45 protein-coding genes (2 of these 45 only partly in view) are annotated in these 57,671 nt (G+C 70.8%); 29 read left to right on the top strand and 16 right to left on the bottom strand.

Annotation, left to right across the window (positions count from 1 at the left end):
- Positions 1-437: the final stretch of a 23S rRNA (adenine(2503)-C(2))-methyltransferase RlmN gene (rlmN, locus tag R8Z57_RS05035; protein WP_318352646.1), read on the top strand. It extends 805 nt beyond the left edge of the window; only the last 437 of its 1,242 coding nucleotides appear in the window; the start codon falls outside the window, past its left edge; it ends in the stop codon at positions 435-437.
- Positions 438-524: 87 nt separating this feature from the next.
- Positions 525-2,135 carry a DUF4407 domain-containing protein gene (locus R8Z57_RS05030; protein ID WP_318352645.1) on the top strand — a complete coding sequence of 537 codons (1,611 nt, stop codon included), beginning with the start codon at positions 525-527 and terminating at the stop codon, positions 2,133-2,135.
- Positions 2,136-2,205: 70 nt separating this feature from the next.
- Here R8Z57_RS05030 and R8Z57_RS05025 read toward each other — a convergent pair whose 3' ends face one another.
- Complete coding sequence (locus R8Z57_RS05025; protein ID WP_318352730.1) at positions 2,206-2,682, bottom strand: Rrf2 family transcriptional regulator; 477 nt, start codon at positions 2,680-2,682, stop codon at positions 2,206-2,208.
- 86 nt (positions 2,683-2,768) lie between these two features.
- On the opposite strand from R8Z57_RS05025, the gene R8Z57_RS05020 reads away from it, so the two are divergent.
- The 5 genes from R8Z57_RS05020 to R8Z57_RS05000 all read left to right on the top strand — a co-directional run bounded on the left by R8Z57_RS05020 (position 2,769) and on the right by R8Z57_RS05000 (position 9,341).
- On the top strand, positions 2,769-3,512 hold the full coding sequence (locus tag R8Z57_RS05020; RefSeq protein ID WP_318352644.1) for an SDR family oxidoreductase: 744 nt from the start codon (positions 2,769-2,771) through the stop codon (positions 3,510-3,512).
- A gap of 308 nt (positions 3,513-3,820) precedes the next feature.
- Entirely contained in the window at positions 3,821-5,554 is a 1,734-nt protein-coding gene (locus R8Z57_RS05015; RefSeq protein ID WP_318352643.1) for an ABC transporter ATP-binding protein, read from the top strand.
- Positions 5,551-7,668, top strand: a complete 2,118-nt coding sequence (locus R8Z57_RS05010; protein ID WP_318352642.1) for an ABC transporter ATP-binding protein — start codon at positions 5,551-5,553, stop codon at positions 7,666-7,668. The genes R8Z57_RS05015 and R8Z57_RS05010 overlap by 4 nt, the downstream gene beginning before the upstream one ends.
- A 122-nt stretch (positions 7,669-7,790) precedes the next feature.
- Positions 7,791-8,804, top strand: a complete 1,014-nt coding sequence (locus R8Z57_RS05005; protein ID WP_318352641.1) for an aldo/keto reductase family protein — start codon at positions 7,791-7,793, stop codon at positions 8,802-8,804.
- A 27-nt stretch (positions 8,805-8,831) separates the two neighbouring features.
- On the top strand, positions 8,832-9,341 hold the full coding sequence (locus R8Z57_RS05000; protein WP_318352640.1) for an NUDIX domain-containing protein: 510 nt from the start codon (positions 8,832-8,834) through the stop codon (positions 9,339-9,341).
- A 186-nt stretch (positions 9,342-9,527) separates the two neighbouring features.
- Here the strand turns inward: R8Z57_RS05000 and R8Z57_RS04995 are convergent, their stop codons facing one another.
- On the bottom strand, positions 9,528-9,905 hold the full coding sequence (locus tag R8Z57_RS04995; RefSeq protein ID WP_318352639.1) for a hypothetical protein: 378 nt from the start codon (positions 9,903-9,905) through the stop codon (positions 9,528-9,530).
- Positions 9,906-9,924: 19 nt separating this feature from the next.
- On the opposite strand from R8Z57_RS04995, the gene R8Z57_RS04990 reads away from it, so the two are divergent.
- The gene (locus R8Z57_RS04990; RefSeq protein WP_318352638.1) at positions 9,925-11,391 is read left to right on the top strand and encodes a PLP-dependent aminotransferase family protein; all 1,467 of its coding nucleotides are present in this window, start codon (positions 9,925-9,927) and stop codon (positions 11,389-11,391) included.
- Between the two features lies 1 nt (position 11,392).
- Here R8Z57_RS04990 and R8Z57_RS04985 read toward each other — a convergent pair whose 3' ends face one another.
- Genes R8Z57_RS04985 through R8Z57_RS04970 form a run of 4 tightly spaced genes read right to left on the bottom strand, consistent with a single transcriptional unit; the run spans position 11,393 to position 14,995 of the window.
- Positions 11,393-11,923 carry a ribonuclease H gene (locus R8Z57_RS04985; RefSeq protein WP_318352637.1) on the bottom strand — a complete coding sequence of 177 codons (531 nt, stop codon included), beginning with the start codon at positions 11,921-11,923 and terminating at the stop codon, positions 11,393-11,395.
- 10 nt (positions 11,924-11,933) lie between these two features.
- Entirely contained in the window at positions 11,934-12,404 is a 471-nt protein-coding gene (locus R8Z57_RS04980) for a helix-turn-helix domain-containing protein (RefSeq protein ID WP_318352636.1), read from the bottom strand.
- Positions 12,405-12,422: 18 nt separating this feature from the next.
- On the bottom strand, positions 12,423-14,042 hold the full coding sequence (locus R8Z57_RS04975) for a polyketide antibiotic transporter (protein WP_318352635.1): 1,620 nt from the start codon (positions 14,040-14,042) through the stop codon (positions 12,423-12,425).
- Entirely contained in the window at positions 14,039-14,995 is a 957-nt protein-coding gene (locus tag R8Z57_RS04970) for an ABC transporter ATP-binding protein (protein ID WP_318352634.1), read from the bottom strand. The genes R8Z57_RS04975 and R8Z57_RS04970 overlap by 4 nt, the downstream gene beginning before the upstream one ends.
- Positions 14,996-15,178: 183 nt before the next feature.
- Between R8Z57_RS04970 and R8Z57_RS04965 the strand changes: the two genes are divergently transcribed.
- The 10 genes from R8Z57_RS04965 to R8Z57_RS04920 all read left to right on the top strand — a co-directional run bounded on the left by R8Z57_RS04965 (position 15,179) and on the right by R8Z57_RS04920 (position 26,496).
- Positions 15,179-15,505 carry a DUF6507 family protein gene (locus tag R8Z57_RS04965; protein WP_378722333.1) on the top strand — a complete coding sequence of 109 codons (327 nt, stop codon included), beginning with the start codon at positions 15,179-15,181 and terminating at the stop codon, positions 15,503-15,505.
- A gap of 6 nt (positions 15,506-15,511) precedes the next feature.
- Positions 15,512-17,422, top strand: coding sequence for an alpha/beta hydrolase (locus R8Z57_RS04960; RefSeq protein WP_318352632.1), 1,911 nt, complete (start codon positions 15,512-15,514; stop codon positions 17,420-17,422).
- Between the two features lie 89 nt (positions 17,423-17,511).
- Positions 17,512-18,003, top strand: a complete 492-nt coding sequence (locus tag R8Z57_RS04955) for a hypothetical protein (protein ID WP_318352631.1) — start codon at positions 17,512-17,514, stop codon at positions 18,001-18,003.
- 216 nt (positions 18,004-18,219) lie between these two features.
- Positions 18,220-18,939 carry a GntR family transcriptional regulator gene (locus R8Z57_RS04950; RefSeq protein ID WP_318352630.1) on the top strand — a complete coding sequence of 240 codons (720 nt, stop codon included), beginning with the start codon at positions 18,220-18,222 and terminating at the stop codon, positions 18,937-18,939.
- Between the two features lie 9 nt (positions 18,940-18,948).
- A complete protein-coding gene (locus R8Z57_RS04945; protein ID WP_318352629.1) occupies positions 18,949-20,469 on the top strand; it encodes an MmgE/PrpD family protein in 1,521 nt (506 codons plus the stop codon).
- A gap of 100 nt (positions 20,470-20,569) precedes the next feature.
- On the top strand, positions 20,570-21,469 hold the full coding sequence (gene prpB, locus R8Z57_RS04940) for a methylisocitrate lyase (RefSeq protein WP_318352628.1): 900 nt from the start codon (positions 20,570-20,572) through the stop codon (positions 21,467-21,469).
- Positions 21,470-21,571: 102 nt separating this feature from the next.
- Positions 21,572-22,762, top strand: coding sequence for a bifunctional 2-methylcitrate synthase/citrate synthase (locus R8Z57_RS04935; RefSeq protein WP_318352627.1), 1,191 nt, complete (start codon positions 21,572-21,574; stop codon positions 22,760-22,762).
- A 4-nt stretch (positions 22,763-22,766) separates the two neighbouring features.
- Entirely contained in the window at positions 22,767-23,222 is a 456-nt protein-coding gene (locus R8Z57_RS04930; protein ID WP_318352626.1) for a hotdog fold thioesterase, read from the top strand.
- A 243-nt stretch (positions 23,223-23,465) separates the two neighbouring features.
- Entirely contained in the window at positions 23,466-24,725 is a 1,260-nt protein-coding gene (locus R8Z57_RS04925; RefSeq protein WP_318352625.1) for a TetR/AcrR family transcriptional regulator, read from the top strand.
- 592 nt (positions 24,726-25,317) lie between these two features.
- Positions 25,318-26,496 carry a thiolase family protein gene (locus R8Z57_RS04920; protein WP_318352624.1) on the top strand — a complete coding sequence of 393 codons (1,179 nt, stop codon included), beginning with the start codon at positions 25,318-25,320 and terminating at the stop codon, positions 26,494-26,496.
- Between the two features lie 24 nt (positions 26,497-26,520).
- Here the strand turns inward: R8Z57_RS04920 and R8Z57_RS04915 are convergent, their stop codons facing one another.
- The 3 genes from R8Z57_RS04915 to R8Z57_RS04905 all read right to left on the bottom strand — a co-directional run bounded on the left by R8Z57_RS04915 (position 26,521) and on the right by R8Z57_RS04905 (position 31,725).
- Positions 26,521-27,804 carry an MFS transporter gene (locus R8Z57_RS04915; RefSeq protein ID WP_318352623.1) on the bottom strand — a complete coding sequence of 428 codons (1,284 nt, stop codon included), beginning with the start codon at positions 27,802-27,804 and terminating at the stop codon, positions 26,521-26,523.
- Between the two features lie 93 nt (positions 27,805-27,897).
- On the bottom strand, positions 27,898-31,329 hold the full coding sequence (locus R8Z57_RS04910; RefSeq protein WP_318352622.1) for a DEAD/DEAH box helicase family protein: 3,432 nt from the start codon (positions 31,327-31,329) through the stop codon (positions 27,898-27,900).
- Between the two features lie 66 nt (positions 31,330-31,395).
- Positions 31,396-31,725 (bottom strand): DUF222 domain-containing protein, encoded by a 330-nt coding sequence (locus tag R8Z57_RS04905; protein ID WP_318352621.1) that lies wholly within the window; start codon positions 31,723-31,725, stop codon positions 31,396-31,398.
- Positions 31,726-31,871: 146 nt separating this feature from the next.
- Between R8Z57_RS04905 and R8Z57_RS04900 the strand changes: the two genes are divergently transcribed.
- Both R8Z57_RS04900 and R8Z57_RS04895 read left to right on the top strand, forming a co-directional pair.
- Entirely contained in the window at positions 31,872-33,305 is a 1,434-nt protein-coding gene (locus R8Z57_RS04900; RefSeq protein ID WP_318352620.1) for an HNH endonuclease signature motif containing protein, read from the top strand.
- Between the two features lie 235 nt (positions 33,306-33,540).
- The gene (locus tag R8Z57_RS04895) at positions 33,541-34,467 is read left to right on the top strand and encodes an Ltp family lipoprotein (RefSeq protein ID WP_318352619.1); all 927 of its coding nucleotides are present in this window, start codon (positions 33,541-33,543) and stop codon (positions 34,465-34,467) included.
- A gap of 44 nt (positions 34,468-34,511) precedes the next feature.
- Here the strand turns inward: R8Z57_RS04895 and R8Z57_RS04890 are convergent, their stop codons facing one another.
- Together R8Z57_RS04890 and R8Z57_RS04885 are read right to left on the bottom strand one after the other, a co-directional pair.
- Positions 34,512-35,702 carry a restriction endonuclease subunit S gene (locus R8Z57_RS04890; protein ID WP_318352618.1) on the bottom strand — a complete coding sequence of 397 codons (1,191 nt, stop codon included), beginning with the start codon at positions 35,700-35,702 and terminating at the stop codon, positions 34,512-34,514.
- Complete coding sequence (locus R8Z57_RS04885; protein ID WP_318352617.1) at positions 35,699-37,291, bottom strand: class I SAM-dependent DNA methyltransferase; 1,593 nt, start codon at positions 37,289-37,291, stop codon at positions 35,699-35,701. Before R8Z57_RS04885 ends, R8Z57_RS04890 begins: the two co-directional genes overlap by 4 nt.
- A gap of 424 nt (positions 37,292-37,715) precedes the next feature.
- Here R8Z57_RS04885 and pulA point away from each other — a divergent pair, with 424 nt between their 5' ends.
- Positions 37,716-43,733 (top strand): pullulanase-type alpha-1,6-glucosidase, encoded by a 6,018-nt coding sequence (gene pulA / locus R8Z57_RS04880; RefSeq protein ID WP_318352616.1) that lies wholly within the window; start codon positions 37,716-37,718, stop codon positions 43,731-43,733.
- Positions 43,734-43,794: 61 nt separating this feature from the next.
- Here the strand turns inward: pulA and R8Z57_RS04875 are convergent, their stop codons facing one another.
- Positions 43,795-44,163 (bottom strand): VOC family protein, encoded by a 369-nt coding sequence (locus R8Z57_RS04875; protein ID WP_318352615.1) that lies wholly within the window; start codon positions 44,161-44,163, stop codon positions 43,795-43,797.
- Between the two features lie 74 nt (positions 44,164-44,237).
- On the bottom strand, positions 44,238-44,417 hold the full coding sequence (locus tag R8Z57_RS04870; protein WP_318352614.1) for a hypothetical protein: 180 nt from the start codon (positions 44,415-44,417) through the stop codon (positions 44,238-44,240).
- Positions 44,418-44,576: 159 nt separating this feature from the next.
- Here R8Z57_RS04870 and R8Z57_RS04865 point away from each other — a divergent pair, with 159 nt between their 5' ends.
- Positions 44,577-44,918: a YciI family protein gene (locus R8Z57_RS04865; protein WP_318352613.1), complete on the top strand. Its 342-nt coding sequence runs from the start codon at positions 44,577-44,579 to the stop codon at positions 44,916-44,918.
- Positions 44,919-44,987: 69 nt separating this feature from the next.
- On the opposite strand, the gene R8Z57_RS04860 is transcribed toward R8Z57_RS04865, so the two are convergent.
- On the bottom strand, positions 44,988-48,848 hold the full coding sequence (locus R8Z57_RS04860) for a choice-of-anchor I family protein (protein ID WP_318352612.1): 3,861 nt from the start codon (positions 48,846-48,848) through the stop codon (positions 44,988-44,990).
- Positions 48,849-49,067: 219 nt separating this feature from the next.
- On the opposite strand from R8Z57_RS04860, the gene R8Z57_RS04855 reads away from it, so the two are divergent.
- From R8Z57_RS04855 to R8Z57_RS04845, 3 genes are all read left to right on the top strand, one after another.
- Complete coding sequence (locus R8Z57_RS04855) at positions 49,068-50,237, top strand: acyl-CoA dehydrogenase family protein (protein WP_318352611.1); 1,170 nt, start codon at positions 49,068-49,070, stop codon at positions 50,235-50,237.
- Positions 50,238-50,266: 29 nt separating this feature from the next.
- Entirely contained in the window at positions 50,267-51,166 is a 900-nt protein-coding gene (mmsB, locus tag R8Z57_RS04850; protein ID WP_318352610.1) for a 3-hydroxyisobutyrate dehydrogenase, read from the top strand.
- 175 nt (positions 51,167-51,341) lie between these two features.
- Positions 51,342-52,142: an enoyl-CoA hydratase gene (locus R8Z57_RS04845; RefSeq protein WP_318352609.1), complete on the top strand. Its 801-nt coding sequence runs from the start codon at positions 51,342-51,344 to the stop codon at positions 52,140-52,142.
- A gap of 115 nt (positions 52,143-52,257) precedes the next feature.
- Here R8Z57_RS04845 and R8Z57_RS04840 read toward each other — a convergent pair whose 3' ends face one another.
- The gene (locus tag R8Z57_RS04840; protein ID WP_318352608.1) at positions 52,258-52,794 is read right to left on the bottom strand and encodes a MarR family transcriptional regulator; all 537 of its coding nucleotides are present in this window, start codon (positions 52,792-52,794) and stop codon (positions 52,258-52,260) included.
- Positions 52,795-52,973: 179 nt separating this feature from the next.
- On the opposite strand from R8Z57_RS04840, the gene R8Z57_RS04835 reads away from it, so the two are divergent.
- The 3 genes from R8Z57_RS04835 (at position 52,974) to R8Z57_RS04825 (ending at position 56,511) form a co-directional block, all read left to right on the top strand.
- Positions 52,974-53,750: an electron transfer flavoprotein subunit beta/FixA family protein gene (locus R8Z57_RS04835; protein WP_318352607.1), complete on the top strand. Its 777-nt coding sequence runs from the start codon at positions 52,974-52,976 to the stop codon at positions 53,748-53,750.
- A gap of 10 nt (positions 53,751-53,760) precedes the next feature.
- Complete coding sequence (locus R8Z57_RS04830; protein ID WP_318352606.1) at positions 53,761-54,726, top strand: electron transfer flavoprotein subunit alpha/FixB family protein; 966 nt, start codon at positions 53,761-53,763, stop codon at positions 54,724-54,726.
- Positions 54,727-54,834: 108 nt separating this feature from the next.
- Complete coding sequence (locus tag R8Z57_RS04825; RefSeq protein ID WP_404810343.1) at positions 54,835-56,511, top strand: cytochrome b/b6 domain-containing protein; 1,677 nt, start codon at positions 54,835-54,837, stop codon at positions 56,509-56,511.
- A 16-nt stretch (positions 56,512-56,527) separates the two neighbouring features.
- Here R8Z57_RS04825 and R8Z57_RS04820 read toward each other — a convergent pair whose 3' ends face one another.
- Positions 56,528-57,211 carry a pentapeptide repeat-containing protein gene (locus tag R8Z57_RS04820; RefSeq protein ID WP_318352604.1) on the bottom strand — a complete coding sequence of 228 codons (684 nt, stop codon included), beginning with the start codon at positions 57,209-57,211 and terminating at the stop codon, positions 56,528-56,530.
- A 205-nt stretch (positions 57,212-57,416) separates the two neighbouring features.
- Between R8Z57_RS04820 and R8Z57_RS04815 the strand changes: the two genes are divergently transcribed.
- A protein-coding gene (locus R8Z57_RS04815; RefSeq protein ID WP_318352603.1) for a sensor histidine kinase crosses the window boundary here: on the top strand, positions 57,417-57,671 show its start. Its footprint extends 1,011 nt past the window's final position; only the first 255 of its 1,266 coding nucleotides appear in the window; its start codon is at positions 57,417-57,419; the stop codon falls past the right edge of the window.

The following is a 57,671-nucleotide window of genomic DNA, read 5'->3' as shown; positions in this document are numbered from 1 at the left end:
CGCTCTCGCTGCACGCTCCCGACGACAAGCTGCGCGACGAGCTCATTCCCGTGAACTCCCGCTGGAAGGTCGACGAGGCCCTCGATGCGGCTCGGGCGTACTTCGACAAGACCGGCCGCCGCGTCTCGATCGAGTATGCGCTCATCAAAGACATGAACGACCACGGCTGGCGCGCCGACCTGCTCGCCGAGAAGCTCAACGCCCGCGGCCGCGGCTGGGTGCACGTGAACCCGATCCCGCTGAACCCGACGCCCGGCTCGATCTGGACCGCGTCCGAGGTCGCCGTGCAGAACGAGTTCGTGCGCCGCCTCAACGACGCCGGCATCCCGACGACCCTCCGCGACACCCGCGGCAAGGAGATCGACGGCGCGTGCGGCCAGCTCGTCGCGACCGAGGAGGACGAGGCGGTCGCCGCCGTCACCCCGCTCGAGGACTGAGATGACGGATGCCGCGGCCCGCGGCATCCGTTTCTCACACGCCTCTCATGCACCTGCCGCACAGGTTGACCTGTCTAGGGTTTCGGGGTGTCTTCCTACTCTGCGCACCGGCCGGGCCGGTTCGGCTCCGACGGCCGGATCGAGTTCGAGACCGACGGCGAACAGACCGAGGATCTGTACCTCGACGACGTGCGCGCCCAGCAGGCCGCGGGCGAGCCGAGCGACGTGCGCGCGGATGACGAGGGGCCCGAGGACCCGTTCCCGGTGACCCGCGACCTGCTCGAGGACGCCCTCGCGATGAATCCGACCCAGCCCGTCGCGGTCGCCGAGCCCGTAGCCACGGCCGAGCAGGCGACGATCGGCGAGTGGGGCGCGGTCGACGAGCCCGCGGCGACCGCGCCGGTGACAGACGAGCCGGTGGCGGAAGAGCCGGCGGTGGCCGAGGCATCCGTCCCTCCCGTCCGGGCGAAGCGCGCGAAGCGGCGCCGCGCGCGGGGCTCGGGCTGGCGCAGGCTCGCGATCCTGGGCGGCGCCGACGGCTCGGTGCTCGACGAGGTGCCGACCGAGACGCCCCGCTTCGTGCAGATGTTCTTCGTGATCGCCGGCACCGCCCTGATCTCGGCCATCTCGATGTACTTCGCGCTCACCACGGGCGTGCGCATCGTGATGTGGGGGGCGCTGCCCCTGGCGGTCGTGTGGGCGCTCATCATCTTCAACCTCGACCGCTTCCTCACCTCGACGATGCGGTCGACCCACAGCGTCGGCCGCCTCATCGGGCTGGCGATCCCGCGTGTGATCATGGCGGCGGTGATCGGCATCGTCGTGGCCGAGCCCCTCGTGCTGCAGATCTTCCACAACGACATCGCGCGCGAGGTCAACGCGACGAACATCTCCCAGGCGCAGTCCGATCAGGACGCCGTGACGAGCGGACCCGAGAAGCAGGCGCTGGATGCCGCGAGTGAGCGTGTTGCGGCACTCGAGAGCCAGGCGGCGAGCGGCGTCGTGGCGGGTGCCGACACCACGTCGGCCTCGGCCGCGTCGGCGCAGCAGACCGTCGACGACCTCACCGCGAAGCTCGCGGCGCAGCAGGCCGTGATCGACCAGGCCCGTGCGATCTACCAGTGCGAGCTCACCGGCCAGGGTGCCGGCGAGGTGCCCGGCTGCAGCGGCGTGGCGGGCGAGGGCGCGAGCTCGGGCGCCGCGCAGGACCAGCTCGCCGCCGCGCAGGCGGCGTACGACGACCTCAACTCGCAGCTGACCGCCGCCCAGGCCGACCTCGCGGCGGCCCAGGCCGCGGGCACCGCGGAGGCGAGCGCCTCGGAGGCGCAGAACAAGCAGCAGGCCGAGGACGAGCTGCCTGGGGCCCGCGAGCAGTACCAGGCCGCGCTCGCGGCCTACGACGCCCGGGCGGCCGAGATCGCGAGCGGCAACGCCGGGGCGGTGGGCCTGCTGAGCCAGATCAGCGGACTGGAACGGCTCTCGGAGCGCGAGCCGACGCTCGCCTGGGCGCACTGGCTGATTGCCGGACTGTTCTTCATGATCGAGCTGCTGCCGGTGCTCGTGAAGGTGCTGACGAGCTACGGCGATCCGTCGCTGTACGAGAAGGCCGACGCGCTGCGGCGGCAGGTGGCGCTCGACCGCGTGACCGCGCGCAGCTGGCGCGAGCGCGCCGGCATCGCCCAGGGCACTGAGGCCTGATCCCGGACGTACGTGGGGCGCGGGCGTCGCGGCAGCGCGCCGGGTCGCGGCATCCGTCGTCCGTCGGAAGCTAGTCCGACGGCGCGATGAGCCAGGCGCGGATCGCGGGGAGCACCTCGGGGCTCGACTCGCGGTCGACGGTGGCGGCGAGGTCCGCGACGGTGACGCCGCGCAGCGACTCGCGCCACGCCTGCTCGGCCGCGAGCATCGTGCGGTGGATCGCGCACGCGCGCAGGCACTCCTCGGGTGAGGCGGCGAGCGGGCCCCGCTGCCGGATCTCGGTGCAGACGAACTGCGGCTCGGGTCCCTCGATGGCGATCACGATGTCGAGCACCGAGATCAGGTCGGCAGCCCGGGTGAGCACGTAGCCGCCGGACTTGCCCTGCACCGAGCGCACGAGCCCGGCCCGCGCGAGCGCCTGCATCTGCTTGGCGAGGTACGACATCGAGACGTCGTGCAGGCGCGCCAGGGTCGCGGCGGGAACCGGCCGCCCCACCTCGGTGAGCGCCACGCAGCAATGCACGGCCCACTCGACTCCGCCCGACATCCTCACGTCCGGAATGCTACTTGACTCGGATAGCGGTTGTCCGAGTAGATTAAACTCGGACAACATTCATCCGAGTTTGGAGCGACATGAAGATCGTGGTGCTGGGCGGAACGGGCAACATCGGCGCGCAGGTGGTGGCCCTGCTGCGCGAACGCGGGCACGAGGTGGTCGCCGCCTCGCCGTCGACCGGCGTCGACGGCGTCACGGGGGTCGGGCTCGACGAGGCCTTCGCGGGGGCCGACGCGGTCGTCGACACTACCAATCCGCGCGACTTCTCCGAAGAGGCGGCCGTCGCCTTCTTCGCCACCGCGACCACGCATGTGCTCGATGCCGAGAAGAAGGCGGGGGTCGGGCATCATGTGGCGCTGTCGGTCGTCGGCGTCGACCGTGACCCCGGTGCCCGCGGCTACCTCGCGGGCAAGGTCGCGCAGGAGAGGCTGATCGCCGGCGGCGGGGTGCCCGCGACCATCGTCCGCGCGACGCAGTTCTTCGAGTTCCTGCGCGACATCGCCGACGGCAGCACGGTCGACGGCGAGGTGCGCGTGGCGCCGACGCTGCTGCAGCCGGTCGCGGCGGCGGCCGTCGCGCGCGTGGTCGCCGAAGTCGCGGTGGCACCCGCGGCGGGGAGCGTCGAGGTGGCCGGACCCGAGCGCGCGCCGCTCGGCGAGTTCCTCCGGCGGGTGCTCGACGCCGACGGCGACGCCCTCCCGGTGCGCGTCGATGCGACGGCGGGCTACTTCGGGCGCGCAGTCGATGAGACGAGCCTCGTGCCGGTGGGCGAGGCGCGCATCGACCCGCTGACGCTCGAGGAGTGGCTCGCGGCCCGCTGACGGCGGACGCATGGCGCACGGCGCGCTGACGGGAGGGGAGCGGATGCCGCGGGCCGCGGCATCCGCTCATCCACGAGGCGGGCCGTCACAGGTATGAAGGCGGCGCGGCTGAGCCATGGGGACTCGTCGCACGCGATATATCGTGTTAGAGTGCCAGGCGGATGCCCGGGAATCGCATCCGCTCGGCCGTTCGCCCTCCGTGAACGGGTCTGCCGCATGTCGGCGGCCCGTGCGAGGGTAGGGCGGCATCATGATGAACCGCCTCGAGCGGCGGCTCGTCGTGGCCTCGTCATGTCTGGGAGAAATCCGTGCTCGCCAAACTCCTCGTCCGCTATCTCAAACCCTCCGGGTGGCTCCTGCTCGGCGTCCTGCTGTTCCAGTCCGCCTCCGCCCTCGCCTCGCTGTATCTGCCCAGCCTCAATGCCGACATCATCGACAACGGGGTCTCGAAGGGCGACACCGAGTACATCTGGCGCACCGGCATCGTCATGCTGACGGTGTCGCTCGGTCAGATCGTCGCCTCGATCATCGCGACCTACTTCGCCGCGCGCGCCGCGATGCGGCTCGGCCGCGACATCCGCGACGACATCTTCGAGCGCGTCTCGGGCTTCTCCGAGCGCGAGGTGACCGGCTTCGGCGCCGGCTCGCTGATCACCCGCAACACCAACGACGTGCAGCAGGTGCAGATGCTCGCGATGATGGCCGCGACCTTCCTCGTGACGGCGCCGCTCCTGGCCATCGGCGGGATCGTGCTCGCGATCGAGCAGGCTGCGAGCCTCGCGTGGATCATCGCGATCGCCGTGCCGGTGCTCCTGCTCGTCGCGGGCATCGTGATCGCCCGCATGGTGCCGCTCTTCCGCAGCTACCAGGGGAAGCTCGACGGGGTCAACCGCATCATGCGCGAGCAGCTCACCGGCATCCGCGTCATCCGCGCGTTCGTGCGCGAGCCCATCGAAGAGGAGCGCTTCCGCGAGGCCAACACCGAGATCATGGTGGTCGGTCGCAAGGTCGGCTCGCTGTTCGTCGTGCTGTTCCCCGCCGTCATGCTGATCCTCAACGTCACCGTCATCGGCGTGATCTGGTTCGGCGGCATGCAGGTCGACAGCGGAGAGATCCAGATCGGCACGCTGTTCGCCTTCATGCAGTACGCCATGATCATCCTCTCGGGCGTGATGATGGCGAGCTTCATGACGCTGATGATCCCGCGCGCCGCGGTCTCGGCCGAGCGCATCGGCGAGGTGCTCGACACCCACTCGTCGCTCGAGCGGCCGTCCGATGCGGTCGACCGGTTCCCCGCACCGGGCACCGTCGAGTTCCGCGACGTCACGTTCACCTACCCGGGCGCCGAGCACCCGATCCTCTCCGACATCACGTTCCGTGCCGCCCCGGGCGAGACCGTCGCGATCGTGGGGTCCACCGGCGCGGGCAAGACCACCCTGGTCTCGCTCATCCCGCGGCTGTTCGACGTCACCGACGGCGTGGTCGAGGTGGGCGGCGTCGACGTGCGCCGGGCAGACCTCGAAGCGCTGTGGCGGACGATCGGCCTGGTACCGCAGCGGCCGTTCCTCTTCTCCGGGACCATCGCGTCGAACCTGCGCTTCGGCCGCGAGGACGCCACCGACGCCGACCTCTGGCGCGCCCTCGAGATCGCCCAGGCGAGCGACTTCGTGAGCCAGATGGACGCCGGGCTCGACTCGCCCATCGCACAGGGCGGCACCAATGTCTCGGGCGGGCAGCGGCAGCGTCTGGCCATCGCGCGCGCCATCGTCCATCAGCCGCGGGTGCTCGTGTTCGACGACTCGTTCTCGGCGCTCGACCTCACCACCGACGCGCGGCTGCGCCAGGCGCTCTGGCGCGAGCTGCCCGATGTGACGAAGATCGTCGTCGCCCAGCGCGTGTCGACGATCACCGACGCCGACCGCATCATCGTGCTCGACGACGGCGGCATCGTGGGCATCGGCACGCACGAGCAGCTGCTCGAGTCGAGCCAGACCTACCGCGAGATCGTCGAATCCCAGCTCGGAGCGGAGGTCGCCCGATGAGCGACGACACGAACACCGCGAAGACCTCCCGCCGCCGCGTGCGCCAGGCGGTCGCGGAGCTGAGCGCCGAGGAGAAGGCCGAGATCGAGCTCGGCGAACAGGCGCGCATCGCCGCCGACGATTGGAGCGGTGCCGTCGCGCCGGGCAAGGCCGCGCACTTCTGGCCCTCGTTCCGCCGCCTCATCGGCCTGCTGCGTCCGAACGCCTGGGCGTTCGTCTTCGTCTCGATCCTGGGCTCGATCGGCGTCGTGCTCGCGGTGCTCTCGCCGAAGGTGCTCGGCGAGGCGACCAACATCCTGTTCGAGGGCGTCGTGTCGTCGATGGCCCCCGCCGGGGCCACCAAGGAGCAGGTCGTCGCGGGCCTCGAGGCCCAGGGACAGCAGGACCTCGCCAACATGGTCTCGGCCATGGAGCACTTCGTGCCCGGGGCGGGAGTCGACTTCATGGCGCTCAGCCGCGTGCTGCTCGTCGTGCTCGCGCTGTACTTCGCGTCATCGCTGCTGATGTGGGTGCAGGGCTACGTCATCAACGTGATCATGGTGCGCGTCATGTGGCGCCTGCGCGAAGAGGTCGAGGCGAAGATCAATCGCCTGCCGCTGCGCTACTTCGACCGCGTGCAGCGCGGCGAGCTGATCTCGCGCGTGACGAACGACATCGACAACATCACGCAGATGATGCAGCAGTCGCTGTCGCAGGCGCTCACGAGCGTGCTCACCGTGATCGGCGTCCTCATCATGATGCTGACGATCTCGTGGCAGCTGACGCTCGTGGTGCTCGTGAGCTTCCCGCTCATGGGCGTCCTGTTCGGTGTGATCGGACCCCGCTCGCAGAAGGCGTTCGGCATCCAGTGGCGCAAGGTCGGCCGCCTGAACGCGCGCGTCGAGGAGTCGTTCTCGGGCCACGCGCTCGTCAAGGTCTTCGGTCGCGAGCAGGCGTCGCGCGAGGCGTTCCGCGAGGAGAACGAAGAGCTGTACCAGGCCTCGTTCAAGGCGCAGTTCCTGTCGAACATCATGATGCCGGCGATGATGTTCATCGGGAACCTGACGTATGTCGGCATCGCCGTCTTCGGTGCGCTCATGGTCGCGAGCGGCCAGCTGCGCCTCGGCGACGTGCAGGCGTTCATCCAGTACTCGCAGCAGTTCACGCAGCCGCTGGCAGAGCTCGGCGGCATGGCGGCGGTCGTGCAGTCCGGCACGGCCTCGGCCGAGCGCGTGTTCGAGCTGCTCGACGAGCCCGAGCAGGAGCCCGACGCGGCGGACGCCCCCGCACCGGTGGAGGGCGACGGCACGATCGAGTTCGAGGACGTCGCCTTCTCCTACTCGCCCGACCGGCCGCTGATCCACGACCTGTCGTTCCGGGTCGAGCCGGGCCAGACGGTCGCCATCGTGGGGCCGACCGGCGCCGGCAAGACGACGCTCGTCAACCTGCTGATGCGCTTCTACGAGCTCGACGGGGGCCGCATCCTCCTCAACGGGCAGAACATCGCCGAGCTCACGCGCCGCGACATCCGCGCCGAGACCGGCATGGTGCTGCAGGACCCGTGGCTGTTCGCCGGCACGATCCGCGAGAACATCCGCTACGGCCGTGCCGACGCCACCGACGACGAGATCCTCGCGGCCGCCCGGGCGACCTACGTCGACCGGTTCGTGCACTCGCTGCCCGAGGGCTACGACACGCTCCTCGACGAGGATGCGTCGAACATCTCGGCCGGCGAGAAGCAGCTCATCACGATCGCCCGCGCGTTCGTGGCCCAGCCCTCGGTGCTGATCCTCGACGAGGCGACCAGCTCCGTCGACACCCGCACCGAGCTGCTGCTGCAGCAGGCGATGGCGGCCCTTCGCGAGGGGCGCACGTCGTTCGTCATCGCCCACCGGCTGTCGACGATCCGCGATGCCGACCTCATCCTCGTGATGGAGAACGGCGGCATCGTCGAGAAGGGCACGCACGACGAGCTGATCGCGAGCAAGGGCGCGTACTTCCGCCTCTACAACTCGCAGTTCGAGCAGGCGGCGGCCGATCTCGACGAGGAGGCCCGCGCGCTGGCCGAGGCGCAGCGCGCCGAGCCGCTCGAGCAGGGCGACGTGATCGAGGACGAGACCGCACCCGTCACGTGACACACCGCGGATGACGGATGCCGCGACCCGGCCCGCACGGCCGGGTCGCGGCATCCGCTCATCCGTTGCGCGATGCGACGATCGCGGGCCGTGTCGCCCTCGCGGACGGGTAGCGTTTTCTCATGGTCAATTACCGGTACCTCGGAAACAGCGGTCTCAAGGTCAGCGAGATCACCTACGGCAACTGGGTCACCCACGGCTCGCAGGTCGACGACTCGGCCGCCATCGCGACGGTCCACGCGGCGCTCGACGCCGGCATCACCACGTTCGACACCGCCGACGTCTACGCGAACACCGCCGCCGAGACGGTCCTCGGCAAGGCGCTCGAGGGGCAGCGCCGCGAGTCGCTCGAGATCTTCACCAAGGTCTACTGGCCGACCGGGCCCGGCGGCGCGAACGACACCGGCCTGAGCCGCAAGCACATCCTCGAGTCGATCAACGGCTCGCTCAAGCGCCTCGGCACCGACTACGTCGACCTCTACCAGGCGCACCGCTACGACTACGAGACGCCGCTGGAGGAGACGTTCCAGGCGTTCGCCGACATCGTCCGCCAGGGCAAGGCGCTCTACATCGGCGTCTCGGAGTGGACGGCCGAGCAGCTGCGCGAGGGGCACGCGCTCGCCAAGAGCTACGGCGTGCAGCTCATCTCGAACCAGCCGCAGTACTCGGCGCTGTGGCGCGTGATCGAGGAGCGCGTCGTGCCGGCGTCGGAGGAGCTCGGCATTTCGCAGATCGTCTGGTCGCCGATGGCGCAGGGTGTGCTGTCGGGCAAGTACCTGCCCGGTCAGCCGCTGCCCGAGGGCTCGCGCGCGACCGACGAGAAGAGTGGCGCGCGCTTCATCCAGAGCTTCCTGCGCGACGAGGTCCTCGAGGCGGTGCAGCGGCTGAAGCCCGTCGCCGAGCAGGCGGGACTGTCCATGCCGCAGCTCGCGATCGCGTGGGTGCTGCAGAACAAGAACGTGGCGTCGGCGCTGGTGGGGGCATCGCGTCCCGAGCAGCTCGCCGAGACGGTCAAGGCCTCGGGCGTCGTGCTCGATGCCGACACGCTCGCCGCGATCGACACCGCCCTCGGCGACGCGGTCTACCGCGACCCCGAGGACACCTACACGGTGTCGCCCAAGACGCGCGTGGCGTGACCGGCGGACCGGTCCGCTGAGGCTGACATGCCGAACACGACCAGCGCCGGCATCCTGCTCTTCCGGCTCGATCCCGACCTCCAGGTGCTCATCGCGCACATGGGCGGGCCGTTCTGGGCGAGCAAGGATGCCGGCGCGTGGTCGATCCCCAAGGGGGAATTTCGACAGGCTCAATCACCGGGCGAACCGGGTGAGGAGGGCGCACTGGATGCCGCGCGCCGCGAGTTCCGCGAAGAGCTCGGCATCGACCCGCCCGAGCCCCCGTACGCCGAACTCGGCACGTTCGCGTACTCGTCGGGCAAACGCGTGACGGTGTTCGTCGCCGACGGTGCCGGGTTGTCGCTCGACGGCTTGGAGTTCGGCGAATTCGAGCTGGAGTGGCCGCCCCGCTCGGGCAGGACGGCGCGGTTCCCCGAGGTCGACCGCGTCGAGTGGACGGAGCCGGATGCCGCGCGCGAGCGCCTCGTGAAGGGCCAGCGTCCGGCGATCGACGCCCTCGAGAAGCATCTCGCCGACGCCGCGTCCCGCCCGTCCTGACGGCCTCGGCCCGCCCCGCCCCCGGCGCGGACCCCGGCGCGACCGGGCCCGGGCGGTGAGACTGCACGGGGTGGACGAGACCGGGGTTGTTCGCCGCAGTCTCGTCCACCGGATGCCGTCTCGCGGATACGTCGGGGCGGCCGTGGACGGACGGGTCGGCGCGGCCGCGAGTGCGAGACGTCGAGGTCAACCGACCCTCGACACAGAAGCGGTGACGGATGCCGGTGGCTCGGCCCCCGCGCCGCGACTGATGGAGCGCGGGCCGTCGCTCGCCTGGATGGCGGCGGCGACGCCGGCCACCGAGACCAGGGTGCGGTCGCGCAGCCCGGGGTCGGTGCGCACGAGCACGCCCAGAGCGCGCACGAGCGCGATCGGCGACTGCGGGATCAGACCTGGATCGGCATCGGCGTCGAGGCCCGTGGCGAGGGCCGACAGGATCGGACGCAGCGACTCGTCGTGGACACGGGCGTCATCGGCGCCGGTCCAGGCGAGGAGATCATGAATGGTCCAATCTGGCCAGACTGGACTGCTGAAGACGGGAACGGTGGCGGCGCGACGGAACATTGGACCAGAATGCGGTGTCATGACGACCGTCGACAGGGCCAATGAGCGGCTGGTGGATCACCGGGTGGCCCTCGGCGGAACCGTGGAGGCCTCCCGTCTCGCCGCCCGCCTTGGCCGCTGGGCGCACGGCGACGGCACCCTGACCGTCCGGCTCGCCGCGACGATCGGCGCGCTGATCGAGGGCGGTGAGCTGCGCCCCGGCGATCGCCTGCCCGCCGAGCGCGCTCTCGCCACCGCGATCGCGGTGTCGCGCGGCACCGTCGTCGCGGCGTATGCGCTGCTCAGTGAGGACGAGCTCGTCGAGCGCCGGCAGGGGAGCGGCACCCGGGTGGCCGGCCATATCGGGCCGGCGCTGCCCGCGCGCGAGCGGAGGGCCCAGGGTGAGGGTCTCTTCTCGGCCCTGCCGTCGGGCATCGACCTGCTGCGCGCCGTTCCGACGATGCCGGATCTCGCCGTGGAGATCGTGCGCGCCCACACCCCGACGCTCGACCCGGTGACCCTGGCCGAGACCGACCCGGCGGGGCTGCCCGCGCTGCGCGGGCGCCTGGCCCGGCTCTTCGAGGAGGACGGGACGCCCGCGACGGCCGCGCAGATCCTCGTCACGCACGGGGCGCAGCAGGCGATCAGCCTCGTCGTCGACGAGCTCGTCTCGCCCGGCGACGTCGTGCTGACCGAATCGGTGACGTGGCCGGGTCTCGCCGACTCGGTGCGCCGCCGGGGCGGACGCGTGCACGGCGTGACGATCGGGCCCGACGGCATCGACGTCGACGAACTGGAGGCGGCGATCGTCGCACTGCGCCCCGTGATGATCGCCGTGAACCCGCACCACCACAACCCGACCGGAACGCGACTGCCGGCGGCGGGGCGGCAGCGCATCGCCGACCTCTCGGCGGAGTACGGCGTGCCGGTGCTCGAAGACCGCGTGCTCGCGCACATCTCGTTCGACGGCGTGGTGCCGCCCACGCTCGCCGCGCTCCGGCCCGACGCGCCGATCATCGTCGTCGACTCGCTGTCGAAGTGGTCGTGGTCGGGGCTGCGGATCGGCTGGGTCCGCGCCGACCCCGTGCTCGTGCGGCGACTGCGCGGCCTGCGGCAGCTCGTCGACCAGTCGACGAGCGTCCCCGCACAGCTGCTCGCACTCGACCTCGTGGAGCAGGCCCGGGCCCTCCGCACCGCCGTGGGTGAGACGCACGCCGTCGCGGCCTCCCGCCTTCGCGCCGCGATGGCCGAGCACCTGCCCGATTGGGAGGCGGCGCCGCCGCGCGGCGGTCTGGCGATGTGGGCGCGACTGCCAGTCGGCTCGGCGACGGCGCTGTCGCGCGTGGCCTCGATGCGCGGCGTCGCTGTCGCGGGAGGCACCGAGTTCACGGCATCCGTCACCTATGACGATCACATCCGCCTGCCGTACACCGCCCCGCACGACGTGCTCGACGAGGGCATCCGCCGCCTGGGCGAGGCGTGGCGCGAATACCGCGCGCAGCTGTAGGTCAGCGGCCGTTCTTCGGGCGGGACGAGACGTCGATCCGCTCCTGCGCGCCGAGCGACGACCACGCGCTCGTCACTCCCTTCGCCGCGTGCTCGGAGGCGCGCACGGCGCGCTCGTCGGCCCACGCGTTGAGCACGTGCCCGGAGTGGCCGCGCACGTGCTCGAGCACCACGTCAGGGAGGCCGGCTGCGCGGCGCGCGTCGCGCGCGGTGATCAGCTGCTCGAGGATGTCGACGTTCTTCGTGGGCGCGCCGGTCGAGGTCTTCCAGCCGCGGCGGCGGTGGCCGTCCATCCACTTCGTGTACGTGTCGATGGCGTACTTCGAGTCGGCCTGCACGACGAGGTGCGCGACGTCGGCGTGATCCTCGATCGCCTTCAGCAGACCGGTCAGCTCGCCGACGTTGTTGGTGCCCGACGGGATCGATCCGGCGGCCCAGTGCCCGTCCTCGCCGACCCAGGCCCAGCCCGTCGGTCCGGGGTTGCCCTTGCAGGCTCCGTCGGTGGCAACGATGTAGCGGGGCGCGTCTGTCACTCGGGCAAGGCTACCGTGAGCCCGCCGCACGCTCGGCCCGCCACTCGTCGGCGAGCTGCGGCATCCGCTCCGCGAGATAGCGCAGGAAGTCGGCGGTGTCGCGTGCGCGGGCGACCGAGAGCGGGGCGTCGGTGTTCTCGTCGGCGATGCGGTCCATGTGCGCTGCGAGCGCGACGTACAGCGGCGCATTGGCCGTCATCATCCCGGCCCAGGCGTCGTCGGTGAGGTCGTAGCGGTCGCGCCGGTCGCCCGGCCGCGACAGGCGCTGGATGAGCCGCATCGACACCAGGTAGCGCACCGCGCCCGACACCGCGGCGGCCGAGACGCCGAGCCGCTCGCCGAGCTCGGCGGCGGTGTAGCCGTGGTCGGGCGACCCCACGAGCGCCATCATGACCCGCGACGGCATGCGCGCCATGCCGGCTGTCGTCAGCATGGCCGCGGCCTGCTCGGCCGCCTCTATCCCGGGGTGCCCGTCTGCCATGTCGCCTCCGCCTCGACCCTAGCCGCCGGCCGCGAGCTGACGGCGGCGCATCAGCCCCAGTGCGGCCGCGGCTCCGGCGCCGGCCGCCAGCACCAGCCACCACAGTCCGCGCAGGTCGATCTCGTCGCCGTCCACGAACGGCGTGACGGCGATGGGCGAGAGGTGCACCAGCCACTCCGGGAACTGGAAGAGCGGGCCGAACAGCCCGAGCGTCATGCCGAGCAGCACGAGCGTCCACCCGAGCGGGATCGTCACGCGCGGCGCGAGCACGAAGGCGAGCGCGGTGACGACGAGGAAGACGGATGCCGCGGCCACCTGCCCGGCGCCGGTCACCAGCACCGTGCGCATGAGATCCATGTCGCCGTCCTGCGAGGCGATGCCGGCGGCGGCGCCGGCCATCGCGGCCGCGACGACGAGCACGATGGCGACCAGTCCCACGAGGAGATAGCCGGCGAGCCAGCGCACCCGGCCGACCGGAGCGGCCAGCAGCGGTTCGGCGGTGCCGTGCACCTCCTCCTGACGGGCCCGGCAGACCACCTGCACGGCGGCGCACGCGGCGAGCACGCCGAGCATGGTGAAGAACGTCGTGACGGTGCCCTGCTCGATGCTGCCCTCCCCGGAGATCTGGCGCAGGATCTGCTCCACCGCCGGATTCGATGCGCCGACGTCTTGCACGATCGAGGCGAGCGAGGTCGAGAGCAGGCCGACGAGCAGGCCGCCCACCGTCCACCCGATGACGGCTCCCCGGGTCAGACGCCACACCAGCGCCGTGGGGGTCGAGAGGGCGGCCGAGGCATCCGCTCGTCCGCGACGCTCGGCGATGAAGCTGCCGCCGAGGTCGCGCGCCGAGACGAGCACCGCCGACACCGCGATCAGCACCGCGCCGGCGCCGACGCAGAGCAGCGCCGGCCACCACAGGTTGTCGTCGAAGGCACGCGTGTTCTCGCCCCACCCGAAGGGTGAGAGCCAGGTCAGCCATGAGCTTTCCATGCGGGTGAGGTCGTCGCTCGGCGTGCCGATCGCGTTGCCGATGCCCGCCACGACGAACATCAGCACGAGCGTCCACACGGCCACGCCGTTGGCGCCGCGCGACGTCCGCATGAGCTGCGCGGAGAAGAGGCCCACGCCGAGGAAGGCGACCCCGACCGCGCCGACGGCGGCGCCCGCCAGCAGGGAGCCGTGCGCGTCGAGTCCGACGGCGAGGAAGGCGCCGGCCGTCAGCGCGCCGAGCAGGACGTTGGCCAGGATGCCGTGGACGGCCGTCGCGGCGAACGGCAGCGTGCGGGCGGCCGGAGTTGCCGCGACGAGTTCGGCGCGCCCGGCCTCCTCGTCGCCGCGCGTGTGGCGCACCGCGAGGAACGTGCTCATGAAGGCGGCGAGGAGCGCGAGCCACGGGAAGATCAGGAACACCATGAACGCGCCCTCGCCGGTGCCCGACGGCAGGCCGCGGAACAGCAGGATCACGGGGTTCGCGAGCGCCGCGGCGAGCAGCGATGTGCGGTCCTGCGGGGTGCCGTAGGCGTCGGCCACCCCGACGTACGAGGCGTAGGCGAGGAGCGCGGTGCCCACGGCCCACAGCAGCACCTGGACCGCGTCACGGCGGGCACGCTGGCCGAGCAGCGCGACGAAACGGCTCATCGCCCGACCGGTTCGGCCGCGGCGGCTTCCGCCGTCGCCTCCGGCGCGAGCGCGGCGAGATCGTCGCCGTAATGGCGGAGGAACAGCTCCTCGAGCGACGGCGGCGCGACGCGAAGGCCCGCGACGCGGCGCTCCGCGAGGGCGGGGAGGGTGGCCGCCACGGCGTCGCTGTCGACGGTGAACCTCACGCGCCCTCCTTCGGCCACGACGTCGTGAGCGCCCGGGATGCCCGCGGCGGTCGCGGCATCCGTCCCTTCGAAGGAGACCTCGGTGCGCGTGAGGTGACGCAGCTCTGCCAGCGTGCCCGACTCGACGATGCGGCCGGCGCGGATGATCGACACGCGGTCGCACAGCTGCTCGACCTCGGAGAGAATGTGGCTCGACAGCAGCACCGTGGCCCCCGCGGCACGCACGCGCGCGATCTCGTGGCGGAACATGACCTCCATGAGCGGGTCGAGGCCGCTCGTCGGCTCGTCGAGGATGTAGAGGTCGGCGGGAACGGCGAAGGCGGCGATGAGCGCGACCTTCTGCCGGTTGCCCTTCGAGTACGCGCGGCCCTTCTTGCGCGGGTCGAACTGGAACGCCTCGGCCAGCCGCTCCTTCTCGGCGACGTAGGCGCGGTCGTGTCGGGCGGCCCCGCGCAGCCGGGCCATGAGGTCGATGGCCTCGCCGCCGGAGAGGTTCGGCCACACGCTGACGTCGCCCGGCACGTAGGCGATGCGGCGATGGAGGGGCACGGCGTCGCGCCAGGGGTCGCGATCGAAGACCGATGCCTCGCCCGCGGTCTTGCGCGCGAGGCCCAGCAGGATGCGGATCGCGGTCGACTTGCCGGCGCCGTTCGGGCCGAGGAAGCCGTGGACCTGCCCCTCGTCGACCACGAGGTCGAGGCCGTCGAGGGCGTGGACGCGGCCGTAGTGCTTGCGGAGGCCGCTGGTGCGGATGACGCTGGACATGGCCCTGACGGTACGCCGATTTCATGAATTCGTGAATACTCCCTCACGCTTTCCTCACGGCGCCGCTCGCCGACATTCGCGGCAGGAGCGGACCGGGGGCCGCCCGCCACGTCGACGGTGCACTCCTGGCTTTGACCCGTGCTTGAATGGGCGCAGCGTGGGACGGGTGGAAGGAGCGCGGCGATGTCCTGGTCAGTGCAAGAAACACGGGCGCGCTCCGTGCTCTCCGCGGCGGACGTGAACGGAGATGACCTGCTCGCCGCCGGCATCCGGCTGGAGACGGTCCTCGACGACGTCGTCGACTCCCTCGACGACTCCGCCGCCGACGTGCGATCTGCGGTCTGCCGGGCGATCGAGGCACGGCGGGGCGCATCGCCGAAGGTCACGGCCGCGGCGCTCGCCGTGATCGCCGGCACCCAGTCGGCACTCGACGCGATCGTGGCCGCTGACGAGCGGATGGCGGCCGACGCCTCGGCGGCGTACGGCACCCGCCGCTACGAGCTGGTCTGAGCGGTCGTGTCCACCCTTCGCCTCGTCGCTGTGTCGGATCTGCCGACCATCACTCTCGACGCCGACTCGGCGTCGTCCACAGCGACCGACCTCTCCCGTCGCGCGACGGCCTATGCCGGGCACGCAGAGACGCTCGAGCTCACCTGGTCGGGGCTTCCCGCCGCGATGGACGTCCCCGGCGTGACCGAACCGGTCGGCGTCGTCGTGACCAAGATCGCCGAGGCGGGGAGCGAAGTGGGCGACGCGCTGGACGCGATCGGCTCGGTGCTCGTGGCGTTCGCCGAAGCCACCAAGGAGCTTTCGCGCACGGTGCAGAACCTGCGCGACGACATCGACCGATTCCGTCAGCTGGTCGATGGCAGCGCCGATCAGCACTCGTATCAGGCCGCGATCTACGGCGGCTCGTCGGAGCCGTTCGACTGGCGCGACGATCCGGTGCTGCGGGGGCGCAACGCCGAACTGCTGGCCGCCGCCGCGCAGGCGGAGCGCGACTGGACCGCCCTGCGAACCGAGGCGAGTGCCGCGCTCGACGCGATCGTCGGCGGTGAGACGGATTCACTGGCTCTTCCCGACGTGTCGGGCGTCACCGGGGCTGGCTTCACGTCGGCGCTCGGCATCCTCGCTGCCACGGGCAAGACGCCGGCCGAGTGGCTGTCGGCAGGCGCCGACGACCTGGCGCGCCTGCTCGAGACGACCGATCCGGAGACCCTCCGCCGTCTTCTCGAGGCTCAACCGGGGATCGCCGAGCGCTTCTGGAACGCGCCGCCGGACTCCGAGCGCGTCGCCGCCTGGTGGCAGTCACTTCCCGCGGTGACGCAGACGGCCCTCGTGGCAGCGATCCCGACGGTGATCGGCAACCTCGGTGGGGTGCCCTACGCCGCGCGCGGTCAGGCGAACCTGTCGCAGTACGAGCGGGACATGGCGCGATACGACAGCCTCAACGAGAGGCAGCGGGCATCGCTCGATCAGATCACCACCGCTCTCACCGCGGACCCGGTCAATCGCGGGACCCTGATCGACTACCTCATCGACGCGCACGGAGGGATGATGCCATACGCCGCCGTGGCATACGGAGATCTGGATGCGGCTGACACGACCACGTGGATGGCGCCCGGCATGGAGACCAACACCGCGTCCGCGCTCGCCGGCTGGGGCGAGGCCGCGCGCAATCTCCAGCGCGAGCAGAGCCTGCTCGACCCCACCCGCTCGCACGCGGTGGTCGCTTGGACCGGCTACGTCGCACCTGACGCTGTCGGAGTGACCATGCCGTACGCTGCGCGTGACGGCGCAGACCGCTTCGCCGCCGAGATCGACGCGACGTTCGCGACGCGCTCCACCGGTGCGGCGGGTGTTCCCGAGGTCGCCGTGGTCGCGCATTCGTATGGCACGACGATGGCCGCGAATGCGCTCCTGCTCACGGAGCATCCGATCTCGTCGTACACCATGGTGGGCTCTGCGGGCATCGATCTGGGAAGGGTGACGTCGCTGGCCGACCTTCACGTGGAGAACGGCTCGGCATCCCGAGGCTCGCTTCCCGCCATCTTTACCACCGCGGCGACCCGCGACGACCTGGCGCCGTTCGGCGCCAGCATCTCGCAACGGGCGGAGCCGAACCCCGATGTCGCGTACGACGGCGAGTGGGTGATCACGGGCGCGCAGTCGTTCAGCTCCGAGGGCAACGCCGAGGCGGGTCTTCACCCGGTCGACGGGCACAACCCGCTGGGCGAGCGAGGGCAGACCGAGCCCACCGGGTTCCTGAGCGCGGCGCCTTCCGAGGGGCGAGGATACTTCGATCCCGGGACGCAGTCGCTGCACAACGTGGCGGCCGCCTCCACCGGGCGGATCTCGCAGATCGTCGACGGGCTCACCCCGGTCGAGACTCCGGGCGGGGGTCCGATGGAGGTGTACGCGAAGTGAGAGTCCACGCCGAACGTCGACCGCGGGTGCGCCATGTCGTCCTCGCCCTCGCCATCGGAGCCCTGTCACTCGGACTGGAAGGATGCACCGTGCCCGCACCGCTACCCGAGCCGTCGGCGTCGAGCACGCCGGCCGTCACCGCCGATGAGTTGGCCGCGCAGCTCGTTCGGCTGACGGAGGAGACGATCGCCGCGGCCCCCGCGACCACGTGGAAGCACGATACGGAGGCGAACAACCCTGACGCGGAGGGATGGGATCCCCAGCGTCCGCTCCTGTCCTACTCCACGACCTGCGGTCCGGATGCCGGACGGTTCCAGGTCTGGCTGTTCGGGGGGCCCTCCGCACAGCCCGCGGCGGACGCCGAGCGCGTCGCGCAAAGCTGGACGGACCGTGGATACTCCGTCCGTACGGTGGTGCCGACGCAGTCGGAGGCCGGAGGCAGCGATCACACCGAGATCGCGGCTGACCTGCCGGACGGGGCGGAGCTCGCATTCATCGCCTCCACCGAGGTGACCGGCATCGTCGTGCAGACCGCATGCTCCACGGCGGACGACCTGGAAGAGTACGTGCGCGCTCAGTGAGGCAGTCGCCGGACCGTCCGTGATCGGTGCCATCGGTACCGCCGACTCAGCGGTGACCGGTGTCGTCGGCGCCGCCCGGCCTCGGCGTCCGTCCGCACCGGCAGAGTCTCAGGCGGCGGATCTTGTATACCTAAATGCACTCATAGCCATTGTGCTGTCGATGAGAAGGCCCGTATGTATACAATGGCGGAGCCGTTGAACGAGGAGGTGGCGCGAATGCGAGCGAGTGACCGCGCCTACGCGACCCTCCTCGACGAGATCCAGTCGGGCGTGCTGCGCCCGGGCGCCGTGCTCGGCGAGGTCGAGCAGGCGGCGCGCCTCGGGGTCAGCCGCACCCCGCTGCGCGAGGCGCTCGGCCGCCTCGGCGCCGACGGCCTCGTCGCGCAGCAGTCGCCCCGCGTCACCGTCGTCACCGCCATCGAGCCGGACGACATCCGCGAGATCTTCGAGGTGCGCCGCGCGCTCGAGGAGTCGGCCGCCCGTCTCGCTGCGGAGCGGGGGGATGCCGCGATCTTCGCCGAGCTGGCCCGCGACTTCGCGCGGGTCGACCTCGCCGACGGCGACCACGACGGCGCCGACGCGCGCGACGAGTACTACGCGCTCATCGCCCGCTTCGACGAGTCGCTGGATTCCGCCGTCGCCAACGACTACCTCACCGCGGCGCTGCGGACCGTGCGCACCCACCTCGTCCGGGTGCGCCGGCTCGCGCGCGACAATCCCGGCCGGCTCGCGGCATCCGTCGCCGAGCACCGGCTGATCGCCTCGGCGATCGCCGCGCGCGACGCCGACCTCGCCGCGCACGCCACCCACGTGCACCTGCACAACGCCCTCACGAACATCCTCGAGTCCCTCGACGCCTCGGCGGGCTCGGCGACCGGCGCGGGGTCTCCCGCGCACGACCCGGTCGCCCAGCCTGTCGACGCGCCGCGACCCTGAAAGGCCGACATGACCGTCACACACCACCTCCGCGTCCACCGCAGCGACGAGAACCTCGCGCGCGAAGGGCAGCTCGCCTGGCACATCGCCGAAGTCGCCGCCGACCCGGTCGAGGTCGACGCCGACGTCGTCGACATGATCATCAACCGCGTCATCGACAACGCGGCGGTGGCCGCGGCATCCCTCACCCGCGCGCCGGTGAGCGCAGCACGTCAGCAGGCGCTCGACCACGCCGTGTCGGTCGGCGGCAACGGCGCCACCGTGTTCGGCTGCGCGCTCGACCGGCGCACGTCGCCGGAGTGGGCGGCGTGGGCGAACGGCGTGGCGGTGCGCGAGCTGGACTACCACGACACCTTCCTCGCCGCGGACTACTCGCACCCCGGCGACAACATCCCGCCGATCCTCGCGGTCGCCCAGCACGTCGGCGCCGACGGTGCGGCGCTCGTGCGGGGGCTCGCGACGGGGTACGAGATCCAGATCGACCTGGTGCGTGCCATCTGCCTGCACAAGCACAAGATCGACCACGTCGCGCACCTCGGCCCGTCGGCGGCGGCCGGCATCGGCACCCTCCTCGGACTCGACGTCGAGACGATCTACCAAGCCGTCGGCCAGGCCCTTCACACCACCACCGCCACGCGCCAGTCGCGCAAGGGCGAGATCTCGACGTGGAAGGCGCACGCCCCCGCGTTCGCGGGAAAGATGGCGGTCGAAGCCGTCGACCGCGCGATGCGCGGCGAGACCTCGCCGAGCCCCATCTACGAGGGCGAGGACGGCGTGATCGCCTGGATGCTGGACGGACCGGATGCCTCGTACGAGGTGCCGCTGCCGGGCGCCGGGGAGTCCAAGCGCGGCATCCTCGACTCGTACACGAAGGAGCACTCGGCCGAGTATCAGGCGCAGGCCTGGATCGACCTCGCCCGCAAGCTCCACAACGAGGCCGCGTTCGACCCGGCCGACGTCGAGTCGATCGTGCTGCACACGTCGCACCACACCCACTACGTCATCGGCTCCGGCGCGAACGACCCGCAGAAGTACGACCCGACGGCGTCGCGCGAGACGCTCGACCACTCGATCCCTTACATCTTCGCGGTCGCACTGCAGGACGGCGGCTGGCACCACGTCGACTCGTACCTGCCGTCGCGGGCCGGGCGTGAAGACACCGTCGCGCTGTGGCAGAAGATCACGACGGCTGAGGACGCCGGGTGGACGCGCCGCTATCACTCCGACGACCCGAACGAGAAGGCCTTCGGAGGCCGCGTCGAGATCCGCCTGACGAACGGCGAGACCATCGTCGACGAGATCGCCGTCGCCGACGCGCACCCGCTCGGCGCCCGGCCGTTCGCCCGCGAGGACTACGTGCGCAAGTTCCGCCTGCTCGCCGAGGGTGTGCTCGCGGCCGACGAGATCGAGCGCTTCCTCGACCTCGCCCAGCGACTGCCCGAGCTCACGGCCGAAGAGGTGCAGCAGCTGACGATCGTCGCCGACTTCGGCGTGCTGGCGGGCGCCCCGGCGCCGAAGGGGCTGTTCTGATGCGCCGGCCCGACAAGCACAGCGACCGGCCCCTCCGGTCGTTGAGCGAGGGAGCGCCAGCGACCGAGACGAAACGCCCTGAGCCTGCGAGGAGCCGCTGATGCTGTACAGCCAGGTGCCGGCGCACGAGAAGCGGCGGCTGTTCCGCGAGCGCCTCGCGTCGGGGGAGCTGCTGCGCTTTCCCGGGGCCTTCAACCCGCTGTCGGCCCGGCTCATCGAGCGCAAGGGCTTCGAGGGCGTCTACATCTCGGGAGCCGTGCTCTCCGCCGACCTCGGCCTGCCCGACATCGGCCTCACGACCCTCACCGAGGTCGCCGGCCGCGGCGCGCAGATCGCCCGCATGACCGACCTGCCGGCGATCATCGACGCCGACACCGGCTTCGGCGAGCCCATGAACGTCGCCCGCACGATCCAGACCCTCGAGGACGCGGGCCTTGCCGGAACCCATATCGAGGACCAGATCAACCCGAAGCGGTGCGGCCACCTCGACGGCAAGGCCGTCGTCGACGAGGACACCGCGGTCAAGCGCATCCGCGCGGCCGCCGATGCGCGGCGCGACCCGAACTTCCTCATCATGGCGCGCACCGACATCCGCGCCGTGGAGGGGTTGGAGGCCGCAACCGACCGCGCGAAGGCCCTCGTCGACGCCGGGGCCGACGCCATCTTCCCCGAAGCCATGCGCACGCTCGACGAGTTCGCCGCGATGCGGGCCGCCGTGGACGTGCCGATCCTCGCCAACATGACCGAGTTCGGCAAGTCGGAGCTGTTCTCGGTGGACCAGCTGCGCGACGTCGGCGTCAACATCGTGATCTGGCCGGTGTCGCTGCTGCGCATCGCGATGGGTGCGGCATCCCGCGCCCTCGATACGCTCATCGAAGACGGACACCTCACCTCGAAGCTCGGCGAGATGCAGCACCGCGCCGACCTCTACGACCTCATCGACTACGAGCAGTACAACCACTTCGACACCAGCGTCTTCAACTTCCAGGTCCAGCGCTGACCATGTCCCCATTTCCACTCTGCATGTCCCAGAAACCGTCGCTCCGGCGCCTCGGAACGACCGAAAGTGGGACATGCATCACCTCGAAGGAGAGCCGCAGCCATGAGTGAACCCGACATCAAGAAGGGCCTCGCCGGCGTCGTCGTGGACTACACGGCCGTCTCGAAGGTCAACCCCGAGACGAACTCGCTGCTGTACCGCGGCTATCCGGTGCAGGAGCTCGCGGCGACACAGCCGTTCGAGTCCGTCGCGTACCTGCTGTGGCACGGCGAGCTGCCCACCGACGTGCAGCTCGCGCAGCTGCGCGCCACCGAGCGCCAGTACCGCCACCTGCCCGCCGATGTGCGTGCCGCGATCGACCTCGTCCCGGTCGACGCGCACCCGATGGACGAGGTGCGCACCGCGGTCAGCCTGATCGGCGCCCGCGACCTCGCCGGCACCGGCTCGGTGCTCGACGCGAGCGGGAGCGCCGAAGAGAACCTGGCGCGCAGCATCCGTCTCTTCGCCGTCCTGCCGGCGATCGTCGCCTACGGCCAGCGCCGCCGCCGCGGGCAGCAGCCCGTCGCGCCGCGTGACGACCTCGACTACGCGGCGAACTTCCTGTGGATGACGTTCGGCGAGGAGGCCGATGACGTGGTCGTCGACGCGTTCAACCGCTCGATGATCCTCTACGCCGAGCACTCGTTCAACGCCTCGACCTTCACCGGCCGGGTCATCGCCTCGACGCTGAGCGACCTGTACTCCGCCGTCGTCGGCGCCATCGGCGCACTCAAGGGCCCGCTGCACGGCGGCGCCAACGAGGCCGTGCTGCACATCTTCGACGAGATCGGCACGGCCGAGAACGTCGGGCCGTGGCTCGATGAGGCGCTCGCCGAGAAGCGCAAGATCATGGGCTTCGGCCACCGCGTGTACAAGCGCGGCGACTCGCGCGTGCCGACGATGAAGGCGGCGCTCGACACGCTCGTCGAGCACTACGACCGCCCCGACGTCGCCGCACTGTACGACGCGCTCGAGTCGGAGTTCGTCAGCCGCAAGGGCATCTACCCGAACCTCGACTACCCGTCGGGCCCGGCCTACAACCTCATCGGCTTCGACACGCTGACGTTCACGCCGCTGTTCGTCGCCGCCCGGGTGACGGGCTGGACCGCGCACATCATGGAGCAGCTGGCGTCGAACGCGCTCATCCGCCCGCTGTCGGAGTACAACGGCCCCGACGAGCGGCACATCGAGGGGTACGTGGCGGATGCCGCCACCCTGGCCGCCGCCGAGCGCGAAGAGGAAGCCGCGGGGTGACGCCGTGAGCCTGTGGTTCGGCGACGTCGCGGGCATCGACCTGCCGGCGATGGCGTCGGGGACGCTCATCGAGAACCTCGGCATCGAGATCGTCGAGCTGCGCGACGACGCGCTGGTGGGACGGATGCCGGTGGACCACCGCACCGTGCAGCCCGCGGGCGTGCTGCACGGCGGCGCCTCGGTGGCGCTCGCCGAGACGCTCGCCTCGTGGGCGGGCTATCTGGCGGTCGACCGTGACCGCTTCCACGTGGTCGGCATGGAGATCAACGCCAACCACCTCCGGCCGATCTCGTCGGGCTGGGTGACGGCGACAGCCACTCCGATCAGCACCGGGCGCCGGGCGCACGTGTGGGAGGTGCGCATCATGGACGACATCGGCAAGCTCGTGTGCATCTCGCGGTGCACCCTCGCCGTCATCGAGCAGCGCAGCACCTACGGCACGCCCGACTCGCGCGGCTGAGCTGTCGGGCGGGCGCACCCCTGTGGCACGCCGGCCCTCGCCGGAATCGGAGATCCGGTGGGAATCGGCCCTCTGTCGTGGAGCGGGCCGACGTCCGTGGGATTCCCGACTTTCGCCGGGGCGAGACATCCGCTGCTCAGGCGTCGCCGGGCCGGCGTCCGGGATTCGCTGGCGTGACGGCGGCGAAGTGAACGCGCAGTCGCGTGCCGTCCCGCTGGCCTGACGCGCGAGTACGCTGTGGCCATGCCCGTCGCCGTGCCCGCTTCCGCCCCCCGCACGAGGCCGCGCGACCGCAAGCGCCGCATCGAGGAGGCCGCCGCCCTGGCGTTCGCACAGCACGGCTACCACGCCGTCGGCATGCAGGACATCGCCGCCGCCGTCGGCATCTCGGCACCTGCGCTGTATCGCCACTTCCCGAACAAGTACGCGCTCTTCGTGCGCACGGCTTTCGCCCTGGCGCATCGCCTCATCGAGAGCACCGACGGTGCCGCCGCGCTGCCGCTGGACTCGGCGGGCGAGGCGAGGGCGGCGCTCGAGGCTATGGTCGACGCGGTGATCGCCACGACGATCGAGCTGCGCGCGACCGGCGGCATCTACCGGTGGGAGGGGCGCTACCTCGAGCGCGACGACCGGGAACTGCTGACATCGGAGTTCCGCACCCTGCGGCACCGGTTCGAGGTCGCGCACGCGGTGTACCGCCCCGACGTAGACGAGACCGACCGCCGCCTGCTCGTGCTCGGGGCGCTGAGCGCAATCGCCAGCATCTCGGCGCATCGCACCGCCGTCGGCGCGCGGGCTCTGCGCGCGCTGCTGGCAGATGCGGCCTGGCGGGCGCTCGACGGCTCGCTTCCGGGACCCGCGCAGGTGGGGGAGACGGATGCCGCGGCCCCGCCCGCGGCTGTCGCGCCCGCCGGCGCCGGCGACGACACCCCGCCGGGGCGGCGCGGGCAGCTCATCGATGCGGCGATCCGGCTCTTCGCGGCCCGAGGGTACAACGAGGTGACGATCGAGGACATCGCGGTCGAGGTCGATCTCACGCCGTCCGGGGTGTATCGCCACTTCGACGGCAAGTCGACGCTGCTGCTCGCGGCTTGCGACCGCGCCGCGGTGTCGCTCGAGCGCGCAGCGCTGCGGGCGCGCGAGTCGTCGGACGAGCCGGCGGTCGTGCTCGCCCGCCTGGTGCGGGCCTATGTCGCGCACACGTTCGCGCACCTGTCTCTCACCCGCGTCTACTTCTCCGAGATCGCGAACCTCGCCCCCGACGAGCAGCGCCGGCTGCGGGCGCTGCAGCGCGCGCACGTCGCCGACTGGGTCGCGCTGCTGCAATCGGTGCGCCCCGAGCTCAGCGGCAAGGAGGCGGCGGTGCTCGTGCACGCCGGCCTCGGTGTCGTGGCCGACCAGGCGCCGCTGCTCGACGTCCGCGATGCGGTCGCCGCCGAGCGCCTGGCGCGCCTCGTCGAGATCGTGCTCGGCGTGGCGCCGGTCCCGTCCGCGGCGAACTGAACTGACCGCGCGGAGCGGTCGTCGCGGCGGCTCAGGACGGCGCGGCCTGACGCCGTTCCGTCGGACAGGCCTGGTTCGCCGCTACGCGGAGCTCCCGCCTGGAGGTTGCCGGGCACTCGCTGCGCGTCGCCACGAGGTCGGAGATCTGCGGAACCTCGGGCCGTTGTGGGTGGGAATCGCCGACCCGGTGCCGATCTCCGACGTTGTGGCGGGGGTGAGGCGCCCTGAGCCTGGGGTCGCAGCCGAGGGGGGTCCGCGCTGGGCCTGACCACGAGGTCGGAGATCCGCACAACGTCGGATCCCCAGTGCGGAAGCCTCCGACCCTGTGCAGATCTCCGACGTTGTGGCGCGGACCGGGGCGGCCTGGGGTCGCAGTCGTCGTCGCGGACGCAGCGGTCGGCTCGCTGGGTCTGACCACGAGGTCGGAGATCCGCAGGATGTCGGAGCGGCGAGGGCCAGGACCACCGACACGCTGCGGATCTCCGACCGTGTGGCGCCGACGCGCGGCGCGCGATCCCGCCGGCGAAGGGCGAGCGGATGCCGGGGGCCGCGGCATCCGTCATCGCCGTAGGCTCGAACGAGGAGGTCCGCCATGCCTGAAGCCGTCATCGTCGACGTCGTCCGCACCCCCTCGGGGCGGGGCAAGCCCGGGGGAGCGCTGAGCGCGGTGCACCCCGTCGACCTCGCGGCCGGAGTGCTCGGCGCCCTGCTCGAGCGCAGCGGCCTCGAGTCGCGGCAGGTCGACGACGTGCTCATGGGCTGCGTCAGCCAGGTCGGCGACCAGTCGCTCAACATCGCGCGGCAGGCGGTGCTCGCCGCCGGCTTCGACGAGACCGTCCCCGCCGTCACGATCGACCGGCAGTGCGGCTCGAGTCAGCAGGCCGCGCACTTCGCGGCCCAGGGCGTGATCGCGGGCGCCTACGACATCGTCATCGCGGCGGGCGTCGAGTCGATGAGCCGTGTGCCGCTCGGGTCGTCGGCCCATGGTGGCTCGGTGTCGCGCGGCGTCGCGCATCGCTACCCCGACAGGCTCGTGAACCAGGGGGTGTCGGCCGAGCTGATCGCCGACAAGTGGGGGTTCAGCCGGGAGGAGCTCGACGCGTTCTCGGCGGAATCGCACCGGCGGGCGGCGGATGCCTGGGCCCGCGGCGCGTTCGACGCGCAGGTGCTTCCGGTGCTGGCGGCCGACTCCGACGCGGTCGCCTTCGACGAGACGGTCCGCGCCGGCACCACGTTGGAGTCGCTGGCGGGGCTGAAGCCGGCGTTCCGCACCGACGCGCTCGCCGAGCGCTTCCCTCACCTCGACTGGCGCATCACCGCGGGGAATTCGTCGCCGCTCACGGATGCGGCATCCGCTGCTCTCATCATGAGCGAGGAGAAGGCGGCCGAGCTGGGCTTGACGCCTCGGGCGCGCTTCCACTCGTTCGCGGTGGTGGGCGACGACCCGATGATGATGCTGACCGGGCCGATCCCCGCGACGCGGCGGATCCTCGAGCGCAGCGGCCTGTCGATCGACGACCTCGACGCGTACGAGGTCAACGAGGCGTTCGCGTCGGTGCCCCTCGCGTGGCAGCGGGAGCTCGGCGCCGACCCGGCCAAGCTCAATCCGTGGGGCGGTGCGATCGCGCTGGGCCACGCGGTGGGTGCGTCGGGAACACGGCTGCTCGGGACGCTGGTGACGTACCTCGAGGCGACGGGCGGGCGCTACGGCCTTCAGACCATGTGCGAGGGCGGCGGCATGGCCAACGCCACCATCATCGAACGGCTCTGACGGCCTCGCCCGGCCCGGGTCGCGTCAGGCCTCTGCGGGCTCGGTGACCTCGCGGGCGGTGTCGGCGGGCGGGCGTTCCCGGCGGCTCAGGAGCACGAAGGGCACGGCGACCGCCGAGATCGCGCCGCTCCAGATCAGCGACGCGCCGTAGCCGCCGACATCCGCGACTCGCCCGAGCACGGGCTGGACGACCACTCCGCCGGCCGAGCCCATCAGGGAGTCGAACGAGAGCACCGTGGCGCGCTGCTTCGAGGGGATCATGTCGTTCAGGTAGGCGCGGTGCACGGGGTCGTCGAGCGCCGACGCGATGCCCCAGACCGTCACCAGCACGATGGCGACCCAGAAGTTGCGCACCAGCCCGAGGCCGAGGAGCACCAGCGCGCTCGCCACGGTGGCCAGCAGGATCACCGACGTCCGGCGTCGGAACAGCCGGCGCACCCAGGGCGCGAGCGCGCCGCCGAGGATCGACGCGCCCGACAGCAGCGCGGCTGCGAGTCCGGCGATCGTATAGGCCTCTTCGTCGCCCCACAGCTCGAGCAGATACGGCTGCAGCGCGTAGAACACGTAGAACGCCACGCCCGCGGTGAAGGGGCTCGTGAGCATGAGCCAGCGCACCGGAGGGTCGCCGAGTCCGTAGCGGAGCGAGGCGCGCAGGACGGTGCGCGTCGCGCGCAGCGTGCGCTCGCTGCGATCGGGCTGGAATCCCAGGTCGCGCATGAGCAGCGCGGCGACGACGAACATCAGCACGAGGATCGCCCCGCGCACCAGGAAGGGCACGCCCAGGTCGGTGGCCTGCGCGATGACCCCGCCGAGCACCGAGCCCGAGAGCATCGCGATGCCGCCGACGATCTGGGCACGGCCGAAGACCGTCTCGAGGCTGCCTTCGTATCCGGTCGCCTTCAGTGCGTCCACCAGCCACGCATCGACCGCTCCGGAGAAGAACGTGAAGCCGAGGCCGAGCAGCACCGACACCACGGCCCACGCCCAGAAGGGTGACTCCCACACCCAGAGCAGCCAGTACAGCACCGTGGTGACGGCGAGCGTCACCGTGCCCAGCAGGTACGACGCCCGGCGGCCGAGGGTGTCGGCCACCACGCCGGTCGGGATCTCGAAGATGAGCATTCCCGCGCTGAAGAACGCGTTGGCCGCGAACGCCTCGAGGTTCGAGAGCCCGGCATCGAGCAGGAACAGCGTGTTGACGCCCCAGATGAACGACGCGGCCAGCGTGTTGCCGAGCATGAGCGTGTAGTACGTCCCCTGCACCCGGCGGGGCGTGGGCAACGCGGCTGCGGCGGTACTGCTGGACATGTGGGCGGCGCCTCGTTCCGTGGATGACGACGACATCGCGACAGTAACGCCTCGGTGCGGGCCCGTCCACGGAGTGCGCGGGCGGGGAGCGCGTCAGGCCGTGGCGTTCCCGGCCACAGGGTCGGCGCTGTCGTCGAACCGGCGGATCCGCGCGATGAGATCGGTGATCTGCGCGTCGCTGAAGATCTCGTCCGGGCCCTCGGGAGCGACGCCGTCGAAGGGGTCCTCGTAGAGACGCCGCGGATCGAGGTATCCGGCGATGGTGAGCTGCTGCACGACCAGATCGACGAAGGCGTGCTGGCGATGCGTGAAGCCCGGCGCCGACACGAAGTCCGCGAGGGACTCCTCGATGGCGGAGCGCTCCATTCCCACGATCGACCGTACGAGCCGGCCGAGTCCGCCCGCACCGGCCGCCGCGTCGTGCAGCTGTGCGGCGTCGACACCGCCCGCCGACGTCAGCGCCTCGTGGAGCTGATCCAGGTCGACCTGCGTCAGCGGACGACCGGTCCGCAGCTTGTGCAGCGCGACGTCCGATCGGCCGTCGAGAAAGCCGAACAGCTTCTCGCGGAACGCGCGGCGATTGAGGCCGGGCACGACGCGGCTGAGTTCGACGTCACGGACGGCGTCCAGCGTGTCTTCGAAGTCGGTGTAGACGACGGCCTGCGACTCACGACCGATCAGCCGCACCAGGTCGCGCAGCCTCGTGCGCACCCGCTCGAGTGCGACGACGTCCACGTCTTCCCACCACGCGGGGTCGACGATCGCGTCCAGCAGTGCGGCCTGCGCCGCGACCGCGGGGATGCCGCGCTGGTCCGCGAGCGCGTGGGCGATCCCGACGATGCGTGAGACGGTCGCAGCCGGGACCGGTTCGCCGGCGGCGGCCGCGATCTGCGCGTCGAGCACGAGCGCGTCGAATCGCTTGGCGGCTTCGTCGGTGTCCTGTTCTGCCGCTGACGGCAATCCGGCGAGTTCGGTCGCGGCATCCACGTCGGCCGCGTCGAATCCCGCCCATGCTTCCGCGCTCGCGAACCGCTCCACGGCGCGCAGGCGCTTGCGCACCAGGAAGTTGTCGCGGTTCATTCCGGCCACGACCCCGTGCAGGCGTCCGGCGATCGACGCGCGCAGGGTCGCGGCATCCGGATCATCCGTGCCGGCGAGCTCCGCGAGCAGCCGCGCGCGGAGCAGAAACGTGCGTTCCGAGAGTGAGAGGGAGCGAGAAGCGGATGCCTCGGGCAGCTCCTCGTTGAAGAAGTCGATGTTGCCGCACACATCGAAGATGACGAAGTCGCGCTTGTCGTCGCCAGGCCCGTAGAGGTCGGGGCGCAGGCGCGTGCCCCTGCCCACCATCTGCCAGAACTTCGTGTGCGAGTTCACCGGCTTGAAGAAGACGAGGTTGACGACGTCGGGGATGTCGATCCCCGTGTCGAGCATGTCGACCGAGATGGCGATCTGCGGGGTGCCGGCCGGTGTCGAGAACGCGTCGATCAGGGTTTGGGCGTAGGGGCCCGCGGCGTACGTGATGACGCGGGCGAAGGCGCCGCTCTTCTCGGGGAAGTTGGCGTCGAACCGCGACTCGATGAACTCGGCGTGCCGCTGGTTCTTGGCGAAGATGATCGTCTTGCCGAGCACATCCCCGCCGCCGACCTGTCGACCTTCCGAGACGAGCACTTCGAGCACCTTATCGACGGTGTCGGTGTTGAAGAGCCAGCGGTTCATGGCGGCGGCATCGATGGCGTCGGGGATCTCGCCGTCCTGCCACTCGAGTTCGTCCCAGCGTTCGCGCTCGGCCTCGCTCAGCTCGGCGTAGCGGATGCCGCGCTTCATGAAGCCGAGATCGATCGGCCGGGCGACCGGCGGCACGAGATAGCCGCCCTCGATGGCGTCGTCGAGTTCGAACGCGTCGGTGGGGACGCCGTCGTCGAGCTCGAACAGACGGTACGTGTTGTGATCGACGTCGGCGCGCGGCGTCGCGGTGAGGCCGACCACCAGTGCATCGAAGTAGTCGAAGATCTCGCCGTATCGGTTGTAGATCGAGCGATGGGCCTCGTCGACGACGATCAGGTCGAAGTAGCCGGGGCCGAAGCGGCGCAGGTCGTCTTCGCCGGCGTCGATGAGCCCCATGACGGTCTGGTACGTCGACACGAAGACGCGGCCTTCGCTCGCCCGGTCGGTGACGAGGTTGACCGGGGCGCTGTCGGGCAGGTGGGTCTTGAACGCACCCACGGCCTGGTTCACGAGGGCCGTTCGATCGGCGAGGAACAGCACCCGCTTGACCCAGTTCGATCGCTGCAGCACATCGACGAGGGCGATGACGGTGCGCGTCTTGCCGGTGCCGGTGGCCATGACGAGAAGAGCCCGCCGGCGCTTCTGCTCGAACGCCTCGGTGACTGCCCGGATCGCCCGGAGCTGATACGGCCGTTCGACGATGGTGCGGTCGATCGTCGCCGTCGCGAGGGGCTTGAGCGAGCTGCGCCGCTGGATCGCGAGAGCGAGCTGGTCCTTCGTCATGTACCCCGCCACCTCGCGGGGCGGATAGCGCCGGTCGTCCCACAGCCAGATCTCGAAGCCGTTGGTGTAGTAGATCAGCGGCCGCTGGCCGTAGTCGCGCTCGAGGGCGTCGGCGTAGATCTCCGCCTGCAGCCGGCCCTCCTTGGCGCTCTTCGTCGTGCGCTTGGCCTCGACCACGGCGAGCGGCTTGCCGTCGTCGCCCCACAGCACGTAGTCGACCTTGCCGGTGCCGGAGGGGCTCGGGATGCCGCTCACCGCCCATTCGCGGTCGCGCGGGTCGGCGAGGCTCCAGCCTGCCTCGTTCAGGTGGAGGTCGATGAGGTCACGCCGTGTCTCCGCCTCCGTGGCGAGAGTCGGATCCGGGATGCCGAGCTCGGCGTTGACGGCCTCGTTCGCTGCTTTGGCCGCCGTCGCAGCCGCGTGCAGCGTGTCGAGTTCGGCCTGCAGCGCGGCGTTGCGCTCCTGCTCTTCGGCGAGCGCCCGGCGCGCTTCGTCGGCCTCGCTCTGGATGCGCTCCAGCTCCGCTCGGGTCCGCTGGATGACCGCGGCCGGCGCCGGGGGGACCTTCGCGAAATCGAACCGCGGGGCGTCGATGCCGTCGGGGTCGCCGTAGCAGTGGTCGAGCCAGCGGCAGATCGTGTGAAGCTGCTCGAGTGAACTGCGAGCGCGCGCGATCGGCATCGGCTCGTCCTTATGCACGGCGTCGTTTCCGACGGTGCGGACGATGCGCAGGCTGCCGCTGACGTTCTGACCCACCGCACTCTTGAATCCGGACTGCGCGGTGAGGTTGGCGAACGAGGTCTCGTACGGCCGCGAGAGCGACTCGGCCTGGTAGATCCAGTCGGTGAACATCTCACCCGCGAGTCGCGTGTAGTAGGCGGCGGCGCGAGGATCGCTGCGCAGGTACGACTCGGCGCGGGATGCGGGCTCCCAGACTTTCGGCCAGCGATCCCGGACGAAGTCGAAGTTGCCCACGAACGCTCCCGGCGGCAGGCTCGGCCCCTGCCTTGGCGCCATGCTAGCGAAGGGTTCCGATGCCGGGAGGCGGTGCTCGCCGCGGGCGCCACATGTCGGTCGCCCTGATCATGTCCGCAGGGCCGACCTCGATGCCAACTCGCAGTCCAAAGCCGCCGAGATCCGCTCCATGAGGAGGATGAGCGCATCGCCGCTGCGTTGCTCTTCGGTGCGTTTGTTGCGGGCGCCGCCGCGCAGGAAGCTCCTCATGTCGTCCGCGGCCAGCTCGGCGGTGACTCTGCCGAGGGCATGAATGAGCGCGGCTCCCGAATCGCCGCCGATGAGTCCCTCGAAGCGGAGCATGCCATCTTGCTCCTCGCTGTTGGCGATCACCGTGTCGATTGCTTCGAGGATGAGGAGGGCGGGTTCGCCTTCGACCAGGGGTCCGTTGTCTGTCATGGGGGCACCGTAGGGCCGGCGGCGGACATCAGCCGCCCCTCCTCCCCAGGGTGGTGGATTCAGCCTCTGAAGGACGTTGTCCACAGGTCGAAAAGATTGGCTGATCTGGTCATCTCGACGTCGGAACCCCTCGCCAGAATGGATGCATGAAGGACCTCGCCGCCGCGCTCGCCGACCTCGGCGATGCGCTCGAGAGTGTGGTGATGGCGGCGTTCGCGGACGACGGGCTGGATCTCTGCGACGACGCGGATCTGCTGTCGGTGCTGGCCACCGCGGGCCGGATCCAGCGCGGTGCCGAGGCGATCATGATCGAGGCCGTCGCCCAGCTCCGAGACCGCGACGATCCGCGGCCGCACCCCGACCGCGTGACGACCCGGTACGGGTGCCGCAACCTGAATGAACTGGTGCAGCGGGCGACGCGGGTGTCAGGTCGTAGGGCCGCCGACGTCCTCACCGCCGCGGTGGCGGTGCAGCGGAGTACCGCGCCCTCGACGGGCGAACAGCTTCCGCCGCACTTCCCGGGCATGCGCAACGCCCTCGCGGTGGGAGAGGCGGGAGTCGACGCGGTCGTGGCGGTGGCGTCGGCGTTCCGTCGTGGTGGTGTCGGGCGGGCTGAACTGCTTGCTGCCGACCAAGAGCTCGCGGCGGCTGCGCGCGGCGGGGCGCCGGACGGTGCCGGCCCGGCGACGGCCGACGAACTCCGGGCGCTGGCGCAGGTGTGGGCCGCCTACCTGGATCCCGATGGCGCCGAGCCGGTCGAGGCTCGGGCGCTGCGCAAGCGCGGGTTCACCGTGGGCCGTCGCGACCGAGACGGGCTGGTGCCGGTGCGGGGCAATCTCATGCCCGAAGTCGCCGCGCAGCTGCAGCTCGGGTTCGACAGCGTGCTGAACCCTCGTGGCGACGGGGCGCCCGTGATCGGCCCCTGCTTCACCGAGACCGACGTCGACAGCGACCCCAGCGAGCCGTCTCCGGCGGCGGCCGATTCGCGTTCCCACGCGCAGAAGCAGCACGATGCGCTGGCCGTGCTGCTGAGTGCCGCGGCCGCGTCCGGCGAGCTGCCGATGCTCGGCGGTGCCGCGCCGACGCTGGTGGTCTCAGTGCGCGAAGAGGATCTCGCGACCGGCCGCGGGTACGCATACCTCCCGGGAGACGACGAGCCGATCTCGATCGCCGCAGCCCGCCACATCGCGTGCGCGGGTGCCGTGCAACGGGTGGTGCTCGACGAGAACGGCAGGATCGTCTCACTCGTCACCCTCGACCGCGTTTTCAACCATCACCAGCGCCGCGCGATCACCGTTCGGGACGGCGGATGCCTCGTCCCCGGCTGTCAGGTGCCCCCGCAGTGGTGCGAGATCCATCACGTCGAGGAGCATTCCCGCGGCGGGCCGACCCACACCGACAACGGGGTCTTGTTGTGCTGGTTCCACCACCGCACCCTCGACACCGGCGGATGGCAAGTGCGCATGGTCGACGGGGTTCCCTATGTGAAGGGCCCGTACTGGTGGGATGCGGCGGTGAAGTGGCGGCCGGCCACGAAGTCGCCGACGAGGCGGCGAGATCAGATCGCGCTGCGGATGTGAAGCGAGCTGGTTGCGGTGTGACCGGGGTTGGTTGACCTCAGGTAGGGCGTCGTGCGGATGCGGCTTCGCTGTGGTGCGCGATCGCAACGCGCGAAGTGTGCGGGCAGCGAACTTGCGAGGCGGTCGGACGCCGCGAACGCCGCGATGTCGGAGGTCTGGTGTGTCCTGATCTACTGGCCGTCGGCCGGTGGCGCGCACCTGGGGGTCTGCGCCTCGAACGACCAGAAGGTTCGTCATGTCCGACAACAACATCAATGCAGACAGTGCCGCACAGCCGCAGCTCCCGCCGCGTGGCTGGTATCCCGACCCCGGCGACGCCACGGTGCGGCGCTTCTGGGACGGCGCCCGGTGGACCGAACACACGGCAGTGTCCAATCCCGGGGCGGCGGCCGAGGGCGGGAACGGCCCGGTCATGGCCGCACCCGTGGGAGCAGCGGCCGGGGGCGCTGCATCCGCCGGTGGCGCCGCGGTGGCGACCGGCAAGCGGGGGCTCGCCGCGCTGAAGTGGTGGCAGTGGGTGCTCATCGCGTTCGGTGCGCTGGTGCTGCTGAGCGTCATCGTCACCGCGGTGAACGGTGGGCGTGGAGTCGGCGCCGACGCGTCCGCCGACAGGCCGGCCGCCGTCGAAGAAGCGGAGGAAGCGGCTCCGGCTGCCGAGCCGGAGCCGGTGGATGACCGCGAGGAGGTCCCCGGTCTGGTGGGCGCGACCGTGGCCGACGCCCGCGCCGCGCTGGAGGCCGCCGGCTTCGTGCTCGCGGTGCCGGCGGGCACCGGCGATGACTGGCTGGTGCTGACGCAGACGCTGAGCGAGGGTCGCAAGGCGGATGCCGGAACCGAGGTCTTCGTAACCGCGGAGGCGCCGAAGCCGGTGTACACGCTGGCGCAGCAGAACGCGATCGGCAAGGCGCAGTCCTACCTGCGCTTCTCCGGCTTCTCGCGCACCGGCCTGATCGATCAGCTCGAGTACGAGGGCTACTCGACCGAGGAGGCGACGTTCGGCGCCGACAACGCCGGCGCTGACTGGAACGCCGAAGCGGCCGAGAAGGCGGCCAGCTACCTCGAGTTCTCGTCGTTCTCGCGCCAGGGCCTGTACGACCAGATGGCGTACGAGGGCTTCACCGACGCCGAGATCCAGTTCGCGCTCGCTGCCGTGGGGTACTGAGGACGGTCGGGCGGCCGCCACGGGGTGAGTGGCGGCCGCCCGCGTCACAGTTCCCCGCGGAACGCGCGGTGCTGGAGGGAGGCGAAGAGGGCGTCTAGGTCGAGGCTTGCGAGCCGTGCCTCCATAGTGCTTATGGCGGCGGTCTCCGACAGATACGCCTTCTGCCGCTCGATCGAGGGAAGAACCAGCGGCAGCTTCTTGACGATCCCCATGTTCAGGCCATCCATGATCGCGCCCTTTGACGTGCGCTGCAGATACTGGCGCGCAGTCGGATGATGCAGGAAGTAATCGTGCAGGTACTCCGGCAGGCATAGTGTGTGGTCGAGTGTGATGCAACACAGGTGCTTGGTGTTTATCGCGGTCCCGATATAGTCTGGGACGACGGCGCACCGTCCAACCGTGCCCATGATCGAGATGAGGACATCTCCTGAGCGCACGGTGTAGCGGCGCAACGAGTCATACTTCTCCTCGCTGATGAAACGCGGTCGTGCCCACTCGAATCTGTTCTGGACGACGTTGTCGATCCCCAGAACGGGGATGCCCTCGTTCAGAAACTCACTATGGAGAAGGTCGCTCCCGAACGGGCCGGTGCGGATCGCGTTGGGTTCGCAAGCGAGAACATCAGTGATAGTGCGGTCGGTCTCCTGTTCGCTGCCGAATTTCTCCAGGAAATGCGAAGCTCGGAGCGCCGACACGGTCGCGGAAGCTGTTCGGCGAGCACGGCGCAGCGCATCTGCTTGGTCGAGGATCGCGGCGATGCGGCGCTGCTCGGAGAGGGACGGGAGCGGCAGCTCCATCCGCATCAGGACCTCGCGGTCGAGTGTCGCCTGGTTGATCCAGGCTTTCGCCCTCGCTCGGAAGACACCGGCGAGGAATTGCTGCAAAAGCCAATGCTGAAGATACGCAGCATCGAGCTTCTCCCGACGGGTACGCAGACGCAGAAAGTGGTTGCTGATTACGGCTGGCTCGTCCAGCGCCGGCATTACGCCTGACTTGCCTACGAGTTCGGGACTGTTCGTCGCATTCAAGATCACGTCGCCGGCCGCGACCGAGGATGACTTCAGCTGTCGAGGGTTGGGAGCGACCCTTCGCCGCTTAGACCAGTCCCAGCGGCTATCCGAAGTTAGGTTGTTCATCCGGATCTGGAACACTCCCTGTTCCAAGTCGTCCCGCGAAGCGAACCCCGTCGCAACCGAGCTGACAACGTCGCGGAGCGGCACCGTCTCCCAGGTCACGTGAGCATCTCCCGCAGACGCTTCAGGCCGTCCTGGATCTCGAGCTCGAGGGCATCGAGCTCGTCGAGGATCTCGGTCGGGCAACGGTGCTCGATCTCCTCGAGCTCGATCTCCTTGTACCGGTTGAGGCTCAGGTCGTAGCCGTTGTCGACGATCTCCTGAAGCGGGACCATGAACGACTGCGCGGTGCGCGGGCGGTCCCACTCGGATCCGTGCTCTGCTCCGGTGGCGGGCGTTTCGTCTCGCTCCGCTCGCTCAACGACCGGGGCATCGGCGGGCGTTTCGTCTCGCTGCGCTCGCTCGACGACCGGCGTCGACGACAGGGAACGCCAGCGCGTGAGGACGTCGGGGAGGTCGTTCGCCTCGATCGGGGTGCGCTTGTCGTCGAGGGTCATGCCGTCTGCGCGCACGTCGTAGAACCAGACGTGATCGGTGCCGCCCGACGACGTCTTCGTGAACAGCAGGACGGCGGTAGAGACCCCGGTGTAGGGCTTGAACGTTCCCGACGGCAGCTTGATGACGGCGTCGAGCTTGTGGTCGTCCACGAGCATCTTGCGCACCGCCTTGTGGGCGTTCGACGACCCGAACAGCACGCCCTCGGGAACGATGACCGCGGCGCGGCCGCCGTTGCGCAGCATCCGGATCATAAGCACGAGGAAGAGCAGCTCGGTCTTGCGGGTCTTGACGACCTTCTGCAGATCCTTCGACACGGTCTCATCGTCGAGCGAACCGGCGAACGGAGGATTGGCGAGCACCAGCGTGTACTCGTCGAGACCCGGGTGACCTTCCGAGAGGGAGTCGGCCCGCTCGATCGTCGGGTTCTCGACCCCGTGCAGCAGCATGTTCATGCTCGCGATGCGGGCCATCGCGGCATCCGAATCGAAGCCGGTGAACATCGGGCCGTTGAAGTGGGCGCGGGTGGCGGCATCCGTCCAGATCTCGGGATGGTGCCCGCGCAGGTACTCCTCGGCGGCGACCAGGAAGCCCGCCGTGCCCACGGCGGGATCGATGATGCGGTCGTCGGGACGCGGCTGCTGCAGCTCGACCATCAGCTTGATGATGTGACGGGCGGTGCGGAACTGACCGTTCGTGCCGCTCGTCGACAGCTTCATCAGCATGTACTCGTAGATGTCGCCCTTGGTGTCGCGATCCTCCATCGGGATCTCGGCGAGGAGGTCGACGACCTTCGTCAGCAGCGCCGGCGTCGGGATCGTGAAGCGCGCGTCGCGCATGTTGCGCGCATAGCTCGAACCCTCGGCACCGAGCCGCCGCAGCCACGGGAAGACGTGCTCCGACACGACCTCGAACATCTCGCTGGGGGAGTAGTTGGTGAACACGCTCCAGCGCAGGTCGCGATACGGCCGCCGACCCGGGAGGTCGCTGTCGTAGCCCTCGGGGAACACGGGGTTCTCGATCGGGTCGCCGAACCGCGCCGCCTTCTGCTCCTCCTTGGTGTGAAGCTCGTCCAGGCGCTTGATGAAGAGCAGGTAGGTGATCTGCTCGATGACCTCGACGGGGTTGGCGATGCCACCCGACCAGAAGGCGTCCCAGACCTTGTCGACCTGCCCCTTCAACGGACCCGTGACCACACCGTCTCCCCTCGTGCGCGCAACGTTCCTACGGTAGTCCAGCGGCTCCGGCGCGGGCCGCAGCGGTGGTGGGGGCAACGCGCGTTTCGTCTCGCTTCGCTCGCTCAACGACCGGGAGCAGGGTCGTCGTCTCGCGCAGCGGTTCCTGAGAGGGCGCCCTGCGCCCGTATCGAAGGGCGCTCAGCGACGGGAAAAGGCTTCGCGTTTCGTCTCCCTGCGCTCGCTCAACGACCGGGGGCGAAGCCCGACAGATGCAAGCGATTGCGTGAAAACCCGCAGAATCACGCGCGTCGGCTGCGGCATCCGCTCGATGAAAGCCTTCTCATCATGTAAGCGCTTGCAGTATGGCGAGAGCCGCTGCTAGTGTCGGCCGCACACTGCACCGCGGGCACGTCGGCGTGCCCATCCCCACCCAGGAGCTCCTGTGTCGAAGTCGACCTCAGCCCGTGCCCGCATCGCCGCCGCCAGCATCGCGGCGGCCGCGCTCATCGTGACGGGGGGAGTCGTCGCCATCGCGCCCGCCGCCGCGGCCGAGCGCACGTTCGCGCTCGTCGGCAGCCTCCAGTCCGAGCTCGGCTGCTCGGACGACTGGAAGCCCGACTGCGCCGAGACCGAGCTCGCCGCCACGGAGGTCGCCGGCGTCTACGCCGCCGAGTTCGAGGTGCCCGCCGGCTCGTACGAGTACAAGGTCGCCGTGAACGACGCGTGGGACGAGTCGTACGGGCTGAACGGCGGCGGCGACAACATCCCGCTCACCATCGCGGGCCCGGCGACCCTGCGCTTCGTCTACGACGACACGACCCACCGCGTGGGGCTCGAGGCGAAGAGCCTGCGGGCCGGATACACCGCCGACGACGACGCACTCGTCGCGGCTCCCGTCCGCCAGAAGGGCAGCCAGGAGCAGTTCTACTTCGTCATGACCGACCGCTTCGCGAACGGCGACACGTCGAACGACGCCGGCGGGCTCGACGGCGACCGGCTCGTGACCGGCTTCGACCCGACCGACAAGGGCTTCTACCACGGCGGCGACATCGCGGGTCTCCGCGAGAACCTCGACTACATCGACGGGCTCGGCACGACGGCGATCTGGCTCACGCCGAGCTTCAAGAACAACCCCGTGCAGGGCGAGGGTGCGAACGCGAGCGCCGGGTACCACGGGTACTGGATCACGGACTTCACGCAGATCGACCCGCACCTCGGCACGAACGCCGAGCTCGAGGCCCTGATCGACGAGGCCCACGCCAAGGAGATCAAGGTCTACTTCGACATCATCACGAACCACACCGCCGACCTGATCTCGAACACACAGGGCCAGTACTCGTACATCGATCAGGCCACGAGCCCGTACAAGGACGCGTCGGGCACGCCCTTCGACCCCGCCGACTACGCGGGCACCGACACCTTCCCCGCGCTCGACGCCGCGACGTCGTTCCCGTACACGCCCGTCGTGAACGACGCCACCGAGAAGGTGCCGGCGTGGCTGAACGACCCGACGCTGTACCACAACCGCGGTGACTCCACCTGGTCGGGGGAGTCCGTCACGTACGGCGACTTCTCGGGACTCGACGACCTCATGACCGAGCACCCGACCGTCGTGAACGGCTTCGTGGACGTGTACCAGGACTGGATCGACCTCGGCATCGACGGCTTCCGCATCGACACCGCCAAGCACGTGAACTTCGAGTTCTGGGAGCAGTGGACCACCGAGGTGCTCGATTACGCCCACGACGTCGCGAAGAAGCCCGACTTCTTCATGTTCGGCGAGGTCTACGACGCCGACCCGGTCAAGCTCTCACCGTACGTCCGCGACACCGACATGAACTCGGTGCTCGACTTCACCTTCCAGTCCTCGGCCGTCAGCTTCGCCGCGGGCAACAGCGCCAAGGGCCTGCAGAGCCTCTACGCCGGCGACGACTGGTACACGACGCCCGACTCGTCGGCGACGGCGCTGCCGACCTTCCTCGGCAACCACGACATGGGCCGTGTGGGCTACATGCTGCAATCCACGCCCGACGCCCTCCAGCGCGACCTGCTCGCCCACGACCTGATGTTCCTCGGCCGCGGCCAGCCGGTGGTCTACTACGGCGACGAGCAGGGCTTCGCGGGCACCGGCGGCGACAAGGACGCCCGCCAGACGCTCTTCGCGAGCCAGGTGGCGGAGTACCAGAACCAGAACCTCATCGACGGCACCCCCGCCGGCTCGGTCGACCGCTTCAGCACGACCGCCCCGCTCTACGAGCGCATCGCCGAGCTCGCCGCCCTGCGCACCGCGCACCCCGCGCTGGTCACCGGCGCGCAGATCGAGCGTCACGCCGACAACGGCGCGGGCGTCTACGCCTTCTCGCGCGTCGACCGCGACGAGAAGGTCGAGTACCTGGTCGCCCTGAACAACACGGCCGCCGCGAAGACCGTCGCCCTCACGACGCTCACCCCGAACGCGTCATTCGCGCCGGTCTACGGCACCGACGCGGCGGTGTCGACGGATGCGTCGGCTGCGGCATCCGTCACGGTCCCTGCCCTCTCGGCCGTCGTCTACCGCGCGGGCACCACGGTGGCGGCTCCGCAGTCGCCGCTCGCGATCTCGGTGAGCGCGCCCGCCGCCGGCGCCGGACTCAGCGGCTCGGTCGCCGTCGCCGCCGACGTGGACGACGCGACCTGGCAGGAGACGAGCTTCGCGTGGCGCGTCGCCGGCTCCGACGAGTGGCACGCGCTCGGCACGGCCGAAGACACCGACCCGCGCGTGTTCCACACCGTCGAGGGGCTCGCGAGCGGCACGCTCGTCGAGTACCGCGCCGTCACGACCGACGCCGCGGGAGGCCACGCCGCCGCGTCGACGTACGCCTCGGTCGGCAACGCCGTCTCGCTGGTCGTGGAGGAGGAGCCCGAATCGCCCATCGACATGGTGACCGTGCCCGGGAACCTGAACTCCGAGATGGGCTGCCCGGGCGACTGGACGCCCGGCTGCGAGGCGGCGAAGCTCACGCTCCGCGCCGACGGCATCTGGGCGGGCACCTTCGACCTGCCCGCCGGCGACTACGAGTACAAGGCCGCGATCAACGGCACGTGGGACGTCAACTACGGCGCGAACGGCGCCCCCGGCGGCGGCAACATCGCCATCACGCACGACGGCGGCACGATCACGTTCTACTTCGACCCGCGGTCGAACATCGTGCAGTCGACGGCCGAAGGCCCCATCGTGACGCTGCCGGGTTCGGCGCAGAGCGAACTGGGCTGCGCCGGCGACTGGGCGCCCGACTGCCTCGCGACGCTCATGGCCGACGGCGACAAGGACGGCGTCTACGAGTTCTCGACCGACCAGATCCCGGCGGGGGCGTACGAGACCAAGGTCGCGCACGGCCTCAGCTGGAACGAGAACTACGGCGTCGACGGCGTCCCGAGCGGCGCGAACTACTCGTTCAGCGCGAGCGACGGCAAGTCCATCGTCTTCCGCTACACGCTCGCCACCCACGTGCTCGAGATCGAGGTCACCGACCCGCCGCTCGCCGGCACCGGTGAGCACCGCGCGCACTGGATCGACGCCGACACGATCGCGTGGCCGGCCGCCCTCGGCGCCGTGCCCGCGGATGCCTCGTGGCAGCTGCACGCGTCGGCCGAGGCATCCATCGCCCTCGTCGACGGCGAGGTCACCGGCGGCGACGCGATCGACCTGACGGTGGTCGACGGCGGCCTCACCGCCGAGCAGAAGGCCGAGTTCCCGGCGCTCGCGGGCTTCGTCGCGCTCCGGGTGCCGGAGGGGACGGATGCCGCAGCCCTCGTCCGCGGCCAGCTCATGGTGTCGCAGCGCGACGCCGACGACGTGCTCTCGGGCTTCACCGGCGTGCAGATCCCGGGCGTGCTCGACGACCTGTACGCGGACGCCGTGGCCGACGCCGACCTCGGCGTGACGTTCCAGGGCAAGAAGCCGACGTTCCGCCTGTGGGCGCCGACCGCGCAGAGCGCGACGCTGCTCACGTGGGAGGCCGGCGCCGAAGGCGAGCCCGTGCGCCACGAGGCCACGTGGGACGCGGCATCCGGAATCTGGGCCGTCGCGGGCGACAAGGGCCTGAAGGGCGACGAGTACCTCTGGGAGGTCGTGGTGTACGCGCCGACCACCGGGGCGATCGAGACCAACCAGGTCACCGACCCGTACTCGGTCGCGCTGACGACGAACTCCGAGCGCTCGGTCGCCATCGACCTCGGCGACAAGCAGTGGCGGCCGAAGGGCTGGGAGAAGACGAAGGCTCCGGTCATCGACCGCCCCGTCGACCGTGCGATCTACGAGCTGCACGTGCGGGACTTCTCGATCACCGACGAGTCGGTGCCGGCGGAGGAGCGCGGCACCTACCGTGCCTTCACCCGCGACAGCGCGGGCACGGCGCAGCTGCGCCAGCTCGCCGACGCCGGCATCAACACGGTGCACCTGCTGCCGACCTTCGACATCGCCACCATCGAGGAGGATCGCTCGCAGCAGGCGGTGCCGGACTGCGACCTCGCGTCGATGCCGGCCGACAGCACCGAGCAGCAGGCCTGCATCGAGCCGATCGCCGACGCCGACGGATTCAACTGGGGCTACGACCCGTACCACTACACGACCCCCGAGGGCTCGTACGCCGTCGATCCTGAGGGCGGCGCGCGCGTCGGCGAGTTCCGCGAGATGGTCGGGGCGCTGCACGGCATGGGCCTGCAGGTCGTCCTCGACCAGGTGTTCAACCACACGTCGGCCTCGGGTCAGGCGTCGACCTCGGTGCTCGACCAGGTCGTGCCCGGCTACTACCAGCGACTCAACCTCGCGGGCGGCGTCGAGACCTCGACGTGCTGCCAGAACGTGGCCACCGAGCACGAGGTCGCGCAGAAGCTCATGGTCGACTCGGTCGTGACGTGGGCGCGCGAGTACAAGGTCGACGGGTTCCGCTTCGACCTCATGGGCCACCACTCGAAGGAGAACATGCTGGCCATCCGCGCGGCGCTCGACGAGCTGACGCTCAAGGGCGACGGCGTCGACGGGAAGGCGATCTACCTGTACGGCGAGGGCTGGAACTTCGGCGAAGTCGCGAACAACGCGCTCTTCGAGCAGGCTACGCAGGGTCAGCTCGGCGGCACCGGGATCGGCACGTTCAGCGACCGGCTGCGCGACGCCGTGCACGGCGGCAGCCCCGTCGCCGGCGAGACGATCCAGCAGCAGGGGTTCGGCACCGGACTCGGCACCGACCCCAACGGCGTGCCGATCAACGGCACGACCGAGCAGGCGCTCGCCGACCTCGCGCACCAGACCGACCTGGTGAAGCTGGGACTCGCGGGCAACCTGCGCGACTACACGCTGACCGATCACACCGGCGCCGTGAAGGCGGGCGACGAGCTCGACTACCGCGGTGCCCCCGCCGGCTACGCCGACGAGCCCGACGAGATCATCACGTACGTCGACGCCCACGACAACGAGACGCTCTACGACCTGTCGGTGCTGAAGCTCCCGGCCGACACGCCGATGGCCGATCGCGTCCGCATGAACACGCTGTCGCTCGCCACCACCGCGTTCGCGCAGACCCCGTCGTTCTGGCACGCCGGCACCGAGCTGCTGCGCTCCAAGTCTCTCGACCGCAACAGCTACAACTCGGGCGACTGGTTCAACCGCATCGACTGGACCGGCCAGGAGTCGACCTTCGGCTCCGGCCTGCCGCGAGCGGCCGACAACGAGGAGTCGTGGGCGATCAAGCAGCCGCTGCTGGCGAACCCCGCGAACAAGCCCGGCGCTGCCGACATCGCCACGGCCGAGGCATCCGCCCTCGACCTGCTGCGGGTGCGCGAAGAGGTGGGGCTGCTCCGCCTCGGGTCTGCCGCGCTGATCGACGAGAAGGTCACGTTCCCGAACAGCGGGCCGGATGCCGCACCCGGCGTCGTGGTGATGCTCATCGACGACCTCGTCGGCGAGAGCGTCGACCCCGAGCTCGAGGGCGCCCTCGTGGTGCTCAACGCCGGGACCGAGCCGACCACGCAGACCGTGCCGGCGCTGGCGGACCGTTCCTTCCAGCTCACCCCCGCCCTCGCCGGCGGGTCGGACCCGGTCGTGAAGACGACGACGTGGGACGCGGCCACGGGGACGGTGACGGTGCCCGCCCGCACCGCGGCCGTGCTCGTCGAGCGTGAGCCGGTCGCGACGCACACCCTCGTGGCGCCGACCCGGGTGCTCGTGAAGTCCGGGAGCACCGTGCCCGTGGTGGGCAAGGTGGTCGCCGCAGACGGCTCGGCGGCGGTCGGCACCGTGACGGTGACCGACAACGGCAAGGTCGTCGCGACGGTCGAACTCGATGCGGCGGCGAAGGGCCGCGTGGCCGTCGGCGTGACGCTGTCGGGCCGTGGCGTCCACGTGATCCGCACCTCGTTCGACGGGGCCGACGGGTTCGAGGACTCGCGGAGCGTGCTGCCCATCCCGGTGCTCGTGTACTGACGGCACGCGGGCCCCAGAACGCGCGCCCGGTCGCTCCGGCGGCCGGGCGCGTTCCACCGCGTCAGAGCGGGCTGCCGATACGCAGCAGGTTTCCGTTGCGGTCGACGACGGCGAACTCGCGCATACCGTACTCGGTGTCGACGGGGGGCTCGACGCGGCTGCCGCTGGTGCGGTCGGGCTCGACGAGGCCGGTCCACTCCTCGAAGAGCCGCTGCGCGTCGTCGACGTAGAGGTAGCACATCGATGCGGTCGACAGCGGGTCGACCGAGGGGTCCTCGCTGAAGTGGAGTTCGGCGGTGCCTCGTCCGATGATGAGGTAGCCCCATTCCTCCGGTGGGGCGCCTCGGTTCTCGAATCCGAGCCGCTCGTAGAACCGCAGGGTCTCGCCGAGGTCGCGGCTGAGGAGGATGGGGACGGCGCGCTCGTTCACAGAGGCAGGCTAGTCCGCAGAGATGCCGCGGCGACAGGCGTCTCCGTGTCCTGACGCAACCGGGACGACGAGCCTTACAGCGCCTCGAGGATGACTGGACCGAAGACCGCGAGCGCCGCGACGCCGACGCCCGCGAGCGCGACGGCGGCGATGCCGATCACCAGGATGTTGCCGCCGATCGTCAGCAGCAGCGCCGCGGCCGTGGAGAGCTGGTGACGGCGACCCGTCGGGATCGAGGACGTGGTGGTGACCATGACTTCGACGCTACGAAGGATGCCGCGTCCCCGCGTCCGCCCGCAGTCTCATCCCCATCCCCCCGGAGGATGATCCGGGGAAGTGTCGACATCGAGGATCCTCGCGCGACGACCGGGATGAGGCTGGCACGCGCCGGCCCGCCACGAAAGGATCAGACCATGAAGTACATGATGTTCGTCGTCACCTCGCTCGAGCCCGATCCCGAGCGCGACCAGTCCGACGTGGATCTGTGGGTCGGCCCGCTGGACGCCAGCGGCAAGCGCATCATCGGCGAAGTGCTGGCGCCGGCCTCGGAGTCCACCGTCGTCAAGGTGCGCGGCGGAAAGGTGCTGACTTCCCGCGGCCCGTTCGCCGAGACGGCCGAGGTGATCGCCGGCTTCGACATCCTCGAGGTCGACGACCTGGAGGAGGCGATCGAGATCGCGTCGCGGCATCCGATGGCCCGCAACGGCCAGCTCGAGCTGCGACCGTTCATGGTGTGGCCCGACGAGGGCGAGTGACGCCACCGCTTGAGACGAGGGACGGCCCCCACCGGGTGGTGGGGGCCGTCCGTTCGCCGTGGTGCTGCGTCAGCTCGCGCTGTTCTCCTGACGCCTGCGGATCACCACGAAGGCCGCACCCGCGATCAGCAGCAGTGCGCCGCCCGCGGCGAGTCCCCACGGAAGCTCCGTGCCGGTCGTCGCGAGCGCGCCCGGGCTCACGACGGTGACGCCGACCTCGATCGGGTCGAGGCCCGCCGACGTGATCACCAGCCGGTGGTCGCCGAGCGGCAGGTTCGCCGGGATGGCGACCGAGAAGCTCAGCCGGCCCTGCGCGTCGGCCGCGGGGATGCCCGTGACGACGATCGGGTCGCTGAACAGTGTCGCCGCGATGGTCTGACCCGGCTTGAGGCCGGAGAGCGAGACGGCGAGCGTGCCGCCCTGCTCGACGCGGCCCGAGCCGACGTCGACCTTGGCCCAGTCGCCGCCGCGCTGCACACCGGCTACCGGCGGGGTGCCGCCGGGGTTGACTGGCGTCGGCGGAGTGGTGCCGGGGCCGGTGCCGGGGTCCGTGCCGGGATCGGTGCCCGGGTCGGTGCCGGGGTCGGTGCCCGGGTCGGTGCCCTCGACCGGCGGCTCCTCGCCGAGGAGGTAGGCACGGTTCGCCGGCGACGGCGCCACCGGGCCGCCCGCCGCGGCGAAGAACTCGACCGTCGCCTGCAGGTCGATCTGGCCCGAGTCGAGCACATTCGCGCCGTCGGCGAAGGTGAAGAAGTTGTCACCGCCCGCCGCGAGGAACGAGTTCGTCACCACGCGGAACGTCTCGGTCGGGTCGACCTCCTCGCCCTGGTACTGCATCGACACGATGTGCGCGCCGCGCGCGGCCGCCGGGTCGTACTCGAACGTGAAGCCCTTGGAGACGCCCATCGCCAGCTTGGCGCGCGACGCGCCGTCGGGCTGCCACTGCTCCTCGAGGAGCGCCTTGATCTGCGCACCCGTGAGGTCGAGCGTGACGAGCGTGTTGCCGAACGGCTGCACGTTGGCGACCTCGCGGTACGACATCGCTCCGTTGTCGTCGCCGAACAGCAGGTCGTTGCGCAGCCCGCCCGGGTTCATGAACGCGATCTGGGCGTCCGCGCCGCCGTAGTTCGGGTTCGCGCTGGTGGCCCACAGGTAGACGTCCGCGACGGTGTTGCCGAGCGTGGAGTGCACGCCGCGATCCTCGCTGCCGGTGGACGTCTTGCCGCGCAGGATGTCGGCCGTGATGGAGCCGACCTGCACCTGGCCCTTCTCGTTCGCGACGGTGACTGCCGCGTCGACGACGGCCTTGGTCTCAGCCTGCGGGTAGGCGACGTGCTGGCCGAGCACGGAGTCGTACAGCGACACGGTGCCGCCGGTGATCGACTCCAGCTCGCCGGTCTCGGAGAGCTCGATGTCGAGCGTGCCGAGCGCGGTGCCGTACTGGTGCGCCTGGATGACGGGGCGGCCGCCGATCTCGTGCGCGTACCGCTGGTGCGTGTGGGCCGAGACGATCGCGTCGATGTCGGCCGACGCGTTCTTCACCAGGTCGCCGAACGCGTCGTCGGCCTGGCTCGCCTCGATCGAAGCGCCGGCGGCGCCCTCGTGCGCGAGCAGGATGACGACGTCCGCCCCCTCGGCCACGGCGTCCGCGGCCGCGTCGTTGGCCGAGGTCACCAGATCGCGGAACTCGATGCCGGCGATGCCGTCGGGGCTGACCATGCCCGCCGTCTGCTCCGTGACGACGCCGACGAAGGCGATGTCGACGCCCTTCACGGTCTTGATCGTGTACGGCTGCAGGGCATGCTCCTCCGTCCCCTTCTTGAAGACGTTCGCGCCCAGGGCGAAGTCGCTCATGGCGTCGGCGTTCTCGTCGCCCTCGAAGCTCGGGATGATGTCGCCCACGAGGTCGTCGAAGCCCTGGTCGAACTCGTGGTTGCCGACCGCGCTCGCGTCGAGGCCCGCGGTGCGGAGGGCGTCGATGGTCGGGTCGTCGTCGTCGATGAACGACTCGAACGCCGAGGCGCCGAGGTTGTCGCCCGCCGACACGAACAGGGTGTTCGGGTTCTGCTGGCGGTACTTCTCGACTGCGCCGGCGAGCACCGCGGCACCCGCCACGCCGCCGGACTCCTGCACGAGGCGGCCGTGGAAGTCGTTGATGGTCAGCACCCGCACGTCGGGCTGCGCCGCCGTCAGCTGCGCGACGTCCCACACGGTCGTGGTGCCCGAGACCTCGCTGCCCACCACGAGCTGCGCGGTGCCGGTCGACGAGCGCAGCGCCGGGATGAACTGGATGCCCTCGGGGCCCAGGTCACCCGCCGCGGGGTTCGCGGCTCCTTCGGGCGTCTCGACCTCGGCCGTGAAGTCGCGGTTGTTCACGTACGTCACGTACTGCGCCGACGTCGGGTCGGTGATGTCGTAGACCATGACGCCGCCGACGCGCTCGAGGGCGACGAAGGCGTATGTCTTGCCGCCGACGACGCCGATGGTGACGTTCTCGGGCTCAGGGCCCTTGTCGTCGCTGCGGTCGTTGCTGTCGTTGTTGTCGTTGCTCGCGTTGAAGACGAGGCCGGGGATCTGCGACGTGATCTGCTCGAAGTCGTCGCCCGAGTCGAACACCAGGTTGCCCTTGGTGTCCCAGATCGAGAACGAGCGGCCGCCGTACGCGTACAGCTCGCTGTAGCAGTCGGCGCCCTCCGCCTTGCCGAGGTCGGTGACGACCTTCAGGCGCCCGAGGTCGGCGTTGCCCTGAAGGGCCGCCAGCGGGCTCTCGGCGCAGACGGCGAGGTCCTTGATGCGGGCCTCGTCGGCGAAGTACGCGCCCTCGATCGGGTCGCCCGCCTCATCGACGCCCCACTCACGCCCGTCGCCCTCGTTGGCGGTGACGAGGTAGGTCGTCGCCTTGCCGCCGACGGTCGCCGAGTACGCCTGGATGCCGTCGGGCATGTACAGGCCCTTCAGACCCGGGTAGGTCCGGATGTTGACGGTGGGCGCGCCCTGCGGGTCGCGGTCGCTGGCGTCGAGGCCGTGACCCTCGATCCCGTAGTCCTTATAGACGAGCGGCAGGATCGAGGTGACCTCTGCCTTCGCCAGGTCGACGACAGCGATCGCGTTGGCCTCCTGCAGCGCCGCGTACGCGGTCGATCCGTCGATCGCGATGTACTCGGGCTCGAGGTTGCGGCTGACGCGGTTGGTCGCGAGCGTCGCCGGGTCCTGCCCGGGCGCGGCCACGTCGGGGCCGAACACGCGCACCTTCGGGTCGAGCGTCTTGGCGCCGCCCGGCTCGAACGCGCCGAACCCGGCGGTCTTCACCGCGGCCTGCACGGGCGCGGCGACGCCGGCCGGAAGTGCGACCACGCTGATCGAGCCCTCGGGGTCGACCGAGAAGTCGTCGGCCGGCTCTCCCTCGTTGGCGACGACGGCGTACCTGCCGTCCTTCGAGACGGTCACCATGTCGGGGAGCGCGCCGACCGCGACGGTGCCCAGCACGGCGTCCTCCGCCAGGCCCTGGTTCGCGTCGAAGAACAGCAGATGCCCCGCGTCGGTCTTCGTCGGGGCCTCGAACGCGACGACGCCCAGGCCGTCGTCGCGGATGGCGAGCGAGTTGGCGACGCCCTCCGAGCCGATCGAGAAGAGCTCGACCGGGTTCTGCGGATCGGTGTTGTCGAGCACCATCACGGTGCCGGACTGTGCGTTCACGACGAACAGGCGGTCGCGGTAGGCCTGGACGATCTCGGCGGCGGACTTGGCGAACAGCCCGGACTCGTGGGTGCCGAGCGGCGTCAGTGCGAGCGCCGCGTTCGGTGCGGAGTCGGAGAACGGGGTGTCGACGATGGCGGCGGATGCCGCCGTGCTGCTGGTCAGCGCGAGCGCGCAGACGGCCGCGGTCGTCGCGGTGATCGCGACGGCGCGGCGGAGGAAGTGCGAAGGCATGCGTGTCCTCGGTTGCGGGTGGACGGGTGCGACGCGGAGAGCTGCGCGGAGCGCGGGTGCCGGGTCAGCGCGAGCCTCTCCCGCGAAGGTGACGGGCCGGTGAACGCCGGGCGAAGGGTCGGCCTGGTGCACGGAGGACAGAGCAGATACATGGATGTCCTAGTATTCTGAGTGTGGTGACGACGCCGTCACCCCGAGGCATCCTCAGAGGAGAGTCGTATGGACACCACCCATGTCCCCGTGCTCGCTCCCGTCGCCATCAGCGAAGACGAGCGGGCCGCCATTCTCGAAGCCGTCCGCGACTTCGCCCAGACCGAGCTCGCGCCGCACGCGCTGGAGTGGGACCGCACCTCTCACTTCCCGCGCGAGACGCTGCAGCGCGGCGGCGAGCTGGGGCTCGGGGGCATCTACGTCCGCGAAGACGTCGGCGGCTCCGGTCTCTCACGCTCCGACGCGGCGGCGATCTTCGAGGAGCTCGCCCAGGGCGACCCGGCCATCGCGGCCTACATCTCCATCCACAACATGGTGGCGTGGATGCTCGACACGTACGGCTCCGACGCCCAGCGCAGCGAGTGGCTTCCCCTCCTCACCTCGATGTCGGGCTTCGGCAGCTACTGCCTGACCGAGCCGGGAGCGGGATCGGATGCCGCGGCCATCACCACGAGCGCGATCCGCGACGGCGACGAGTTCGTGCTGACGGGCGTCAAGCAGTTCATCTCCGGCGGGGGCGAGGCATCCGTCTACATCGTCATGGCGCGCACCGGCGAACCGGGAGCGCGCGGCATCACCGCGTTCCTCGTACCCGCGGAGACCGCGGGACTGTCGTTCGGGGCCCTGGAGCACAAGATGGGGTGGAACGCGCAGCCGACGCGTCAGGTGATCCTCGACGAGGTGCGCGTGCCGGTGGCGAACGTCCTGGGCGTCGAGGGGCAGGGCTTCAAGATCGCGATGTCGGCTCTCGACGGCGGCCGCATCAACATCGCCGCGTGCTCGCTCGGCGGCGCGCAGTGGGCCCTCGACCGCGCCGTGAACTACGTGCACGAGCGCTTCACGTTCGGTGAGCCGCTCGCCGAGAAGCAGGCCGTCGTCTTCGCCCTCGCCGATATGGCCACCGAGCTCCGTGCTGCGCGCGCCCTCGTGCGCGACGCCGCCGCCGCGCTCGACGCCAAGGCGCCCGACGCGTCCCTGCAGTGCGCGATGGCCAAGCGCTTCGCCACCGACGCCGGCTTCACGGTCGCCAACCAGGCGCTGCAGCTGCACGGCGGCTACGGCTACCTCCACGACTACGGGATCGAGAAGGTGATGCGCGATCTGCGCGTGCACCAGATCCTGGAGGGGACGAACGAGATCATGCGCGTCATCATCGGCCGGCAGCTGCTCGCCGGCTGACGCCGCGGAAGGACGAGGGGTTGCGCACGATGAAGATCGCATTCCTGGGGCTCGGCCACATGGGCCTGCCCATGGCGAAGAACCTGTCGGGCACCGGCCACGAGGTGGTCGGGTTCGACGTCTTCCCGGCCGCAGTGGACGCCGCGCGCGACGCCGGCCTCACCGTGGCCGAGTCGGGGACGGATGCCGCCACCGCCGCGGACGTCGTCATCACGATGTTCCAGACGGGTGCCCAGGTGCTCGACGCCTATCGCGGCACGGGTGGCGCCCCCGGACTGCTCGGGGTCGCGGCATCCGGCGCACTGTTCATCGACTGCTCGACGATCGCCGTCGACGAGGCGCGCGCCGCGCACGCGCTCGCTGAGGCGGCCGGGCACCGGTCGCTGGATGCGCCGGTGTCGGGCGGAGTGGTCGGCGCCGAGAACGCGACGCTGGCGTTCATGGTGGGCGGCACCGACGAGGATTTCGAGGCGGCCCGGCCGCTGCTCGAGGCGATGGGGCGCCGCGTCGTGCACTGCGGCGGCGCAGGGCTCGGGCAGGCGGCGAAGGTCTGCAACAACATGATCCTCGCGGTGTCGCAGATCGCCGTCGCCGAGGCCTTCGTGCTGGGGGAGCGGCTGGGGCTGTCGCACCAGGCGCTCTTCGACGTCGCATCGAACGCGTCGGGGCAGTGCTGGGCGCTGACCACGAACTGCCCCGTGCCGGGACCGGTGCCGACCAGCCCGGCCAACCGCGACTACCAGCCCGGCTTCGCCGGCGCGCTGATGAACAAGGACCTGGGTCTCGCCGAGCACGCGATCGCCGCGACCGGCGTCGACGCCCGCATGGGCATGCTCGCCCGCGAGATCTACGCTGCGTACGCGGCCGGTGACGGTGCGGGCCAGGACTTCTCCGGCATCATCAACACCATCCGCGCGGACTCCGCCTGACCCGGCGGAGGGCCGCCCACACGGGGCGATCCTTGCCCCGCGCGCTCGGCCATGTCCCGAAATCGTCCCGAAGACGGCGGTTTTGGAGACGGAAGTGGGACACGAGCACGAGAAATCGGGACACGAACCGGAGAATTGGCGTCGGACGGATTCTCCGCGACCGGAATGGAGCCTCATGGCCGAGCAGGACAGCACGCAGTCGGACGCCTACGAGACGATCCTCGTCGAGACCCGCGGACGGGTCGGGTGGATCACGCTCAACCGTCCCGAGGCCTTGAACGCGCTCAACTCGCAGGTGTGCCGCGACGTGGTGGCCGCGGCATCCGCCTTCGACGCCGACGAGGGGATCGGCGCGATCGTCGTGACCGGATCCGAGAAGGCGTTCGCGGCCGGCGCCGACATCAAGGAGATGGAGTCCAAGTCGGGCCTCGAGATGCTCATGGGCGACCACTTCGGCGGCTGGGCGCAGTTCGCTGCGGTGCGCACGCCGGTGATCGCGGCGGTGTCGGGGTACGCGCTCGGCGGCGGCTGCGAGCTGGCGATGATGTGCGACATCATCCTCGCCGCCGACACCGCGAAGTTCGGGCAGCCCGAGATCAACCTCGGCGTCATCCCCGGCATGGGCGGCTCGCAGCGGCTCATCCGCGCGGTCGGCTACTACAAGGCCGCCGAGCTGATCCTCACGGGACGGATGATGGATGCCGCCGAAGCCGAGCGCTCCGGACTCGCGTCGCGCGTCGTGCCCGCGGCCGACCTGCTCGCCGAGGCGCAGAAGACCGCCGAGACCATCGCGTCGAAGAGCCTGCCGTCGCTGTACGCGGCGAAGGCCGTGCTGGATGCCGCCCAGGAGACCTCGCTCTCCGAGGGCCTGCGTCTCGAGCGCCACGTGTTCGCGAGCCTCTTCGACACCGCCGACCAGAAGGAGGGCATGGCCGCCTTCCGCGAGAAGCGCGCTCCCGAGTTTCAGGGCCGCTGACTCCCTGCTCCGCACCCGCGCGTCGAGGCCGAGGATCTGCGCCGAGACCGGGGACATCGCCCTCGGTCTCGGCGGGAATCCCTTGGCTCGGCGAAGACCTGCGCGCAGCTGCGGGTCAGAGGGGGTCGGGCTGCGGGCGGGGCTCGGTGAAGTCGCCGGCGTCCTTGCGGAACCGCGCGATGATCCGCACGAGCTCCGTCGTGTCGTCCTCGCTGAGGCCCGGGCTCTCGAACACCTGGCTGTTCAAGGCCGCGGTCGCCCGCTCGACGAGCTCGCGGCCGCGGGCCGTCAGCACGAGCATCGCGGCCCGCCCGTCCCCGGGGTGCGGCTCGCGCGAGACGAGGCCGTCACGGGCCAGCCGGTCGACGGTGTTCGTCACGCTCGTCGGATGCACCTGCAGGCGGGCGATGGCACTGGCCATCGGCATCCGCCCCTCCCTCGTGAACCCCAGGAGCCGCAGCATCTCGTACCGGGCGAACGAGAGACCGAAGGGCCTGAGGGTCGCGTCGATGCGGGCGAACATCAGCTGCTGCGCGCGGATGATCGAGGTGACCGCGGTCATGCCGGAGGCGGCCGGCTCCCAGCCGTGGGCGATCCATTGGCGCTTGGCCTCGGCGATCGGGTCGACCGGAAGACGCTTGGGTGCTGCCATGACGACCTCCTGCTCCCACCGTACCGTTCCGGCATCGGACGAAGGGATGACGGATGCCGCGAATCGGCGTTTATGTATACACACGGAGCGTCTGCGCTCGGTCAACGGCGGTTCATGTCGACGGATTGGGTACATTGCGCCGGGCGCCCTAGACTCATGCGCAGCGTGAGGAGATCGTCATGAAGATCGTCGTCCTGGTCAAGGAAGTCCCGGATACCTACGGGGATCGCAAGCTGTCGCTCGAGACCGGCCTGGCCGATCGGGCAGCGAGCGAGACCGTGCTCGACGAGATCGGCGAGCGCGCTCTCGAGGTCGCCCTGTCGTACGCCGACAAGACGCCCGGCACCGAGGTCGTCGTGCTGTCGATGACGCCCGAGTCGGCGTCGGCGACCGTCCGAAAGGGCCTCGCGATGGGTGCGGCGTCGGCCGTGCAGGTCGTCGACGACGCGCTGCTGGGTGCCGACATGGGGCTCACCGCCGAGGTGCTCGCGGCGGCGCTGCGGCGCACCGGGTTCGACCTGGTGATCGCGGGCAACCAGTCCACCGACGGGTCGGGCGGCGTGGTGCCGGTCATGATCGCGGAGATCCTCGACGTGCCGAGCGCGACCTACCTGAACGCCGTCGAGATCGGCGAGGGCACCGTCTCGGGCACCCGCGCGTCGGACGGCGCGACGATGCAGGTCTCGGCGCCGCTCCCCGCCGTGATCTCGATCACCGAGGCGCTTCCCGACGCCCGGTTCCCCAACTTCAAGGGCATCATGGCGGCCAAGAAGAAGCCGTTCGAGACCCTGTCGCTGGCCGACCTCGAGATCGACGCGCACGACCCCGAGGCGTCGCGCTCGATCGTCATCGCGCTGAGCGAGAAGCCGCCGCGCGAGGCCGGCGTAAAGATCGTCGACGAGGGCGACGCGGGCGAGAAGCTCGCGGAGTTCCTCATCCAGAACCGGCTCGCGTGAGGTGGCTGCCATGACGTTTCCCGACGACTCGATCCTCGTCCTCCTCGACACCACCCCCTCGGGCGGGCTCGCGAAGTCGGCCGCCGAGGTGCTGGGCGCCGCGGCCTCGGTCGGCACGCCGGTCGCGCTGATCGTCGGCGACGCTGCGCTGGCGACGGATGCCGCGGCCCTCGGTGCCGCGACCGTGCTGATCGCCGCGCCCGGCGACGGGCTGGGCGGCCCGGCGGTCGACGCGCTCACCTCCGCCGCCGACCAGGTGCGCCCCGACGCGATCCTCGTGTCGCACTCGATCGAGGGGCGCGAGGTCGCGGGCCGCTACGCCGCGCGCAACCGTGCCGGCATCGCGGTGGACGCCGTGGGCGTCTCGCGCGACGCCGAAGGCGTGGTCGCGCACCACTCGGTGTACGGCGGTGCCTACAACGTCGACTCCGCGGTCACGTGGGGTGCGCCGGTCATCACGGTCCGGCAGGGCTCGGTCGACGCCCGCGCCGAGGCGGTCGCCTCGCCCGAGGTCGAGACCCTCGAGGTGCGTGCCTCCGGGCGCCGTGCCGCTGCCGTCGCGTCGGTCGATGAGGCCGTGGTCTCGTCGTCTCGGCCCGAGCTGCGCGGTGCCGCCAAGGTCGTCTCGGGTGGTCGCGGCCTGGGATCGGGGGAGAAGTTCGCGCTCGTCGAGCAGCTCGCCGACGCCCTGGGCGCCGCGGTCGGCGCGTCGCGTGCGGCAGTCGACGCCGGCTATGTGCCCCAGACGTACCAGGTCGGCCAGACGGGCGTCTCGGTGTCGCCGCAACTGTACGTCGCGCTGGGCATCTCGGGTGCGATCCAGCACAAGGCCGGCATGCAGACGGCGAAGACGATCGTCGCGATCAACAAGGACGGCGACGCGCCGATCTTCGAGATCGCCGACTTCGGGGTCGTGGGCGACCTGTTCCAGGTGGTGCCGCAGCTGATCGCCGCGCTCGAGGCGAAGAAGGCGTAACCGGCGATGGCCACGTACGGATCAGCGGTGCGACGCGGTCTGCCGCGCGTTCCCGGTGGTGAGCCCTGGCCTCCCGCCGGCGCCGCGCCCGGCTCGAACGGGAACGGCGTGCCCGTGCCGGACGGCGCCGCTCCCGCTGCACCGTCCGTGGCCGAGCCGCTCCCGGCCGCCGCGCCGCTCGCGGTGACCGAGCCCGCTGCGGTCGCTGAATCGTCTCCGGCCGCTGAGGTGGCTCCGGCAGCCGAGGCCGCTCCGGTGGCTGAGGCCTCTCCGGTAGCCGAGGCCGCGCCGGTGGCCGGTGGTGCTGGTCGTGCGATCCGCCGTGGCCTGCCGCGTGTGCCCGGCGGCGAGCCGTGGCCGCCGGCATCCGTCGCCCCCGCCGTGGCGCCCCCGGCCGCGCCTGTGGCGGCAGCGCCGGTCGTTGAGCGAGCGAGGAACGAGCGAGACGAAACGCTCCGGACCACCGACGCACTCCGGCCCGGCGAGGTTCTGACCGCGACCGCCCCCGCGCCCGTCGCGCCGGCGGCCGCCGTCGCGATTGCGGCCGCCGATGGCGCGAAGCCGCTGCGCCGCGGGCTCCCGCGCGTGGCCGGCGGCGAACCCTGGCCGCCCGCCGGCATGGCGCCCGCCGCGTCCGCCGCGACGGTGACGGATGCCGCAGCCGCGCCCGTCGCCGAGACGCCGGCGTCCGCGCCGGCAGAGGTGGCGGCATCCGTCGTCCCGGCCGAAGCCCCGCCGCGCGCACCGCAGGTTCCGGCCACTGCGACCGGGGTGCCGCTGTCGCAGCCGCTGCCGTTCACCCGGACGGTGTGGGCGGGGCAGGCGGCCCGGACGCGCCCGGCAGCCGCGGCGGAGCCGCAGCGCATCGGACCGTTCACGCGCCTGCAGTGGGCCGGAGCCGTGCTCGTCGGCGGTGCCGGGCTGCTGATCGCGGCGGGCATGGCGGTCGCGCTCGTGCGCTGGCTGCTGAGCACCGAGTGGGGCGTGGGCTTCCTGGCGGCCTACCCGGGCGAGTACCACCTGCCCGAGGGGGCGCCGGTCGGCTTCCCCGCGTGGCTGGGGTGGCAGCACTTCTTCAACGTGTTCCTGATGGTGCTGATCATCCGCACCGGCCTGCAGGTGCGCACCGAGAAGCGGCCGAGCGTGTTCTGGTCGCCGCGCAACAACAACCGGCGCAAGATCAGCCTGAACCTGTGGTTCCACCAGTCGCTCGACATCCTGTGGCTGGTCAACGGCGTCATCTTCGTCGTGCTGCTGTTCGTGACCGGGCAGTGGATGCGGATCGTGCCGACGTCGTGGGAGGTGTTCCCCAACGCCGTCAGCGCCGCCCTGCAGTACGTGTCACTGGACTGGCCGACCGAGAACGGCTGGGTGAACTACAACTCGCTGCAGCAGCTGGCCTACTTCGCCACGGTGTTCCTGGCCGCGCCGCTCGCCGCGCTCACGGGCGTCCGCATGTCGGGGATCTGGCCCAAGAACGCCGCGGGGCTGAACAAGGCCTACCCGGTGGAATGGGCGCGCGCCGTGCACTTCCCGGTGATGCTGTACTTCGTGGTGTTCATCGCCGTGCACGTGTTCCTCGTGTTCGCCACCGGCGCCCTGCGCAACCTCAACCACATGTACGCCGCCCAGGGCTCGGTGGATCCGAACGCCTACGCCGACAACTGGACCGGGTTCTGGCTGTTCGTCGCCTCGCTCGTGGTGATCGCCGCCGCCTGGGTCGCCGCGCGTCCGCTCGTGCTCGCCCCGATCGCCCGCCTGTTCGGCAAGGTCTCCGGGCGCTGAGGCGTCGGGCCGGGGTTCAGTCCTCGACCACGAGGCCGGCGAGCTCGGCCAGCGCGGGCGCCATCAGCTGCAGCTGCAGGGCCGAGATCGTCGCGCCGCGCAGCCCGTCGATGCCGACGGCCGAGCCCAGCTCGGCGCCGCGCAGGTCGACGTCGGCGAGGCGAGCGCCCGTGGCGTTCAGCGTGGCGATCCGGGTCGCGTCGAACGCCACGCGGCGGGCCGAGGCATCCATCAGATCGATCTCGTCGATCGTGCAGTCGATGAAGGCGACGTCGAGCAGCTCTGCCGCGCGCAGGTTCACGTAGCCGAGTCGGCAGCGCGTGAAGCGGATGCCGCGCCACGCCGCGTCGTACAGCTCGACCGATCCGAACCGGCTGTCGCGCACGTCCACGTCGCGCCACGTGCTGCGGGCGCCCGAGACGACCGGGACGTTCGCGTTCGCGAACACCGACTCCACGAGGCGGGCGCCGCGCAGCGTCCAGGTCTCGAGGCCCAGGCGGTCGAACCGGCAGGCCTCGATCGTGGCGCCCGTGCCGAGCTCCCACGCCTCGCGGGCGATGTCGGCGTAGGCGACGCCGTCGAGGCGTCCGGCGTCGAGCATGCCGTCGTCGCCGGGGTCGAGATCGCCGAGCACGGACTCGTCGAAGTCGAAGGAGGGTGGCTGGGTTCCCGCGCTCTTGCGGGATCGGGAGGCTGACATCGTGCCCCACGCTAGCGCGCCCTCCGGACGCGCTGCCGACCGGCGCTCTCCGTTTCGAATCGCGCACTTTGCGGTTCGCCGGGGCCCGAAGTCGCAAAGTGCGCGATTCGAAAGTCCGACACGGACGCGGTGCGGGGGATAACCCGAAGAGAAGTCTCCGGATGCCTCGGGCGCGCGGCGCGGCCCACGCGCCTACCGTGAAGTCATGACCTCTTCGGACTCCTCTCCCGTCCGGCCCGTGACGCGGCCGGCCCAGGTGGCCGGCGCCATCGCACAGCTCGCGGCGCTCGGCGTCATCGGCGCCGCGGTGTTCTCGCTGCTGTTCTCGCTGCTCGGCGCCGGCATCGGCCTGCTCTTCCTGCTGGGCGTCGGCGTCTTCGTGCTGCTCGCCCTCGTCTACGTGCTCTACGGCGTCGGCTGGCTCGAGACTCAGCGCGTCGAGGGGCTCTACCGCTTCGGC

It is taken from the genome of Microbacterium sp. M3 (assembly GCF_033548675.1).
Classification (GTDB): Bacteria; Actinomycetota; Actinomycetes; order Actinomycetales; family Microbacteriaceae; genus Microbacterium; species Microbacterium arthrosphaerae.
This window is presented reverse-complemented; position numbering and strand designations above follow the sequence as displayed.

Excerpts from the sequence above, each read along its gene's own strand:
- R8Z57_RS05025 (WP_318352730.1), bottom strand. The coding sequence starts at position 2,682 with ATGTCGGGCGGAGTCGAGTGGGCCGTGCATTGCTGCGTGGCGCTCACC.
- R8Z57_RS05020 (WP_318352644.1), top strand. The coding sequence starts at position 2,769 with ATGAAGATCGTGGTGCTGGGCGGAACGGGCAACATCGGCGCGCAGGTG.
- R8Z57_RS05010 (WP_318352642.1), top strand. The coding sequence starts at position 5,551 with ATGAGCGACGACACGAACACCGCGAAGACCTCCCGCCGCCGCGTGCGC.
- R8Z57_RS05005 (WP_318352641.1), top strand. The coding sequence starts at position 7,791 with ATGGTCAATTACCGGTACCTCGGAAACAGCGGTCTCAAGGTCAGCGAG.
- R8Z57_RS05000 (WP_318352640.1), top strand. The coding sequence starts at position 8,832 with ATGCCGAACACGACCAGCGCCGGCATCCTGCTCTTCCGGCTCGATCCC.
- R8Z57_RS04995 (WP_318352639.1), bottom strand. The coding sequence starts at position 9,905 with ATGTTCCGTCGCGCCGCCACCGTTCCCGTCTTCAGCAGTCCAGTCTGG.
- R8Z57_RS04990 (WP_318352638.1), top strand. The coding sequence starts at position 9,925 with ATGACGACCGTCGACAGGGCCAATGAGCGGCTGGTGGATCACCGGGTG.
- R8Z57_RS04980 (WP_318352636.1), bottom strand. The coding sequence starts at position 12,404 with ATGGCAGACGGGCACCCCGGGATAGAGGCGGCCGAGCAGGCCGCGGCC.
- R8Z57_RS04975 (WP_318352635.1), bottom strand. The coding sequence starts at position 14,042 with ATGAGCCGTTTCGTCGCGCTGCTCGGCCAGCGTGCCCGCCGTGACGCG.
- R8Z57_RS04970 (WP_318352634.1), bottom strand. The coding sequence starts at position 14,995 with ATGTCCAGCGTCATCCGCACCAGCGGCCTCCGCAAGCACTACGGCCGC.
- R8Z57_RS04965 (WP_378722333.1), top strand. The coding sequence starts at position 15,179 with ATGTCCTGGTCAGTGCAAGAAACACGGGCGCGCTCCGTGCTCTCCGCG.
- R8Z57_RS04950 (WP_318352630.1), top strand. The coding sequence starts at position 18,220 with ATGCGAGCGAGTGACCGCGCCTACGCGACCCTCCTCGACGAGATCCAG.
- R8Z57_RS04945 (WP_318352629.1), top strand. The coding sequence starts at position 18,949 with ATGACCGTCACACACCACCTCCGCGTCCACCGCAGCGACGAGAACCTC.
- prpB (WP_318352628.1), top strand. The coding sequence starts at position 20,570 with ATGCTGTACAGCCAGGTGCCGGCGCACGAGAAGCGGCGGCTGTTCCGC.
- R8Z57_RS04935 (WP_318352627.1), top strand. The coding sequence starts at position 21,572 with ATGAGTGAACCCGACATCAAGAAGGGCCTCGCCGGCGTCGTCGTGGAC.
- R8Z57_RS04925 (WP_318352625.1), top strand. The coding sequence starts at position 23,466 with ATGCCCGTCGCCGTGCCCGCTTCCGCCCCCCGCACGAGGCCGCGCGAC.
- R8Z57_RS04920 (WP_318352624.1), top strand. The coding sequence starts at position 25,318 with ATGCCTGAAGCCGTCATCGTCGACGTCGTCCGCACCCCCTCGGGGCGG.
- R8Z57_RS04915 (WP_318352623.1), bottom strand. The coding sequence starts at position 27,804 with ATGTCCAGCAGTACCGCCGCAGCCGCGTTGCCCACGCCCCGCCGGGTG.
- R8Z57_RS04910 (WP_318352622.1), bottom strand. The coding sequence starts at position 31,329 with ATGGCGCCAAGGCAGGGGCCGAGCCTGCCGCCGGGAGCGTTCGTGGGC.
- R8Z57_RS04905 (WP_318352621.1), bottom strand. The coding sequence starts at position 31,725 with ATGACAGACAACGGACCCCTGGTCGAAGGCGAACCCGCCCTCCTCATC.
- R8Z57_RS04900 (WP_318352620.1), top strand. The coding sequence starts at position 31,872 with ATGAAGGACCTCGCCGCCGCGCTCGCCGACCTCGGCGATGCGCTCGAG.
- R8Z57_RS04895 (WP_318352619.1), top strand. The coding sequence starts at position 33,541 with ATGTCCGACAACAACATCAATGCAGACAGTGCCGCACAGCCGCAGCTC.
- R8Z57_RS04870 (WP_318352614.1), bottom strand. The coding sequence starts at position 44,417 with ATGGTCACCACCACGTCCTCGATCCCGACGGGTCGCCGTCACCAGCTC.
- R8Z57_RS04865 (WP_318352613.1), top strand. The coding sequence starts at position 44,577 with ATGAAGTACATGATGTTCGTCGTCACCTCGCTCGAGCCCGATCCCGAG.
- R8Z57_RS04860 (WP_318352612.1), bottom strand. The coding sequence starts at position 48,848 with ATGCCTTCGCACTTCCTCCGCCGCGCCGTCGCGATCACCGCGACGACC.
- R8Z57_RS04855 (WP_318352611.1), top strand. The coding sequence starts at position 49,068 with ATGGACACCACCCATGTCCCCGTGCTCGCTCCCGTCGCCATCAGCGAA.
- mmsB (WP_318352610.1), top strand. The coding sequence starts at position 50,267 with ATGAAGATCGCATTCCTGGGGCTCGGCCACATGGGCCTGCCCATGGCG.
- R8Z57_RS04845 (WP_318352609.1), top strand. The coding sequence starts at position 51,342 with ATGGCCGAGCAGGACAGCACGCAGTCGGACGCCTACGAGACGATCCTC.
- R8Z57_RS04840 (WP_318352608.1), bottom strand. The coding sequence starts at position 52,794 with ATGGCAGCACCCAAGCGTCTTCCGGTCGACCCGATCGCCGAGGCCAAG.
- R8Z57_RS04835 (WP_318352607.1), top strand. The coding sequence starts at position 52,974 with ATGAAGATCGTCGTCCTGGTCAAGGAAGTCCCGGATACCTACGGGGAT.
- R8Z57_RS04830 (WP_318352606.1), top strand. The coding sequence starts at position 53,761 with ATGACGTTTCCCGACGACTCGATCCTCGTCCTCCTCGACACCACCCCC.
- R8Z57_RS04820 (WP_318352604.1), bottom strand. The coding sequence starts at position 57,211 with ATGTCAGCCTCCCGATCCCGCAAGAGCGCGGGAACCCAGCCACCCTCC.